A 57364-nucleotide genomic window follows, 5' to 3' on the forward strand; every position below is an offset into this window, starting at 1 on the left:
AAATCAGGCTCCGGCTGCGGGTAACGGTTTCGCAGATAGCCACATCAAATTCAGTGACAATCTTTTCCATGAACAGATCGTGAATCTGCTCGGCGCTGAACGCCTCCGTCTCGGCTTCATGCCCTTTATCGAGCAGGCCACTCTGGTAGAACTCTTGCGTGCGGACAGGATCGTGGTTATCGATGTAGGTCTGGCCATCAATAATGGCCGTGACGGGCAGCACAAACAGGTCGTGTTTGCGGGCGAATTCATAGGGTAGATCACAGGCGCTATCAACGATCAGACCAACTCGCATGCTGAATGTCTCCGGGTTCGGGCGCGTCCTCTGGCGGGTACGCCCTTTCTTATGATTATTTTGCAGCGCCCCAGTGTTACACAGGCTGATGAAAATTTCAGCAACCCGGGAACCGGATCAGGCTTCCAGTTCCCTCAGATTGGCTTCCAGCAAACCACGATTGTCCATGTGTTTGCGGAACCGTTCGTCCAGGGCATCAATATCGTAGCCCCGGGCTTTCAGAGCTTCGTTGTATTCCTTGTGCTCGCGGCTATGCAGGGCCTCCTGGCCGATAAAGCCCTTGATCTCCTCCTTCAGCTTGGGATCGGTAATCTGATCCCGGTAGAGCCGGACTGCGTTGATAAACTGTTGCTCGCCATCCGGAAACTGCAGGGACAAGGCATTGAAAAAGGCCGTTCGGAAGGCATCGTTGCCGTGCCAGAGCGTTCTCAGTTCGGCACGTACATCGAACCGCAAGCGCCGGGGTTTGACCGTGACACCATGGGGGGTGGAGCTGATCGTCATGGCAGCCTCCTGTGGTCTGTTTGTTGTTATCGGGAGTTTGACTGCGGATAGTTTTTAATCAATTTAAAATCAGTTTACCCCCAGGTAACAACAAACCGGAAGGCATACCTCAAGAAAAAAAGACGCTTTGTCACAATATGACAACTTGTCAGAAATCCGAACAGAAACAAAAAAGGGAGGCGCTCAGGCCTCCCAAGGACACACAGTGGGTAGATGCCGCCGCCGAACACGGCGGTATCAGGTTCAGTGCTCTTTAACCGGCTCCACGCCCGGTGCTTCCGGGTCGGGGGTAAAGCCGAGAATATGAGTGCGCTCGATCAGGAAGTACAACACCGCACCGGTGGCCAGGCCCCAGCCTGCACCATAGACTGCCAGTACCACACCCATGGTGCCGGCAATACCCCGCTCGGTGTTGTTCTCCAGCTGCTCCAGGCCCACCATCAGACAGATGTAGCCGGTCAGCAGCAGGGTCAGCGACAGCGCAATTGGCAATACCGGCTGGAAGAAGCTCACCAGTGGCAGTACAAACAGTGCGATAAAGCCTGTAATCCAGAAGGTGCCGCCACCGCTGTAGATGGAATCCATGGCGTTACGACCGTACTTGTAGCGCTCGGCCATGGTGGCAGTTACCGCCGTCCAGATCGGACCGGCAAGGCCGGGGTATGGCGCGAAGAACGCGTGTCCGCCGTTCCGGATGGCCGTGACCAGGTGCACGCGGTCCACGCTGTTGTCGATGTCTTCGTCTTTGCGCAGGTGGTCGACACGGTTCATCAGGGACTGACCAACCACGATGTCACCGAAGGCAATGACGTAGGCAATGACTGCGGTCGGAATCGCATACAGGAATACATTCAGATCCGGGAAACCAACGCTAAACGGCAGGTAGTTCCACAACTGGTCAAACGCTGGCTTGGTGATCCCCCACTCAACATTCGGCACATCGTATTCGCCGGTGGCAAAGCCCACCAGAATGGCCACCACCATGCCCGGCACCATGCCGTAGTTGGCAATCTTGCGGGCCAGCACGTTCTTGTCGACAAAGCCTTTGAATGAAACGGAGAACATCAGATACAGACACACCAGGCCACCCACGATCAGGGAGATCGGCGTGTTGGCCAGGCGGCCGCCGGCCTCGATTTCACCCATCAATGCCGCAATACCGGCACCGATAATGATGCCGCCCTTCATGGAGCGCGGGATCCAGTTAACCAGTTTACTGCCCAGCCGGGTCACACCCAGAATCAGGAAGATCAGGAACACCAGGAACTGCAATGCAAACAGCGCCTGGATGGCCTCAGGGCCGGGTTCATAATCCGAAAGGAACAGCAGCACCACCGGAATACCCGGGGTAATCCAGCCGGGTACCAGAGGCACCCCCAGCAAGGCTGGCAGCATAAAACCGATACCGCAGATCACCACGTAGGCCAGGGCCACGTCGTAGGGAACACCGAGATATTTTTCCAGCAGCGGGATCATGGCCAGGCTGACCACAAACATGATCAACGCCTGCACCATCTCCGCAAATTCCCAGCGGTAATGCACAAACGGAAGACGAACTTTGAAGGGACCAGCAGGCCAGTACGGCTGCTCTTCACCATTTTTTCTGTGGAACATTTGCATAAAGAAACCTCCAGACACCGTGTTTCAGGCGCCAGCCAGTGTTGTTTTTGTGGAGAGGTATGGCTGCGCCGGCAGGCGCAGCCGTTAAAGGATTCAGTTCAGGTCTTTGGCCTGGTCCCTCAGTACGAACTTCTGGATCTTGCCGGTTGAGGTTTTCGGCAGCTCCGTGAAGACCACGGTCTTGGGCACCTTGAAGCGGGCCAGGTGCTCGCGGCAGAAGTTTATGATGTCGTCTTCAGACACATCCCCGGCTTCCGGCTTCAGGGTGATGAAGGCACAGGGGGTTTCGCCCCACTTCTCATCAGGCCGGGCAACCACCGCCGCTTCCAGTACGGCCGGATGACGATAGAGGGTATCTTCCACCTCGATGGTGGAGATGTTCTCGCCACCGGAGATGATGATGTCCTTCAGGCGATCCTTGATTTCCATGTAGCCGTCTTCGTGCCACACCGCCAGGTCGCCAGTGTGGAACCAGCCACCACGGAACGCCTCTTCCGTGGCGGTCGGGTTTTTCAGGTACCCCTTCATCACGGTGTTACCACGCAGGAAGATCTCACCGATGGTTTTGCCGTCCTTGGGGACTGGCTGCATGGTGTTGGGATCAGCCACCATGGTGCCGCCCAGCGTGTGGTAACGCACACCCTGGCGGGCTTTGATCTTGGCGCGATCATGCAGAGGCAGCTCGTCCCACTCGGATTTCCAGGCACACACAGTGACCGGTCCATAGACTTCGGTCAGGCCATACACGTGAGTAACCTTGATGCCCATTTCTTCGATGGAGCCAATCACCTGGGCAGGGGGCGCAGCGCCGGCAGTCATGGACTTCACTTCGTGGTCGATGCCCGCCTTGGCTTCCGGTGAGGCATTCAGCAAGGCATTGAGGACGATCGGGGCACCACACATGTGGGTAACCTGATGGTCACGAATCAGCTGCAGAATCTTCTCCGGGTCTACCCGGCGCAGGCACACGTGGGTACCGGCCATGGCAGTAATGGTCCAGGGGAAACACCAGCCATTGCAGTGAAACATCGGCAGCGTCCACAGGTACACCGGGTGCATGTCCATGGACCACACCGTCTGGTTGCCCAGCGCGTTGATGTAGGCACCGCGGTGGTGGTACACCACGCCTTTGGGATTACCGGTAGTGCCGGAGGTGTAGTTCAGGGAAATGGCATCCCACTCATTTTCCGGGAAACTCCACTGGAACTGCGGGTCCCCTTCCTGCAGGAAGGCCTCGTAATCCAGGTCGCTGACCTGAACGCCCTCACCATATTCCGGGTCATCCACGTCAATCACCAGCGGCTTGTGCTCCAGATGGCGCACCGCATCCTTGATCACCTGACCGAACTCCCGGTCAGCAATCACCACCTTGGCTTCGCCATGCTCCAGCATGAAGGCGATGGCTTCGGCATCCAGGCGAACGTTCAGGGTATTGAGCACGGCACCGATCATAGGGATGCCGAAATGGCACTCCACCATGGCCGGAATGTTCGGCAGCATCACGGCAACGGTGTCGCCCCGGCCGATTCCACGGCCTTTCAGGGCAGATGCCAGGCGCAGACAGCGGTCGTAGGTTTCAGCCCAGGTGCGGCGGATAGCACCATGAATGATGGCCGGGTAATCCGGATACACACTGGCCGTGCGCTCGATAAAATCTATGGGGGATTGAACAGCGTAGTTCGCGTCCCGGGGCTCTAGGCCCTGGTCAAAGATCGACGTCATTGGCGTGGTCCTCTAACTCGGATGTTGTTCTTATGGCGTATTCAGAAGAATCGCTAAAGCAGCTATAATCAGCATTGCCGAAAATGGTAGACCACAGCAAAATTACTAGAAACTCTACCATGGTATTATGGGAATACTTCTATAAAACATGACAGATCCCAACAATTCTCGACAAATCAATCTCCTACTGGACAGCGATCCGCAACCCACGCTGATTCTGGCAGCCGACGCCACGGTATCCGACTGCAACCGTGCCACCCGTGAGTTGCTCACTATCAGTAAAGCACAGACACCAGATGCTTTGTTACCGGTAAACACTCAGGCGCTGGTGCAGGCGGCCATCGGCCAGGGCCGGGCCATTGAGGATGTGGAGTCACGGTTCAGTGATCGAATCGTTCTGTGGAGTTTTATTCCCCTGCCAGAGGGCACGCAGGTTCTGGTGCGCGGGCGCGATGCCACCAACGACATTCGGGATCAGGAGCAGGCGGTCCGCTCCAACCGGCTTTACCGCCTGATCACTGAGAACACCACCGACCTGATCTCCCGCCATGCCCCGGATGGCCGTTTTATCGACGCCACGCCCGCTTCCTGGCGGCTGCTGGGATACTGGCCCGAAGAGCTGCGCGGCAAAGCCCTGGAAGACGTTTTCCAGGGGGAGAATCTGGCCGAAGAGCTGGCACAAACCCGCCACCGCCTGCGGGAAGACGGCTACGCCACCCTCACTCTGGAACTCCATCACCGGGACGGCAGCCGCCGCTGGTTCGAAATTGCCAGCCGGGCCATCCGCGAGACATACACCGGTGCCGTAGTCGAAGTGATCAGTGTCTCCCGTGATATTACGGCCCGGGTAGAATCGGAAGAGCAGAACCGCCGACTGGCAGACGAGCTGGCCCATACCGCCCGCCTGGCCACCCTGGGCGAGCTCGCCTCGAGCATTGCTCATGAAATGAACCAGCCGCTGGCCTCCATCGTCAATTTCGCCAGCGCCAGCCAGCGTTTTCTCAAGGAAGCGGACAAACATCCGGACCGTCTGCTGAAAGTGGACGACGGTCTGCAGAAGATCGTGCATCATGCCAACCGGGCCTCAGAGGTCATCAAACGGCTGCGAGCTTTCCTGCGCAAGGGCCAGAAGCGCATGGCTCCAGTCTCGCTCAATGCCGTTATCAGCGACGTGGTGAAACTGTGCCAGTGGGAAGCTGAAAAAAACGGGGTCCGGTTACAGGAGTATCTGGCCGCCGATTCTCCCGTGATTACCGCAGACCCGGTTCTGCTGGAGCAGGTATTGATCAATCTGGTCCGTAACGGCATAGAAGCCAATGTCGAAGCCCGTGGCGAAACCGGCCGGCTGTCCCATATCGTGGTGACCACCTGCATCAACGATCAGCGCGAAACCCTGATCCAGGTCACCGACGAGGGCACGGGCCTGGATGACGAAGGCATACGCCAGATGTTTCAGCCGTTTTTCACCAGCAAACCCAAAGGCCTGGGGCTCGGGCTGTCCATGAGCCGCTCCATTATCGAAGGTTTTGGCGGCTTTCTCGACGCCATACCCGCCGAAACCGGCGGGCTGTCATTGATCTGCCGGTTTCCGCCCAACCAGCACCGGCTCGCCCCAAATCGCACCGCAGATTTCGCACATTCGCCAGGAGAAAAACCCTGATGCCAGACACGCACAACACGGTCTACGTGGTCGACGACGACGCCGGCATGCTTGAATCCACCCAGTGGCTACTGGAATCAGTGGGGCTGAAGGTGAAAGCCTACAGCGATGGCCGCCAGTTTCTGGATGCGGTGGAAGACCAGCGCCCTGGCTGCGTGGTTCTCGATATCCGTATGCCGGGGCTGGGGGGATTGAACGTACAGGAAGAGTTGCAGAAACGAGGCCTGGACGTGCCGATCATCTTTGTTTCCGGCCACGCCGACGTACCCATTGTGGTACGGGCCTTCAAGTCCGGGGCTTTTGATTTCATCGAAAAGCCGTTCAACGAACAGCTGTTGCTGGACAGCGTACAACAGGCTTTGCAGGACACAGGCGAGGCGACACCAAACGCGGCCCCCTCGGCCAGCACCGAAGCACTGCTTGCCAGCCTCACCCGCCGGGAAAAGGATGTGTTCCTGCCCCTGGCCCAGGGTTACACCAGCAAGGAAATTGCCGAGCAACTCGATGTCAGCGTCAAGACCATCGACCTGTACCGGGCCCGGGTGATGAAGCGCCTTGGTGCCGAGCGCCTGCCAGACGTGACCGGCCTGGCCATTGCCGCGGGTCTGTTGAACCCGCTCGAACTCAGGCAGCCCGCTCAGCCAGAATGACGCTGGACTTCGTGGGCCAGGTAGCCCAAACGTATCACAGCGGTCTCCAGCCGGTCCGTCCAGGGATTGCCGCCGTTCAGCCTCAGGCAGTTCTCGAACTTGTTGGTGGTTGAGAACATCAGCCCCGGCGCCACGTTGATGTTTTCGGCCCGGGCCCGCCGATAGACTTCGGTACCCGATACGCCATCCGGCAGCTGCACCCAGAGCACAAACCCACCCTGGGGTCGGCTGACCGCCGTACCCTCCGGGAACGACCGGGCCACGGACGATCGCAGCCGCTCGGTCGCCTCCCGGAAGTGTTGCCGGGCACCGCGCAAATATCGGTCGTAACCGCCCTGCTCCAGAAAATGCGCCACCGCCAGCTGTGGAATGGACGAGGTTGCCAGATTCACAAAATATTTGTGCTGGCGGGCACTGGCCATGTGCCGGCCGGGAATCATCCAGCCCAGTCTCAGGCCCGGTGAAATGGTTTTGGAAAAGGAGCTGCAGTAGATCACGTTGTCTGCGCGATCAAAGGCCTTGGCAGGCCGCGGTCGTTCACCGGTGTGGTAAAGGTCGCCATAGATATCGTCTTCAATCAACGGCACATTGGCAGCCGCCATCATGGCCACCAGCTGCTGCTTGCGCTCGTCCGTCATCCGGGCACCCATGGGATTACTGTGATTCGGCACCACCACGCAGGCTTTCAGCGGCCACTGTTCCAGGGCCAGCTGCAGGCCCTCCAGACTGATGCCATCAGACGGATGGGTTGGAATCTCAATCACCCGGAGCCCCACCACCTCCAGCGCCTGCAAGATACCTGGAAAGGAAGGCGACTCCACCGCCACAATGTCACCGGGCTGGGTCACAGCCCGCAGGGCCAGAATGATGGCTTCCTGGGCACCGTTGGTGGCGAGCACATCGTCTGGCGAGATCGGCACGCCGAGGGTGGCCATGCGCTGGGCAATCTGCCGGCGAAAGGATTCTTTGCCGGGGAAGGCATAATCCAGGGTTTCCAGGCCTCGCCGGGCAGCCCACAGGGTGCTCTGCTGGATCTGCCGCAACGGCAGATAATCCGGGTGTGGTATGGCGGTTGCCAACGGCACCATGCGCTTCTGCTCGTCCGCGCACAGATCCAGAGTCATTTCCCGGGCAGACACCGGCAGCGGCTGGCTGCGTTGTTCTGACATCCTGGGCTCCGGCACGTCCCTGGCAGGCAGCCTTACGAAATAGCCACTGCGCTCCCTGGCCTGCAGATAGCCACGGGCTTCCAGCGTCTGGTGGGCCTGAAGCACCGTGGAAATGCTGACTCCGAACTGGCGGCTGAGCACCCGAACCCCGGGCAACCGCTCTCCCTCCCGGTAAACGCCATCCCGGATCAGCCCCTGCAGCTGATCTGCTACCTGGTTATAAAGCACGCCCATGGTCATCTCCCTGTTTGCAGTGGGCCAGTCAAAATCTATTGCAGCAGATCCGGCGCCAATTCAGGCAGTACAGATTGGCTACTTTTCGGCCAGCACAGTTCAGATTATAGGCCATCTGTACCGATTCAATGCCTGGTTAACTGAATCTGTTATGGCAACACGGATAGGCGAACAATAAAGCCATCCACTGAAGAAGGAGTTTCACCATGGCACAGGTACAGAAAACCCACGAGCGTTTTGATCAGCAACCGGAAAGATCCAGAGCCAGTCAGAAGGATCTGTTCAACCTTGCCGGTGCAGACGCTACTACAGGCAGCGGTCTTCACCTCAAAACCATACAAGGCCTGGCCCGGGAGGGCATCCGGGTAGTCCCGGCCGGCCACAACCACTGGATTCTCACCGGCAACCGCCCGCTGCCGGAAGTCCACTGCTACAGTGAGCAGGAATTGCAGCGCTTTGCCCGTTCGCGGGCCAGACATTATCTGACCACCCCCAACAGGGAGAGCCTATGAACACCACACCGATTTATCAGGTTGATGCCTTTACCAACGCCCTGTTCGGCGGTAATCCGGCGGCCGTTATGCCGCTCGACCAATGGCTGCCAGACGACCGGATGCAGGCAATAGCGCTGGAGAACAACTTGTCGGAGACCGCGTTTCTGGTGCCGCTGTCAGAGTCAGACCCGGCGGATTTTCATATCCGCTGGTTCACCCCCACGGTGGAAGTCCCCCTGTGTGGCCATGCCACACTGGCTTCGGCATGGGTGGTGTTCAACCGGCTGAACTGGCCGGCCGACACCGTACGTTTTCACTCCAAAAGTGGCCCATTGGCCGTTACCCGCCGGGCAGAAGGCTGGCTGGAGCTGGATTTCCCGAACCTGCCCTTCGAGCACAGGCCAACACCGGCGCTGATTCTGGAGGCCATGCCCGGGGCGCCGGCCGAGTCTTTCTACGTGCCCAACGACACCAATTACATGGTGGTGCTGGGCTCCGAAGACGAAGTGCGAAGCGCCAGCCCCGATAACCGCAAGCTGGCCGAGCTGGGCAACCAGGGCCTGATTGTGACCGCCCCGGGAACGGACTGCGATTTTGTCAGCCGGTATTTCGCTCCCGGTGCCGGTATCGACGAGGACCCCGTGACCGGCTCCATCCACAGTGTGTTGGTGCCCTACTGGGCTGAGAAGCTCTGTAAAACGGGACTCAGGGCCCGCCAGGTTTCTGCCCGCGGCGGCGAACTGCGCTGCGAGCTCCGGGGCGAGCGGGTGGCTATCGCTGGCCAGGCAGCCTTTTACATGGAAGGCTCCGTTCAGCTGCCGTGAGGCTGGTATACTGCCCGGCGTTTTTCACCAACGGCGAGCAGTCTCATGGCAGGTTCATCCTCAGCGTATGACGTAATTATCATCGGCGCCGGCGCAGCAGGGCTGATGTGTGCGGCAACCGCCGGCTACCGGGGCCGGCGTGTGCTGGTGCTGGACCATGCCAACAAACCGGGCAAGAAGATTCTGATGTCCGGTGGCGGGCGCTGTAATTTCACCAATCTGAACAGCACACCCGCCAATTTCCTCTCGGACAATCCCCATTACTGTATCTCAGCGTTAAAGCGTTACACGCCCCAGGATTTCCTCGAACTGGTGGATCGCCACGGCGTCGAGTACGAGGAGAAAGCGGCCGGTCAGTTGTTTTGCCGGAACAGCGCCAAAGACGTCCTCAATGTCCTGCTGACCGAATGTGAATGGGCGGGCGCGGAGATCCGGCTGAAGACCCAGATTCAGAAGGTACGGGAGGTGAACGATGGCTATCAGGTTGTGACCGGCAGCGGCGTGCTGAGCTGCGAATCTCTGGTGGTTGCCTGCGGCGGCCTGTCCATTCCCACCATGGGCGCGACCGGATTCGGTTATGAGCTCGCCAGAAAATTCGGGTTGAACGTCCTGCCGACCCGGGCCGGGCTGGTGCCCTTTACCCTGCAACCGGAGCTGAAACAGCAACTGGCGCCACTCTCGGGGGTCAGTTGTCCGGTCGATGTCCACTGCCATAACCAGCACTTCCGTGAGCCCATGCTGATGACGCACCGGGGGCTGAGTGGCCCGGCCATGTTACAGGTGTCCAGCTACTGGCGGCCGGGTGATGAGGTGCACATCAACCTGTTACCCGGCCAGCCAATTCAGGAGGACCTGCTGGCACTTCGAAAGCAAAAGCCGCAATCCACTCTGGCGCAGTATCTCAACCAGCATCTGCCCAAACGTTTTGCCCAGGCATTTAATGAACTTCAGGGCTGGCAGGGCCCTCTGCAAGGCTGCAGCAATCAGGACATCGAGCAGATTGCCGACACCCTGGGCAACTGGACGGTGAAACCGGCCGGCACCGAAGGCTACCGAACCGCGGAAGTAACCCTGGGCGGGGTCGATACGCGCCAGCTCTCCTCCAAAACCATGGCGGTTCTGGACCGGCCGAATCTGTTTTTTATTGGCGAAGTGGTGGACGTGACCGGACACCTGGGTGGTCACAATTTCCAGTGGGCCTGGGCGTCCGGTGTGGCTGCCGGCAACGAGGCCTGAGCCCCGCTACAGGTACTTCTCGATAGGCAACCACGACAGCATCCGCGACATGGCCCGGCGCCAGAAACCCACCTCCGGCTCGTGCTGCACCTCCTGCCCCTCTGACCGCCATACCAGTTCATCCTGGCCGTTCAGTTCAACCCGCCAGCTGTTCCGGGGCTCCATGGCGTAACGGATATCGTCCGCCACGGCACCGGCGAGCTCCTGACTTTTGATCACCAGCACCGTCTCGCCATTTAGATAAATGGAACGCAGATTCACGTTAAAAGAACCGATAAACAGGGTTTCCCGATCAAACACCACCGCTTTGGAATGAAGGCTTACCTCACCGCCGTCACAGGCCGCACTGGCGGCCACCCAACGTTGGCAGGCAGGGGCATCCGGTCGCAATTCGTGCAGCTCAATACCCTGCTGCAGCATCGCCCGGCGCCAGCGGGCATAACCCGAATGATTGGTCACCAGATCATTCGTCGCGAGGGAGTTGGTCAGTGCAGCGACCTCCAGGCGACCGTTGCCAATTCCGTCAACCGCTTTCAGCTGGTTGTCGGTGAGGATCAGATACGCCGATTCAATCAGAATCTCGGAGCGAGCATCCTCTACCAGATCATACAGTGCTTGTGCGGTTCTCTGGGGAGCCTCTGCCGGTGCATCCGGATCTTCTGGAGGCGGATCGAACATCAGTTCGGCGGGTGCAGACACGGTATTGGCAAACAAGGTCTCCAGATAGCCCCTTGCTGTTTCCCGGTCTCCAGGTGGCTCGATCTGGTAATGCCTGGATGCGGCGGACTCGATCAGGGCGCTGAGTTTCGATTGCGGCTGCTGAGGCTTCGAATAAAGCTCTGCCAGCGGCAGGGTCCAGGGACTGTCCCAGTAGGCCTCGAAATTGGCGGTCATATCCCCCGCCAATGGCCCCAGCACCAGAACATCGCGATCCCGGAAGTTCAGTGTCGGATGCTGATCGAAATACTCATCCCCGATGTTCCTGCCCCCGGCAATACCCACAAGACCATCCACCACAAAGGTTTTGTTGTGCATGCGCCGGTTGATGCGATCAAAGTCAGTGATAAATGAGAGCCAGCGGCCAAAGCCATCCCGGGACCGGGATGGGTTGAAAATACGCACGCGGATATTGGCATGGGCATCCAGCAGGGCGAACAGGGATTCCTTGCCAGCGACGTTTATATCGTCCAGCAGCAGGCGAATCACCACTCCGCGATCCGCAGCCGCAACCAACCGGCTGGCCAGGTAGCGGCCGCTGTCATCGTCGTTCCAGATGTAATACTGGGCGTCGATGCGCTGGCTGGCGGTCTCGATCAGTGCGGCCCTGGCCAGGAAGGCATCCTCGCCAGTGTTCAGCAGTTTTACCGCCGGCAGCCCGGCGCCGACCCGCTCCTGGCTCTGCGACTGCAGAAAAGCGTCTGGCTCCGAGGCGACCGGTATTGCCGGCCCGTGTTCCATCGGCTTGATCCCTCCTGCACAGCCAGCAAGGACAACCAGGGATATCAGGGGCAATAACCTTCTGATCATCGGCTTCCCCTCTCGGCTGCCTGTGAGCAATGGTTGCTCCTTATCTGAGAATAACCAGCGGCTTGTGCGCGGTTTTCAGCATGGTGGTTGTTGTACTGCCCACCAGAAACTGGCGGATTCGCGAGTGGCCGTAAGCGCCCATCACCAGAATGTCGACGCTGTGCTCTTCCTGATAGGCGTGCAGCGTGGGCTCCACATCGCCAGCGCGGATAGCCAGCGTGATCTCAACACCGAGGCCTTCCAGCATTTTTTCCGCTTTTTTCAGTTGTTCCCAACGATCGGCCGTGTCGGCTCCAACCATCACCAGGTGCAAAGGCATGCCCCGTAACACCGGGCTGGCCGCAATCATCTCAATGCCCTTGAAGGCGGTCGCGGAACCATCAAAGGCCACCATGGCACTTTTCGGCTCGCTGTATTCATCTGGCACCAGTAGAATCGGACGATGCACACTACGGATCACGGTCTCAAGCTGGCTACCGATGTGCACATCGCGATCGGAACTGCTTTCACCGTGCAACCCCATCACAAATAGCCGGGTTTCTTTTTCCAGCGCGGTCAGAGCCTCGGCCAGGTTGTCATGGCGCTGGCGCTTGACCGTCTCGCCAATACCCGCAGTTTTTACCCTGGCCTCCGCTTCGTCCAGCATGTGGTGGCCATGCTCCAGGGCAAGCTTGGAACGCTTACGGTCCAGCTCCGCCAGCTCATCCAGCAATTGCTCGCGGCTGCCAAGGCCGATGCTGCCAGCCAGATCCGGTTCGGCCGGATACCGTTCTTCATCCAGAACATGCAGCAGCATCAGCGGCGTGTCCATGTGGCGGCTGGCCCAGGCGGCAAAATCGCACACTGCAGGGGCGGCCCGGGAACCGTCAATACACGCCACAATTCTCAACTTGTCTGCCGTCATAGCTGCCTCGCCTTGCGCCTGATTCTGGCTGTTATTATTGCTGCGAATGTCAGAGTTTTCTTTGGTCTGAGTCATATCAGTGCCCCATCAGCTGGTCAACGGCGTCGGGCTTGTCGTGCACCCCGAAGCGGTCAACGATGGTGGCACTGGCCTCATTGAGGCCAATCACTTCCACATCCGCACCCTCACGGCGGAACTTGATCACTGCCTTGTCCAGCGCGCCAACGGCGGTAATGTCCCAGAAGTGCGCGCGGCTGAGGTCTATCACAACATTGTCCACCGCTTCCTTGAAGTCAAAGGATTCCAGGAATTTTTCCGAGGAACTGAAAAACACCTGGCCCACCACGGTATAGCGACGGGTATCCGTTGCCTCGTCCAGCTCGGAGGTCACCAGCATGTAATGGCCAACCTTGTTGGCGAAGAACAGGGCCGCCAGCAGCACACCGGCCAGCACGCCGAAAGCCAGGTTGTGGGTGGCGACTACCACAATGACCGTAACCAGCATCACGATATTGGTGGACAATGGGTGCTCCCTGAGATTACGGATGGAATCCCAGCTAAAGGTACCGATGGAGACCATAATCATCACGGCCACCAGGGCGGCCATCGGAATCTGCACCAGCCACTTGTCGAGCACCAACACCAGAATCAGCAGAAAGACACCGGCCGTGAGCGTGGATAAACGTGTGCGACCACCGGATTTCACGTTGATGATGGACTGACCGATCATCGCGCAGCCGGCCATGCCGCCCAGCAAGCCGGAACCGATATTGGCAATGCCCTGGCCCTTGCACTCGCGGTTACGGTCGCTGGTAGTGTCCGTAAGATCATCGACAATCGTCGCCGTCATCAAGGATTCCAGCAGCCCTACCACGGCAAGACCGAGTGAATAAGGCAGGATGATCATCAGGGTTTCCAGCGTCAGCGGTACGTCTGGCCACAGAAAAATCGGCAAGGTATCCGGCAATTCACCCATATCACCTACGGTACGAATATCCAGCCCCATAACCATGGAGACAATGGTCAAACCGACGATGCAAACCAGCGGAGACGGAATCAACTTGCCCACAGTGGGTATCAGCGGGAAGAGATAGATAATAGCCAGACCAGCGGCGGTCATGGCGTAGACATGCCAGGTCACATTGGTGAGTTCCGGCAACTGGGCCATAAAAATCAGGATGGCCAGAGCGTTCACGAAACCGGTCACCACTGAACGGGATACAAACCGCATCAAGCCGCCCAGTTTCAGGTAGCCGGCGGCAATCTGGATCACACCGGTCAGCAGGGTTGCCGCCAGCAGGTATTGCAGCCCATGCTCTTTCACCAGCGTCACCATCAGCAGCGCCATGGCGCCGGTGGCCGCCGAGATCATTCCCGGGCGGCCACCGACAAAGGCAATAATCACGGCAATACAGAAGGAGGCATACAAGCCCACTTTCGGGTCAACCCCGGCAATGATAGAGAAGGCAATCGCCTCCGGAATCAGTGCCAGCGCAACCACGGTTCCGGCGAGTAAGTCGCCACGGATGTTCGAAAACCAGTTCTGCTTGAGTGCGTTTGTCATGGTCAGGGGTGTCGCTTTCAATTCCTGGGGATATCAGATCGGGGCCGCGAAGGGTACCAGAAACCGTCCTGAAAGTATGGCCAGACTGGCTATCCAGACAGACCGGGGGTGCCGCCGGGGCCGCTAATTGCCTAGAATGCGTTTAAATAATCTTTGTGGTGACAAGTACATGGATGATGTAGCAAGCCAGTTCCTAAACGCCAACCAGACCACCATCAATCTGGCCGTGGCCTTGCTGCTCGGGGCCATCATTGGCCTGGAGCGGGGCTGGGATGCCCGGGAGCAGAAATCCGGGGAACGCATTGCCGGTATCCGCACCTTCTCACTGGTCGGGCTGTTGGGCGGTATTGCCGCCGTATTGTCGGAGCAGATTACCCCCTGGGCCTTTCCGGTATTGCTACTCAGTGTAGTGGCCATGGGGCTGGTGGCCTACAGCGAGCGCCTGGAACACATCCGCAATTTCAGCATTACCGGCATGGTCGGCATGTTGCTGACCTTCTGTTTCGGCGCTGTTGCCGTGGCGGTGGATCCGGTGATCGCCACCGCTGCTGCGGTGGTCACCGCCATCATTCTGGACAACAAGGAAGAAATCCACGGCTGGGTGCACAAGCTTCAGGCCAGCGAACTGGACGCTGCCCTTAAACTGCTTTTGATCTCGGTGGTGATGCTGCCTCTGCTGCCAAACGAGGCCATGGGCCCGGGTGGCGTGCTCAACCCCCGGGAAATCTGGTGGATGGTGGTGATGATCGCCTCCATCTCATTTGTCGGTTACTTTGCCATCCGGGTGGCCGGAGCCCGCAAAGGCATTCTGTTCACCAGCCTGTTTGCCGGGCTGAGTTCATCTACCGCCCTGAGCCTGCACTTCGCCCGGCAATCGGCGAAAAATCCCGACTTCAGCCCGCAGTTTGCTGCCGGCATCCTGATTGCCTGCGGCACCATGTTCCCCCGGATTCTGGTTTATTGCCTGGTCATCAACAAGGCACTGCTACCCAGCCTGATCTGGCCGGTCGCCATGATGACCGCCCTCCTCTACGTGCCCGCGCTGATCATTTGGCGCCGCAACGCCCGGCAACTGCAGGTGAGCCAGCCCACCATGAACCAGAACCCGCTGGATCTCTCTTCCGCACTGGTGTTCGGTTTCTTGCTGACCGCCATTCTGTTACTGGGGGAATTCCTCAAGAATGCCTTTGGCGATGTCGGCATTTACGCCCTGGCCGCCACCTCTGGCGTGGCGGATGTCGATGCCATCACCCTGTCTCTTACCCGGATGTCCAACGATGGCCTGGGCATGGATGCAGCCGTGCTGGGGATTGTCATCGCGGCAGCGGTGAATAATCTGGTGAAATCGGGCATCGCCTGGAGTATCGGCAACCGACAAACCGGTCTGCTGGTGGCTGGCCCGATGGTGTTATCTCTGGCCGCAGGCCTGTTGGTGGCCTGGCTGCAATAAGGTATCAGCCAGCCTTACGAAAGGTCAGATTGTAGCGGGCCGAGCCGGTCACCGGGTGTTCACCGGCTTTCAGAGTCAGGACGCCGTGGTAACGCAAACGGGCCGGGCCGCCCCAGACCACCACATCACCATGTTCCAGCAGAATACGCGCGGGGCGGTCACTGCGCTTGAGCCCGCCAAACTGAAACACAATGGGCAAGCCCAGGGACACCGACACAATGGGCCAGAAAAAGTCTTTTTCATCCTTATCCTGATGCAAACCCATTTTGGCCCCTGGCTGGTAGCGATTGATCAGGCAGGCATCCGGATCGAAACCGGGAAACCCCGCCTCCTGTGCTGCAGTGCGGGCCAAGGAGAGAAAGCTTTCGGGCATGGCCGGCCACAGAAGCCCGGATAACGGATCCTGGGGCTGGTAGCGATACCCTGTCTCGTCGGTCACCCATCCCAGGGGGCCGCAACAGGTCATGGCGGCCGACATCTGATGGCCACCCGGCGTTTTCATATGGCGGAACGGCGCGTGACGCGTCACCTGATCTATATCTCGCATCAAGGCCTGCTGGTGCTTCACGGCATGACGCCGTAGCACAACCACGCCCTCGTCAAAGGCTTCCACTGTCGGTTGATCATTCAACCCGGAAAACAGATCTGGCGTCATAAGCCACCCGTTTATCTTCTGAAATCAGAATAACGCCCGCAGAGCGTCTACACTTAGAGAACCCTTCATCCGTCGCTGGATCCCGACGCTGTGAGACAGACAAAACCGCCACACAACAAACAGACCGCCCGGGTATCACTGGCATTCCTGATTGCGTCTGCCATCACCCTGGGAATGCTGATACTGGCCATAACACTGGTGGCCCAGAGTTATCGGGGCATGGAACAGGCCAAGGTCACCGCTGCCGCCGCCACTGCCCGACAGCTGGCTCTAAGCGTGGACGATCGTATCAATGCCATTACCCAACCGCCGGCTACGGCGCTGGCCTTGTTGCGGCACGACCCACTCACCCGGAGTTCTACCCTTGAGCAACGACGGCAACGCCTGCCGGTGATTGCCGATGTGCTCACCAGCAGCGATATTGTCAGTGCGGTATACGCAGGCTATGACAATGGCGATTTTTTCCTGTTCCGTAAGATTCGCAGTTCGGGCTCACTCCAGTTTCCGGACGCCCCCGCAACCAGTCGCTATCTGCTGCAAAGCCTGGAATACCAGGGCAACCTGCGCAAGGGCATCTGGCAATTCTATAACAGCGACCTGGAACTGCTCGAACGCCGCTCGCTGCCGGATTACGACTATGATCCCCGCCAGCGCCCCTGGTATCAGGCAGCCAGGGCCGGAGATTCGCTCCAGCTATCAGCGCCTTATGTGTTTTTCACCACCCAGGAAACCGGGCTGACCCTGTCTCAGAGGGCCGCCAGTATCCCGGGTACCGTGCTGGGTGTTGATGTCACCGTGACCGACCTGGGCTCGCAACTGGCGGAGCTGAAACAGACCGCAGGAAGCCGGCTGGCCATTGTCAGCGCTTCCGGGGAACTCCTTGCAGACGCCGACGGTAACACCGAACCCGATGCCGTGATCCGCCAGGTGCTTGAGCCGGGCACCAACCGGGAAATCCGCCGCTTTCATCAGCAGGGCCGTGACTGGTATGGCATGGCCGAGCAACTTGGAACCCTGCCCGATGAAGCACTCTCCGTAGTTGTCGCCATTCCCTCGGATGAACTGCTGGCCGATGTCTGGGCTGCCCTTGCCCGCCAGACCGCGATCGCCGGCGCCATAGCGCTTCTGCTGTTGATACTTGGCTGGTTTATGGGGCGCCAGGTGGGCAAACCCCTTGAACGCCTGACCGACCGGGTCAGCAGCCTCTCCCGCTTCCGCTTTGACACGCCAATCCGCTCGGAGTCCCATATCCGGGAAGCCTCGGAACTCAGCATTGCCCTGGATGACATGGCCCGCACCATCCGAAGCTTCCAGAACATCGCCACGGTGCTCAACCGGGGCCAGGATCTGAACCAGTTGTTACGCGACATTCTTGATCAGATCATCGCCATCGTCAGCCAGGAACGGGGCGCGATTTACCTGTACAGCAGCCATGAACATAAGCTCGACCTGGCTGTTAACCGCGGACTTGAACTGCCCGCCAGCCTGCCAGCCATCAACCAGGCGGCAGACGATAACGAGATCATTCGACAGCTCAGAAACCACATATCCGGCCACCCGGTGTTTGCCATCCTGCGTAATCGACGCAAGAAACTCATTGGTGCATTGATCATCGAGATGGAAGTGGGCGACCACACCCATCTCAGTGATGACCTGATTGTTTTCGTGGATGAAATTGCCGGCTCCGCCGCCGTTGCCATCGAAACCCGTGAACTGATCGAAAGCCAGCAGGCCCTGCTCGATGGGTTTATCCGCCTGGTGGCCAGCGCCATTGATGCCAAGTCGCCCTACACCGGCGGCCATTGCGAGCGGGTGCCCAAGCTCGCCCAGATGATCACGGAGGTGGCAGAGCAGGCATCGGAAGGGCCTTTTGCCCATTTCCGCATGAACGAAGACGAACGTTACGAATTTCACCTGGCGGCCTGGTTGCACGACTGCGGCAAGATCACCAGTCCGGAATATGTGGTCGACAAAGCCGTAAAGCTGGAAACCATCTACAACCGCATCCACGAAATCCGGACCCGCTTTGAAATCCTGCACCGGGATGCCGAGATCCGTTACCTTCAAGCCTGCCTGAATGGAGAAGACCCGACCGAGGCTGCCCGTTCCAGAGATGAGGCCCAGGCACAATTGCAGGCTGACTTTGGCTTCCTGGCAAACGCCAATGTGGGCAGTGAGTCCATGTCGGACGAGGATGTAGTGCGCATTCGCCAGATCGGAGCCCAGACCTGGCAACGCCATTTCAGTGACCGACTGGGCCTCTCCGGGGATGAGCAGCAAGCCCTGGCGGGTTCTCCGGAAGCGGCACTGCCCGCCACCGAGCCACTGCTGGCAGACAAACCCTGGCATATTCGCACCTGGGGCGACCGGGTGCCTCCGGTCCAGCGGGACGACCCGCGCAATCTCTGGGGCTTTGACATGAAGCTGCCTGAGTATGCCTACAACCGGGGAGAACTCCACAATCTGACCATCCAGTACGGCACCCTGACGGAAGAAGAGCGCTTCCGTATCAACGAACACATCGTGCAGACCATCTGCATGCTGGATGCCCTGCCCCTGCCAGACCGTCTGGCCCGTGTGCCCCGGCTGGCCGGCACCCACCACGAGCGTATGGACGGCAAGGGCTACCCCTTCGGCCTGAGCGGTGAGGACATGAGCATTCCCGAGAAAATCATGGCCGTGGCTGACATCTTCGAGGCGCTGACCGCCGTGGATCGCCCTTACAAGCAGGGCAAGACACTGTCTGAAGCGCTGAACATCATGGATAAAATGACCAGACAGGGCCATATAGACCGGGACGTATTCCTGCTCTTCGTACGCTCCGGAACCTATCGGCGCTACGGCGCCCAGCACCTGAAGGCCGAGCAGATTGATGCCGTGGATGAAAGCCTGTTCATGAAGCCCTGACCAAAAACACGTATATTCTCAGGACTGTTTACTCAACGAAGGATAGAGAATGCTGTTCGCAATCATTTTTGGCGGTCTGATCGGTTATGCCTTTGGTCGATTCCCCGGCTTTCTGGTTGGCGCAGCCATTGGTGCGTTCCTGTTCCAGCGCATGAAAAGCCGACTGCTGGGCAAGCTTCAGGGGCTGCAGGCCGGTTTCATTGAATCCGTGTTCGCGGTGATGGGCGCCCTGTGCAAGGCCGATGGTGTGGTCTCACGGGATGAGATTCAGATGGCAGAGGCCATGTTCGTTCGCTTTCGCCTGAACGAATCCCAGAAAGCCATGGCCAAGGAAGCGTTCAACCGTGGTAAAGCATCGGACTTCGACCTGGACGCCGAACTCCAGCGCTTCATGCAGGCTTCCGGCCGCCAGCCGGTACTGTTGCAGATGTTTCTGCAGGTACAGGTGTCTGCGGTTGCCGCAGACGGGCAGGTGCATCCGGCCGAGCACGAAATGCTGGTTCGTATCGCCCGTGGGCTGGGGCTGCCGGAAAGTCAGGTCGACCAGCTTGAAGCTATGCTGCGTGGCGCCCATGCCGGCCAGGCGGGCGGTACCCGCAATTATTCCAGCAGCCAGCAGATCGATGATGCCTACAAGGTTCTTGGCGTCTCGCCAGAGGCCTCAGACGCCGAGATCAAGCGCGCTTACCGCAAACTGATGAGTGAAAACCACCCGGACAAACTCGCCGGACGCGGCTTGCCGGAAAGTATGCGGGAAATGGCGGAAGAACGAACCCGTGAAATCAGCCACGCTTACGACGTGATCAAGGAAGCGCGGAACAAAGCATCCTGAACCCGACAGTCAGAACCAGCGGGGCACCCGTTTGCAATAGGCCTCGTATTGCTCACCAAAACGCTTGGCCAGGGCTTTCTCTTCCTCCCTGGCCTGGCGCATGATTACCAGCACGCCGGTCACCAGGCACACCAGCGAAAACACGCTGGGCAACGCCAGAAAGAACCCCAACTGCCCCGTCATCACCGCCAGAAACAGCGGGTTCCGGCTGCGACCAAAAGGTCCATCGGTCAGAAGATGCCCACTGCCGTGGTGGTCATCAATGCCGGAACGCCAGTCTTCATGCATGTAAGCCTGCAGGTAATTTACCGAGGTATAGGAAACCAGGAGCAAAACGGCGCCCGCCAGTAACACCGGCCAGTGGTACAGCAGGGGGAAAACGCCCAGCCACGCGTCCAGATCAACCCAGATCCTGGCCAGGCACATCAGCAGGATCGCAGCCCGGAACAGGTTGAAGGTATGACGATGCCACCAGGTGGCCGTCCCGGTCTTGCCATAATTGATGTGTGAGAAGCCCAGTCGCGAATACAGGCCGAGTGTACGGGCGGCAAACTGCAGGCCAATCATCAGAAAAAAGACGCCGAGAAAAACCCGGACAGCAGGCTCGATCAGATCCATTATTCATTCTGGTTCAGTAGGTTGGCAACCAGCTTACTGCGCTTGGCGCTGCATTGAAAGAGACAGGGGGCAATCCTTTCAAACCCACCTTTTGCACCTGTTTTGTGACGTCATACCTGAAATGACATGTCGTCACGTTTAAGCCTGAGTTATGTTAGTAAACCTCTGTTTTTGCACTCAGGAGCCGCCATGAATCAGCCAGCCAGTACCCGCTTCCATTGTTTCCGCAACGACGCGATGGCCGACAACGACGCCACCGCCCTCGCCGAACGGATTCGTACCGGCGAGGTCTCGGCACAGGAAGTCACGGCGGCGGCGATTGAGCGGGCACGGCTGGCAGCGCCGGTGATCAATGGTGTGGTGGCCGAACGTTATCAACCGGCGCTGACGCAGAGCCAGCGCCCGGGCGCCCAGACCGGCCCTTTTGCCGGCGTGCCTACCTATATCAAGGACAACACGGACGTTGAGGGCTTACCCACCGGGCACGGGTCACAGGCGGTCACGCCCCGGGTGGCGAAAAGAACCAGCCCTTTTGCCGAACAGATGCTGTCCCAGGGCTATATTTGCCTGGGCAAGTCCACACTGCCGGAATTCGGCTTTAACGCCTCAACTGAGCCCGCCCAGGGAAACCCCACCCGCAACCCCTGGAACCTGGACTATTCCTGCGGCGCTTCTTCGGGCGGCGCTGCCGCCCTGGTGGCAGCCGGTGTGGTGCCCATTGCCCACGCCAATGACGGTGGTGGCTCAATCCGCATACCGGCGGCCTGTTGCGGATTGGTGGGTCTGAAACCTACACGAGGGCGCGTAGTGGACAATGATGCCGCCCGGGATTTGCCCGTCAATATCATCAGTGATGGCGTCGTGACCCGTTCGGTACGTGATACCGCCGGCTTCCTGGCGCACGCAGAGTCCTGGTTCAAAAACCGGAAACTCCCTGCCATCGGGCATGTACATGGTCCCTCTGGCCGGCAACTGCGCATTGGCCTGGTGCTGGATTCCATCAACGGACACCCCACCGACCCGGAAACCCGGCAAACCGTTGAGCAGACTGCCCGCTACCTGGAAAAGCTCGGGCACATTGTCGAGCCCATGGATGTGCCGGTCGCCAGCTCGTTTCCGGAAGACTTCGCGCTTTACTGGGGGATGCTCGCGTTCGGTGTGAAAGCCCGGGGCAAAAAGCTTTATCACCCGGATTTCGATAAAACCCGGGTGGATGGTCTGACCAATGGCCTGGACCGGATGTTCCGGCACCAGTTCTGGCGGCTGCCCGCTGCCATCTGGCGGCTGAAACGCTCCTGGCACGATTATCAGAGGCACATGAACGATTACGATGCAGTACTGACGCCAGTACTGGGACACACCACTCCGCCTCTTGGCCACCTGAACCCCGACGTACCATTCGACACCCTGTTCGAACGACTGACCCGGTACGTGAGCTTTACGCCACTGGCCAACGCCACAGGTGCTCCGGCCATCGCCCTGCCTATGGGTGAAAGCAGCCAGCATCTGCCCATTTCGGTACAGTTTATGGGCCGTCACGGCGATGAGCGTACGCTACTCGAAATCGCCTACGCTCTGGAAGCCAACCACCCCTGGCCCATCCTGAACCAGGCAACCTGGGCAACTCAGGCCTGACAGACGGCCAGGCCCTGCCCGGCCTGGGTGTTTGCAACCACCCGGTTGCGGCCTTCTGCCTTGGCCCGATAAAGCGCACCATCGGCACAGGCGAATAATGCCTTGGTGGCGTCCGCCTGGCTCGGCGCACAGCTGCACACACCGATGCTGACGGTCAGGTGAAGCACCTGATCGGACACCCGGAACGCCATTTTCTGGATATCCTCCCGGATTAGCTCAGCCACTCGACAGGCACCGGCTTCCGGCGTATCCGGCAATAACACAACGAACTCCTCACCGCCATATCGGGCCGCCAGATCCTGCGGCCGGGTCACGTGTTGTTTGATACAGTCCGCCACCATTTTCAGGCAGTCATCGCCCACCAGGTGGCCGTAGGTATCGTTGAAGCCCTTGAAGTGATCAATATCCACTATCAGCAATGACAGCGTTTCCTCGAATCGATAGGCATGCACCACGTCGGACTGAAATTTCTTGTCGAAGTGCCCCCGGTTTTTCAATCCTGTGAGGGGGTCAGTCGCGCTCAGTTCCAGTAGTTGCTCGTTCAGGATTTCCAAGTCACGGGTCCGTTCCTGCACCCTTTCCTCCAGCAGTGCGTTGGCTTCCTGTTGAATACGAAGCGATTTTTCCTGGGCCAGCCGGGCCTTACGCTCCTCCCGCAACAGCTTCTGCTGGGCAGCAAAGGATTTTTTCTTCTCGCGGTTCAGTCGATCAGCCAGCGCAATGGACAGCAGAATCACGCCAAGAGCCGAGCCCACCTGGGTGGCATTCTCGGTCAGCAGATTGCGTGGCAACATGGTGAACTTGCTCAGTGCCAGGACAATCCCGCCGAACAGCATGAACACCCAGGCTACGGTGTAATAACGGGCCGCTGGATCCTTCTTGATCCAGCGCACCACGCTGAGCATCAGCATGGTGGAACAACCTACAAAAGCCACCAGAATGGAGGGAAGAATCAACCACTGATAGGGAATCAGGAGACCGGCCAGGGCCAACATGCCCGCCGTCATGATCATGGCCCAGGTCCAGCGGTTGAGCCAGGGGTGGTTCTGCCGGGTAACACTGATGAAGCGGATACTGAAGGCGCCACCGAACAGCACCACCAGGTTCAGGAAAACAATAATGGACTGGTCATTCCACCAGGTTGCTTCCGGCCACAAATACTGGAATGTCACACCATGCAGCGATGCCAGGAACAGCGGCATGGCCGCGATGTAGCCAACGTAGTAGAGAAAACTGCGCTCTCCTACGGCCATGAACACGAACAGGTTATAGAGAATCATCACCAGGACAATGCCATAGTAAATGCCTTCAAACAGGCTCCGGGCCTGCTCCGCCGAGTAGAAGGCATCCTGATTCCAGAGCGTCATGGGTACCTGCATGGAGCTGGTGGTGTCCACGCGTAAATAGACCGTGGTAGCGGATTCCGGAGGTAATGGCAGGGGCACAATGAAATTGCGGTGGTGAATCGGGCGATCGTAGAAGGGGCGTTTGTCGCCCAGCAGCAAGGGCTCCTGCATGCTGCCATCGACTTCACGGTAGACTTCAACGTGGTCCAGAACCGGGTAGCCAATTTCCAGAAAATTACTGGCTTCGGATTTCAGAGTATTGGTCAGCTCAACGCGGAACCAGTAGATGTCGTCGCCATAGCCAAGACTGACGCTGTCGCTCCCGTTTTGGGTCCAGGCCTTCTCCGGTAAACCACGAACATCTCCAACCGACGGGTCACCCTTTTCCTTCCAGTAATCGACGAAGCGGGAAAGCTCCAGCCGCTTGGAGAACTGATCCCACTCCACCGATTCGGCACTCGACAGGGAGGGGCCAGCTATAAAACACAGCAAACAGAGTAAGACAAGGAGCCTTGGCATAGTGGTCTCTGGCGTCATACGCCTTTGTTCTTGGTTATAAGCCTACAAAGGAGTATGCACCAAGGTGAAGGAAGCGTCTGCCGAGGGTACTATTTGTCGCAAATTGACATAAAAAGCTACACAAGTTGGCCTGTTCGGAAACGCTCCGCTATTGCGGCAGTGGGAGGTCGTTCCCTTCAAAAATTGCCAAAACCTGCAAGAAACTGCTCTCAGGGTGGGCCTTCAGACACAGAGGTTCATCGGTTACCGGATGTCTCAGTCGCAACTCCGTAGCCGCCAGCATCAGGCGCCCCTGCCCGAAACGCTCGGCGAAATACCGGTTGTGCCTGCCCCGACCGTGGTTGGCGTCGCCAATGATCGGGTGGTTGATGTGTTTCATATGCCGGCGAAGCTGATGTTTCCGGCCGGTTTCGGGCTTCAGTTCGACCAGGCTGTATCGACTCGTGGGGTAACGCTCAATTGCCACCGGCAATTCGGTCGTCGCCAGCCGGCGATACCGGGTGAGCGCCTCACGAACCGGCTGCTCCTGACCTTTAAGACGTCGGTCTTCCGGCTCTTCCCGGAGCGGGTGGTCGATCACCCCCTGCTCCGGTGCCCAGCCCCTGACCATCGCCAGATAGGTTTTGCTCACCGCCCCGGCCATCATCGCCAGACCAAGCGCACGCGCGGTCTCCGGATCCCGGGCAAACAACAAAACGCCCGAGGTGGGACGATCCAGCCGATGCACGGGGTATACATGCTCACCGCCATTCATGGCCCGGGCATACTGCAGGGCAAACTCGGTTTCGTGCTTGTCGATGGGACTGCGATGCACCAGCAATCCGGCTGGCTTGTGCACGGCCAGCAGCCAGTCGTCCCGATAAATTTCAGTGAGAGGGTTCAGCATGTAAAATGGCAGCCGATAAACAGATCAAGAAAGCCGGCCGGCTTCCAATGAAGCGTTATCTTACCCCCACCCCCCGGATTAAAACAGGAACCCCACCCATGAACTGGTACTTCAAAAGTATCCTTAACCGGATCCTTACCATTATTGTGGTGTCCAACCTCGTGATTGCCGTTGTTGCAGGCATCTACTTCAACCGCTCTCTGGCCACCCAGAATGAGTATGATCATCTGGTGAGCGAGGAAATGGTCCAGGCACTTCAGGCCCAGGACATTCTCAGCGACTTCAAAACCCAGGTTCAGGAATGGAAAAACGTGCTGATCCGGGGCGCCGATACCGGCCAGCGTGAAAAATACTGGCAGCGTTTCCAGGCGGTGGAAGCGGATATCCAGCAACAACTGGGCGCATTAATCCCTGAACTGAATGACAACCAGGCACAATCCCTGATGACACAGTTCCGAACCGCTCACCAGCGTATGGGCGAAGCCTATCGCAGAGGGTTCCGCGATTTTGTCTCCTCGGGTTACGACCACACCGCGGGCGATCAGGCCGTTTCCGGCATAGACCGGGAGCCATCCAAACTGATTGAAGAAGCATCCGCCAGAATTCGGGACACCGCCGTGACTCATTCCGCGGAGCTTCGTGACGAAGCCACCAGCACCACCTGGCTGATGGGAGGCCTCCTGCTGGCCGCCATTATTCTCGGCACCCTCGCGTGCCTGAGCGTGCTGGTCCGTTCTGTGGTTCGACCCACCCAGGAATTGATCGGCAAGCTGGATCGCATCGGCAAAGGGGATCTGACTGATCCGGTCACGCTGAAGCGCCCGGATGAGTTGGGCCGCCTGGCAGACACCGCCCGCGCCTTGCACCGGTTCCTGCAGGAAACCGGCGAAATGATGAAACACAACGCCGAACACCTGGCAGACACCGGCGCCATGATCCGGACCAACGCCGACGCCGTGTCTTCCCAGTCGGACCGGGCTCATCAGCGCATCGACCAGATCGCAACCGCCATGAACGAGATGTCCGCCACCGCCCAGGATGTTGCTCAGCATGCGGCCTCAGTAGCCAGCCAGGTCGATGAGACCACGAACCAGACCCGCCATGCCGACGAACAGATCAACGATGCCGTCAGCAGCATGAATCGCCTGACGGATCAAATCCGGAGCTCGGCCACAACGGTGGCGGAACTGGCCAGGAGCGGTCAGCGCGTGGGTGATGTGATGCGAGTCATTCGCGAGATTGCCGATCAGACCAACCTGCTGGCGCTGAACGCAGCCATCGAAGCTGCTCGGGCAGGCGAAGCCGGCCGAGGCTTTGCGGTGGTGGCCGATGAAGTGCGCAACCTGGCTGCGAAAACCCAGGAGGCCACGGTCGAGATTGATGAGATCATTGCCAGCATTCAGGGCGGCTCCCGGGATGCCACGGAATACATGCAGGCATCAGAAGTGGTGGCCCGGGAAAGCAGTGAATCGGTGGATGCCGTTCGCAAAACCCTGGAGGACATTACCCGGCGGATGGTCAGCGTGAATGATGCCACCACCCAGGTGGCCACGGCCGCCGAGGAGCAGACCAGTGTGAGCGAAGACATCAATCGCAACGTTACCGAAGTCGCTGAGATTTCCGAAGCCATGCACAGCGCTGCCGAGGATAACCTGCACACGGTTCCGGAACTTGAAGCCATGGCCAGCAAGGCCAAAGACCTGGCCCAACGAATCCGCTACTGACCGCTCCGGGAAACGCGCCGGATCAGCGCCCTGACCCGCTGGCCGGTGCGTTCTCCCAGAACCAGCAGAGCGGGCGTCAACAATAGCGTCAGCAGGGTCGCAAAGGCTAAGCCACCGGCAATAGCACTGGATAACTGGGTCCACCATTGAGTGGATGGAGCCCCCAGGCCCAATGATGGCTCCAGCAGGTTCACATTCACCCCCAACACCATGGGCATCAGGCCAAGAATCGTGGTGACTGCCGTCAGCAACACCGGCCGAAAACGCAGGCAACCGGTCTCCAGAGCTGCCTCGTAGGCCGCTTTGCCCTCCCGCTTCATCTGATTGAAGGTATCGATCAGGATGATGTTGTTGTTCACCACAATACCCGCCAGCGCAATAATGCCCATGCCCACCATCACCACGCCAAAAGACTGACCGGAAAACAGCAAGCCCAGCAGCACTCCGGCGGTGGACAATACAATCGCCGACAGAATCAGCAGCGTCTGGTACAGGGAATTGAACTGGGTCACCAGAATCAGCAACATCAGGCCAACCGCCACCAGGAAAGCGGTGGTCAGGAAGTTTGCGGCCTGCTGCTGATCCTCGTTTTCACCGGCAAAGCGCACGCTCACCCCTTCCGGTGGCTCGGGCATCTCAGCCTGCAGGGTTCGCAGCAGCTCGTCCATCCGCCGGCCCGGCGCAACATCCGATTTAATGGTAATCGTGCGCTGGCCATCCACCCGGACAATGGAGCCGGTCTTGTCGCCCGGTTCCAGATCCACGAATTCGGAAAGCGGTACCTGACCGCGGGGCGTGTTCAGTGTCTGGCGCTCCAGGTGATCCAGTTCCCGCCAGTTGTTGGGCACCCGTACCGCAATGTCCACTTCATCGCGAACGTCTTCCGGTCGATAGGTGGCCAGCACCAGGCCATTGGTTACCAGCCGAACCGCACTGCCGATGCTCAACACATCGGTACCGAATCGAGCGGCCGCCTCACGATCCACATTCAGGCGCCACTCGATCCCGGGCAGGCTCCGGTCGTCTTCAATATCGACAAAACCACCGAGTTCGCGCATGCGGTTCTCAATGCTGTCGACATAGCCATCCAGCTGTGTGCTGTCCATACTGCTGACCTGCAGCTCGATGGGCTTGCCTTCAGCCGGGCCGCCCTCCTGCTTGCGGAACTCCAGTTCAATACCAGCGATATCGGCCGTACGTTCCCGAAAGTCTTCCAGAATATCCGTGGCCGTGCGGCGGGTGTACCAGTCCGTGAACTGGAACTGCAGAACGCCGATCACATCCGGCGCCATCTGGGAGCTGGTGGTCACCATGGAGCGCGCATACAGGGCCTTTACCTCCGGCATATTCTGCAAGCGTGACTCCACTTCCCGCACAATGGCATCCCGTTCCCACACCGACAGATCGCCACGAGCCCGCACCTGAACCTGGGCTGAGTCCGGCTCAACACTCGGGAAGAACTCGACACCGTGGTTAAAGCGCCCATAGGCGGCGTAAATCACCACAATCACCACCAGGGTGCCAAGTAAAGTCAGGCCCGGGCGCTGCAAAAGAGCCGCCAGCACCTGTCGATAGCCCCGCATGAAACGCCCTTCACTGGCATCCTGGTGGTGCCGGCGACCGCCGCTGACACCACCCATGACCGGCAGGAACACCAACGCCATAGCCAGTGAGGCAATCAGGCAGATCAACACAGTCATCGGCAGGTATTTCATGAACTCACCCACCACGCCGGGCCAGAACAGCAGCGGTACGAACACCGCGAGTGTCGTGGCGGTCGAGGCAATGACCGGCCAGGCCATGCGCGAGGCTGCTTCCACCCAGGCGGCTTTGACCGGCTGGCCGTCCGAAAGATTCCGGTCTGCCAGCTCTGACACCACGATGGCGCCATCCACCAGCATGCCGGCTACAAGGATCAGGCTGAACAGCACCACAATGTTGAGCGTCAGGCCCATACTCCAGATCACCAGAATGCCGGTCAGAAACGCCCCGGGGATGGTGAGCCCCACCAGCACCGCAGAGCGGGGCCCCATGGCCGCGATCACCACGATGATTACCAGCACAATGGCAGTCAGCACGTTGTTGAGCAGATCCGAGAGGATATCGCGCACTTCCTCGGACTGGTCCATGATGAAGCGGATATCGATGGTCTCCGGCAACCGGGGCCGGGACTCATCAATCAGGGTGCGAATCTGCTCAATGGTTTCAATAATGTTGGCGCCCGAGCGCTTGGAAACTTCCAGTACCAGGGCTGGCTCCCCGTTGATGCGGGCGAAGCCGGTCGGGTCTTTGAAGGTGCGCTGCAGCATGGCCACATCACCAAAGGTAACCACAGTGTCGCCGTCCACCTTCACTGGCATCGACATCACATCTTCGATGGTTTCGATTACTCCCGGCACTTTCAGCGCCATCCGACCATTACCCGTGTCCAGTGAGCCGGCAGCCACCAGCTGGTTGTTCCGGGTAACCAGGGAGGCCAACTGATCAAAATCGATGCCGTAGCTTTCCAGCACCTGGGGATCCACCACGATCTCCAGCAGATCCTCCCGGTCGCCACCAATTTCCACCTCCAGCACTTCGGGAATGGCTTCGATGGCATCCTGAAGTCGGCGCGCAATGGTAATCAGCTCGCGTTCCGACAGCGGACCGGACAGGCCTACCGACAACACCGGAAACAGCGACACGTTGATTTCATTGACCCGGGGTTCGTCGGCTTCCTGGGGTAGCTTGCTGCGGGCGGTATCCACCTTCTCCCGGACATCCTGCAAGGCCTTGTCCGGATCAAAGCCGGCGTCGAATTCCAGCATCACCGAGGCATGGCCTTCCGAGGCGGTACCGCGCATTTCCTTGATGCCTTCAAGCGAGCGCAGCTCCTGCTCCATGGGCCGGACCAACAGGCGCTCAGCGTCTTCCGGGCTGATGCCTTCGAGCGTCATCGAGACATAGATCATCGGAATGGTGACGTCCGGGTTCGATTCCTTGGGAATCACCTGGTAGGCCGCCATACCGCCCAACAGCAGGAACAGGAACAACAACAGCGTGGTGCGGCTTCGGTCCATGGCCGCGGCGATCAATGCTCGCATGGCTGTCAGCCCCGCTGGTCTGAGGTGTCAACAGGGCGCACCTGCTCACCCGGCGAGACAAATCCGGCGCCCCGGGTAATCAGGCGGATCTCCGGCGGCAATCCGGCAACCCAGGCGCCGTCGGTCGAGACGCTCAGCAACCGTACGGTTTCGAACACCACCCGGTTATCAGCATCGACAAACTTCACGCCGGGGCGACCGTCGTCATCCAGCCCCAGGTAGGCAGGCGATATGAATGTGGCCTGTTGCTCCGGCAGTTGAATGCTCAGGCTGGCGGAGCCGCCCGCAGCCCGCTTCAATTCAGGATTCTCCACCACCACTTCCACCGCAAAACTTCGGGTGTCCGAATTGGCAGCGCTGGCCACAAAACTGACAACGCCGGCCAGCCGGGAGCCGTCCAGCAGCTGAATATCTACGGCCTGCCCCGGTTGAACCAGCGCCGCCGATTGTTGGGGGATCTGTCCGGTGGCTTTCAGGCGGTCTATCTGTACCAGCTCAAACAGGGGCGTTCCCACCTGCACCAGACTGCCTTCGTCCACTTCGCGACGATTCACAGTGGCATCAAACGGTGCGATGGGCTTGAGGTGATTCAGTGCCAGTTCGGCCGCGGCAAGCTCAGCTCTTGCCGCAGCAAGCTCACTCTGCAGGCGCAGTATTTCGGTTTCGGCGGCCAGATTGCTGGAGCGCAGTTTCCGGGCGGCGGCCAGGTCTGCTTCCAGTTTGCGAATACTGGCCTGCCAGCGCTGAACCACCGTGTCCCGACCGTCCGTCGACAAGGTCGCCAACACCGTACCCGCTTTCACCTGTTGCCCCAGCTGAACGTTCAGTTGCTCAACGGTGCCGGCCACCCGGGCACTGACCTGAACCGACTGCCAGGGCTCCAGCTGACCCTGAAGTTTCAGGGCTGGCTGATAAGTCCGGGCGCTGACCGGTGTTACCTCTACCCGGGTTATGGCTACCTGTTCGGAGGCCGGCTCCTCCGGCGCCTCATCACTGGCAACTTTTACCTCACCCGTTGCCATCCAGATAACCAATAACACGATGACCAGAAGGGATAATCCCAGGGAGCTCCATTTTGCTCTTGTCATGCACCACTCGCCGTGAACAGATTCGGTTTGAGAAAGCGGAAAAACCGGCACCGGTTGAATTTCCGGAAATAAGCCCTTGCATCCGCCTGAAAACGTGGGTTAGATTCTACACACATTGTTCAACTCTATTCAGAGCAGATTGTCGATTCCATGAATCTCAACGCAGTTATGGTCCTTGTGAAGCTAGTCCTGGTGGTCGTGGTACCGTCCGGGGGCTTTTGCGTGGACAAGCGGGTGAGATAGCGACAACCTGACAACGACACCAGAAACCCCCGGCACCGCAAGGTCCCGGGGGTTTCTTTTTTGCGGCAAAGAAAAAGGGAAAAACGACCATGAACGGCTCACAGCACATTCTTGAAGCGTTCCACCGCCATAACATCAGCACGGTTTTCGGGTATCCGGGTGGCTGCATCATGCCCCTGTACGACGCGCTGGTGGATGACGTGGGTGTGGAGCATGTGCTGTGCCGCCACGAACAGGCCTGTGCCCTGGCGGCAGACGGTTATGCCCGCACGAGTGGCCAACTGGGAGTTTGTATTGCCACCTCCGGCCCCGGCGCCACCAACCTGATCACTGGCGTTGCCAACGCCTACATGGATTCCATTCCCCTGCTGGTGATCACCGGGCAGGTCCCCTCCGGATTGATTGGTACCGACGCCTTTCAGGAAACCGACATCCTCGGCATGACCCTCGGCATCGTCAAACACAGCTACCTGGTAGATGACCCCGAAGACCTGCCGGGCATTCTGGAGGAAGCCATCGACCTGGCCCAGGCTGGCCGCCCCGGGCCGGTGTGGATTGATATTCCCAAAGATATTCTGTTGTCCGAGATTGAGGCTCCAGCCCCGGCCTGCACCGAGGCACCGCCAGCAGATTGCCCGGAGATCGGCCCGGCCCTGGCCATGCTGAGATCGGCCAAGCGGCCCCTGCTCTACAGCGGTGGCGGTGTGTCTCTGGCCAGAGCCGAGGACCTTTTCCGGGCCTTTGCCGAAGTCTCGGGACTGCCGGGGGTCGTTACCCTCAAGGGCATTGGCAACGCCGGCCGAAACAACCCGAATGATCTGGGCATGCTCGGCATGCACGGTTCCCGGGCGGCCAACAAGGCGGTTGATGAGTGCGACCTTCTGTTCGTGATCGGTGCCCGGCTGGATGACCGTGCCACCGGCAAGCTGGACGGCTTCGCGCCGAATGCCCGGATGATCCACATTGATGCCGATGCCGCCGAGATCAACAAACTGCGGCCGGCAGACCTGTCTCTGCGTGGTGACCTGAACGCCATCCTGGCGGCATTAACCGATGCCATTGCGGCTGAGCCACTGGCCATCGACGCCTGGCAGAAACAATGCCGCACCTGGCATACCACCGGAGGCTTTCGCGCCGCAGATAACGAGGAACCGTTGGCCCCCATTACCGGTCCCGCATTCATTCGTCAGCTTTCCGGCATTACCGGCGACAACACCGTCATCGCCTGCGATGTTGGCCAGCACCAGATGTGGGTTGCCCAGTACTACCAGTTCGCCCATCCACGCCACCACCTGACCAGTGGAGGCCTGGGCACCATGGGCTTCGGGCTTCCTGCGGCCATCGGCGCCCAGTTCGCGGACCGTACCCGCACCGTCATTAACGTGACCGGCGACGGCTCGTTCATGATGAACGCCCAGGAACTGGCCACGATCCGACGCTACAACCTCCCGCTGAAGCTGATCATTCTGGACAATCAGTGCCTGGGCATGGTTCGTCAGCAGCAGGAACTGTTCTACAACAACCGCGAGAGCCAGATCGACCTGGATGACAATCCGGACTTTGTCGCCATGGCCCGGGCGTTCGACATCCCGGCCCTGCACATTGAGCGGACCGATCAGATCCGCCGCGGCATCGAGACCATTCTGGCGTACAACGGCCCGATGCTGCTGCATGTTGCCATCAGTCGTGAAGAGAACGTCTGGCCCATCGTCAAAGCCGGCGCCAGCAACAAGGAAATGATTGACGAACCCCGCAAAACGAACAGCCGCAAGGAGCAGGTAGCATGAAGCCGAACCATGAGATTTCCAGTCAACGATATACCCTGAATTGCCGCATGAACCAGGAAGCGGCGGCTCTGGAGCGGCTTTGCCGGGTGGTACGGGTGCGAGGTTTCCGGATTTCAAAGATGGCCATGGAATCAACTGGCGATACCCTCGACATCGCTCTCACGCTGGAGGGTTCCCGGCCAGTTGCTATGCTTCAATCTCAGCTGGAGAAACTGCATACCGTTGCCGGAGTTGAACTGGTCTCCGATACCATGGCACGGTCGCGCACGGCTTGAAACGACGGAGAGGGATAACGCATGACAACCGATAAACGACGCCGACACTCGGCACCGGTGGTAGACGGTATCAACAAATCCGCCAGCCGGGCCATGCTCCGGGCGGTGGGTTTTACCGACGAGGATTTCCGCAAACCCCAGATTGGCATTGCCTCCACCTGGAGCAATCTCACCCCCTGCAACATGCACATTGACGGCCTGGCCCGGGAGGCCGCCAAGGGTGCCGACGGAGCCGGGGGTAAGAGCCTGATCTTCAACACCATCACCATCTCCGATGGCATCGCCAACGGCACCGAGGGCATGAAATACTCCCTGGTGTCGCGCGAGGTGATTGCCGATTCCATTGAGACCGTGGCCGGTTGTGAGGGCTTCGACGGACAGGTCGCCATCGGTGGCTGCGACAAGAACATGCCCGGCTGCATGATGGGCCTGGCCCGGCTGAACCGGCCCTCGGTCTTCGTTTACGGCGGCACCATCATGCCCGGCGAGAACCACACCGACATCATCTCCGTGTTCGAGGCAGTGGGTGCCCATGCCCGCGGCAACATGGAGCTGATCGAAGTCAAACAGATCGAGGAAACCGCGATTCCCGGGCCAGGCTCCTGTGGCGGCATGTACACCGCCAACACCATGGCCTCCGCCATTGAGGCCATGGGCATGAGCCTGCCAGGCAGCTCCGCCCAGAACGCCGTTTCCGACAGCAAACTGGCGGATTGCAAAGCCGCAGGCGCCGCGGTGCTGAAACTGCTCGAAGCCGATATCAAGCCCTCCGACATCATGACCCGGGAAGCCTTCGAGAACGCCATCACCGTGGTGATCGCGCTGGGCGGTTCCACCAACGCCGTGCTTCACCTTCTGGGTATGGCCAGTACCGTGGGAGTGGAGCTGTCACTGGACGATTTCGTACGCATCGGCAAACGGGTACCGGTCCTGGCGGACCTTCGCCCCTCCGGCCACTACATGATGTCCGAGCTGGTGGCCATTGGTGGCATTCAGCCGCTAATGAAGATGCTGCTCGACCGGGGGCTGCTGCACGGAGACTGCCTGACAGTAACCGGCAAGACCCTCGCAGAGAATCTCGAGACCGTGGTGCCCTACCCCGAAGACCAGCAGATCATCCACGCCTTCGATAACCCGATCAAAGCCGACAGCCATTTGCGCATTCTCTACGGCAACCTGGCTCCGGAAGGCTCGGTGGCGAAAATCACTGGCAAGGAAGGCACCCATTTCTCCGGTCGAGCCCGAGTCTTTCATTCGGAAGAGGAAGCCCAGGAGCGAATCCTGGATGGCACCGTGGTGGCCGGCGACGTGCTGGTGATCCGATACGAAGGCCCGAAGGGCGGGCCTGGCATGCGGGAAATGCTCAGCCCCACCTCGGCGATTATGGGCAAAGGCCTGGGCAGTGATGTAGCTCTGATTACAGACGGCCGCTTCTCCGGTGGCAGCCATGGTTTTGTGGTTGGCCACATCACACCTGAGGCCGCCGTGGGCGGGCCGATTGCGCTGGTAGAAGACGGCGACACCATTACCATTGATGCCGTGAGCAACTCGATTGTGCTGGAAATCTCTGACGAGGAAATGGAAAAACGGCGCAAAGCCTGGACGCCGCCGGAACCGCGATTCAGTCGGGGCGTGCTGGCCAAATATGCCCGGGTGGTGAGTTCCGCATCTACGGGGGCCGTTACCGACCTGCCCTAGTTGGGTTTGGGCTCGCAGCCTTGAAGTTGCGGGGCAGGTACGGCGGGTATGGGGTATTTTTCTTCGGGAAAAAGAACTCGCTTCGCTCAGACACCTTTTTCCTGTCAGAAAAATACCCCATACCCCCCTACCGACGTGCAGTACAGATATATCCGCCAATGCCCGTCGGCCACCCCGCAAGCCCGCCCCGAACTGACAGGCTACAGGGAATATAAGCCGATCAGATCAACTCAATAGCCACAGCCGTGGCTTCACCACCACCGATGCAGAGCGAGGCTACACCACGCTTAAGCCCACGCTGTTTCAACGCATTGATCAGGGTGACGATGATCCGTGAGCCGGAGGAACCAATCGGGTGACCGAGGGCGCAGGCGCCGCCGTGCACGTTGACCTTCTCCGCAGGAAGCTTCAGCTCATTGATCGCCGCCAGGGTGACCACGGCGAAAGCTTCGTTGATCTCGAACAGATCGACATCGTCCAGCGTCCACCCCGCTTTCTTGAGCACCTTCTCGATGGAGCCGATCGGTGCGATGGTGAATTCGGACGGCAGGCGTGCGTTGGTAGCGTGGGCCACGATGCGGGCCTGCGGGGTCAGGCCCCGGGCATCGGCTTCTGCGGCAGAGGCCAGTACCAGCGCGGAAGCACCATCACTGATGGAGCTGGAGTTGGCGGCGGTGACGGAACCGTCTTTGGCGAACGCGGGTTTGAGATGTGGAATTTTCTCCGGTTTGGCGTTGCCCGGCTGTTCATCGGTATCCACTTCGGTGTCACCGCCCCGGCCCGGGACCGTTACCGATACGATTTCGTCCCGGAACCAGCCGTTTTCGATGGCCGCCAGGGATTTTTGCAGGGAGCCGATGGCGAATTCGTCCATGGCCTGGCGGGTGATGTCGAATTTGTCAGCCGTGCGCTGGGCGAATACGCCCATCAGGCCACCCTCGTAGGCATCTTCCAGGCCGTCCAGGAACATGCTGTCGAGTACCTGGCCATGGCCCATGCGCATGCCGGCGCGGGCTTTCGGCAACAGGTACGGTGCCTGGCTCATGTTTTCCATGCCGCCGGCGATCATGATGTTGTTGGTGCCAGCTTTGATCTGGTCGTGGGCCATGATGACGGCCTGCATGCCGGAGCCGCACATTTTGTTGATGGTGGTACAACCGGAGCTGTCCGGTATGCCAGAGGCCCTCGAGGCCTGGCGGGCTGGTGCCTGGCCCAGACCGCCGGGCAATACGCAGCCCATGATCACTTCCTGGATGTCTGCCGGCTGAAGGCCAGAGCGCTCAATGGCGGCCTTTATGGCGACGGCGCCCAGGTCCGGTGAACGTACCGAGCTCAGGGAGCCCATCATTCCGCCCATGGGGGTTCGGGCGGAGCCTGCTATAACGATGTCATTGTTGTTCATTGAATCTGGTCTCCATGTTGGGAGTCAGGTTCGATCAGGGGGATACCTTTCCGAGACACGCTGTGAATACATCCCTGTACGCTCGACAAAAGCCATCCATGACTTTTGACGGTCCCGGAAAGGTATCCCCCTGCTCGAACCCCATACATTTCAGTCGCCTTCAAAAAGAATTAGCGCTGGATTCAGGAGGTACTATCTTCCGAGTACCGACCGGGCAATGATTTCCTTCATTACTTCCGACGTGCCGCCATAAATCCGCTGCACCCGGGCATCAATAAAGTTCCTGGAAATCGGGTACTCCGTGGTGTAGCCATAGCCGCCAAACAGCTGCAAACAGCCATCAGCAACACGACACTGCATCTCGGTAGCGCTGTACTTGGCCATGGACGCCGTGGGGGCATCCAATTTGCCCTCTTCGTATTCCCGAATGCACTGGTCCACAAACGCTTTGTTGATGCGGTAATCCGTTTCCATGCGGGCAATTTCGAAGCGTGTGTTCTGCAACTGGCTGAGCTTCTGGCCAAACAGCTCACGCTCCTGGGCATACTGGATCGTCATGTCCAGCGAGCCCCGGGCCGCTGCCACCCCCAGCGCTCCGATCACCAGTCGCTCACGGGGCAGTTCGCGCATCAGGTAAACGAAACCCTGCCCTTCCTCGCCCAGCAACGCCGAGGCAGGTACGCGCATGTCGGAGAAAAACAGCTCGGAGGTATCGCCAGAGTGCTGGCCAATCTTGTCCAGGTTCCGGCCTTTGCTGAATCCTGGCAACGACGTATCGACCAGAAACAGGCTGATCCCTTTGGCTCCGGCTTTGGGATCGGTTTTGGCGGCGACGATCACCATATCGGCGTGTTGGCCGTTGGTGATGAAGGTCTTGGAGCCATTGAGGATGTAGTCGTCGCCGTCTTTTACAGCGCTGGTGCGCATGGCCTGCAAGTCGCTGCCGGCGCCCGGTTCGGTCATGGCAATGGCGCCCACCGCCTCACCTGATACCATCTTCGGCAGCCACTGCTGTTTCTGCTGTTCATTGCCGATATGGCTGAGATAGGGCGCGACAATGTCGGAATGCACCATCACGTTGGTGGAAAGCGCACCAAATCCCAGCCGGGCAAGCTCCTCACCCACCACGACCGAGTACTGGAAGGGTGCGCCGCAGCCGCCGCAGTTTTCCGGCACATCGACGCACAGCATGCCTGCATCGCCCAGAGTGTTCCAAAGCTCCCGTGGCACAATGCCGCTTTTCTCCCAGGCCTCGTAATGCGGGGCCACTTCGGTTTCCAGAGCCTTGATCACAGACTCCCGGAAAAGAGCCAGTTCTTCCTGATCGACAGGGTTAGTCATATCACTCACCTGTGGTTACCGGTTCGCTTTTGGCGAACACCATTACAGAAACCTGCTTTTGGCAGGTTATTCCAATGTCACTTTGGCGCCATCCGCAGGGCACAATCAAGCCGGATGACTTCGCCATTCAGAATCGGGTTGCGCACCATCTGGTCCACCATCATCCCGAACTCTTCCGGTTTACCGAGACGTTTCGGGAACGGCAACGTGGCTGCAAGGCTGTCCTGCACTTCCTGGGGCATACCCGCCAGCATTGGTGTCATAAACAGGCCAGGAGCAATGGTATTCACCCGAATCCCTTCACGGGCCAGTTCGCGGGCCGCCTGCAGGGTCAGGGACACCACACCGCCTTTGGATGCGCTGTAAGCCGCCTGGCCAATCTGGCCTTCGTAGGCAGCAACCGAAGCGGTATTGATGATGACACCGCGCTCGCCGTCACCGTTCGGTTCCCGTTGCGCCATATCGGCAGCCGCCAGCCGCAGGATATTGAAGGTGCCGATCAGATTAACCTGGACCACCTTGCTAAAGCTTTCCAGCGGCATCACACCTTCCCGGCCCAGAATCTTGGCCGCCGGCGCAATACCCGCGCAGTTCACGGCGACACCGCAGGGGCCGTGAGCCTCTCGCGCAGCACTGACAGCAGCCTCAGCACTGTCGGCCGAAGTCACATCGCAATGCAGGAAGATACCGCCGAGCTCAGCCGCAACCTTTTCGCCCTGCTCCTTGTTCACATCAAGAATCGCAACCTTGCAGCCAGCCGCCGCCAGAGCACGGGCAGAGCCCTCACCCAGACCGGAGGCACCGCCTGTTACAATTGCCGGCACATTCTGGAATTCCATCGGGTACTCCTTATTAACAATGATCGAAGTCTGATCCGCGGGTATTCATTCGGACCACAAAAAAACTTTACGTTTACGTAAACTTTAACTAACCTTGGTGAAAAAAGGAAATCCGTCATGAGCGAAAAACGAACTTTCAGCATCAGCGAGCTTTCCCAGGAGTTCGATGTAACCACCCGGAGCATCCGGTTCTATGAAGACCAGGGGTTGCTCAAGCCCACCCGGCGCGGGCAAACCCGGATCTTCAGCACCAAGGACCGCGTTCGCTTGAAGCTGATTCTCCGGGGCAAGCGCATGGGCTTTTCCCTGGCCGAAACGAAAGAACTGTTCGACCTCTGGGACGAAACGCTGACCGGCAATGAAAAGCAGCTGCTGAAGATGCTGGAAATCCTCAGCGCAAGACGGGAACAGCTGGAACAGCAGAAAGAAGACATTGCCATGGCAGAGATGGAAATGGACACCGCCGAAGCACGGTGCCGCGAGGCCCTGACCGAACTGCAGAAGAAAAAGGAAGAGCAGGGCCTGACGACGAACACCAAAGAAACCGCTGTCAGCAAATAGAACCTGGCAGCCAACGGATACCCGACGTTAAAAACAAAAAGGTAGCAAACGATGAAATCACAGTACTCAGAGCTCAATTTCGGCCTCGGCGAGACCCTGGACATGCTCCGGGAACAGGTGAATAACTTCGCCGCCACCGAAATCGCCCCGCGGGCCGAGGAAATCGACAAAAACAACGAATTCCCCATGGACCTGTGGCGCAAACTGGGCGACATGGGCCTGCTGGGCATTACCGTCAGCGAAGAGTACGGCGGCTCCGACATGGGCTATGTGGCCCACGTCATCGCCATGGAAGAAATCAGCCGCGCCTCGGCCTCCGTTGGCCTCTCTTACGGTGCCCACTCCAACCTGTGCGTGAACCAGATTCACCGCAACGGCACCGAAGAACAAAAGCAGAAATACCTGCCCAAGCTGGTTACCGGTGAACACATCGGCGCCCTGGCCATGTCCGAGCCCAACGCCGGCTCCGACGTAATCTCCATGAAACTCCACGCCCGCGACGAAGGCGACCACTACGTCCTCAACGGCAACAAAATGTGGATCACCAACGGCCCGGACGCACACACTTACGTTATCTACGCCAAGACCGACCCGAAAGGCGGTTCCAAAGGCGTCACCGCCTTTATCGTGGAGCGCGACTACCCGGGCTTCAGTCGCCACCAGAAACTCGACAAACTCGGCATGCGCGGCTCCAACACCTGTGAACTGGTGTTCCAGGACTGCAAAGTTCCCAAAGAAAACGTCCTCGGCGGCGTGGGCAACGGTGCCAAAGTCCTCATGAGCGGCCTCGACTACGAACGCCTCGTCCTCTCCGGCGGCCCGCTGGGCATCATGCAGGCTGCTATGGACGTGGTCGTCCCCTACATCCGCGAGCGCAAACAATTCGGCCAGGCCATCGGTGAATTCGAACTGGTACAGGGCAAAGTCGCCGACATGTACACCTGGATGAACACCGCGAAATCCTACGTCTACATGGTGGCCCAGTCCGCCGACCGCGGCGAAACCACCCGCAAAGACGCCGCCGGCGCCATCCTCTACTCCGCCGAAATGGCCACCAAACTGGCCCTGGACGCCATCCAGCTGCTGGGCGGCAACGGCTACATCAACGAATACCCGACCGGCCGCCTGCTGCGGGACGCGAAACTCTACGAAATCGGCGCTGGAACGTCTGAAATCCGACGGATGCTGATCGGTCGCGAGCTGTTCCTGAACAAGTAACGAAGCGCGGACTCCAGCTCCCAATGTACGACAAGGGGCTGGAGGGGGAGCCTTCCGAAAATGTCGGAGGCCATGGATGGCCGGAGAGAAGCGCACATGGATGTGCTTGTAGCGGTTTTCGGAAGGCTCCCCCTCCAGCCCCGCAGCAACAACACATGAATTGACGAGGTTGGACAAGGGCTTGGCGGAATGCTCGTAGCATTTCCCGGAAAGCACACCCCGCCAGACCCGGACGCCCCCAAACCGAGGGATACGAACCAATGACCGTGCTCCAAAGCAAAATCAACCCAAGGTCCGACGAATTCCAGGCCAACCACCAGGCCATGCAACAAGCCGTCGCCGACCTCCGGGAAAAAGTCGAAAAGATCCACCAGGGCGGCGGCCCCGACTACCAGAAGCGCCACACCGACCGAGGCAAACTCCTGCCCCGCGAGCGCATCAACACCCTCATCGACGAAGGCTCCCCCTTCCTCGAAATCGGCCAGTTCGCCGCCTACAACGTCTATAAGGAAGAAGTGCCCGCCGCTGGCGTCATCGCCGGCATCGGCCGCGTCTCCGGCACCGAGTGCATGATTATCGCCAACGACGCCACTGTCAAAGGCGGCACCTACTTCCCGCTGACCGTGAAAAAACACCTGCGGGCCCAGGAAATCGCCATGGCCAACCGCCTGCCCTGCATCTACCTGGTGGATTCCGGTGGCGCCAACCTGCCCCAACAGGACGAAGTCTTCCCCGACCGCGACCACTTCGGCCGCATCTTCTACAACCAGGCCCGCATGAGCGCAGACGACATTCCCCAGATCGCCGTCGTCATGGGCCTGTGTACCGCCGGGGGCGCCTACGTACCCGCCATGGCCGACGAATCCATCATCGTCCGTAACCAGGGCACCATATTCCTGGCCGGCCCTCCGCTGGTAAAAGCCGCCACAGGTGAAGTGGTCAGCGCGGAAGACCTGGGGGGCGCCGATGTGCACTGTAAAATCTCCGGTGTCGCCGACCATTACGCCGAGAACGACGCCCACGGCCTGGCAATCGCCCGCCGATGCGTGGCCAACCTGAACCGTCGCAAACCGGTACCGGTTGAGGTCCAGAAGCCCCGCGCCCCGCTGTACGATCAGGAAGAAATCTACGGCATCGTCGGCACCGACCTGCGCAAGCAGTTTGATGCGCGCGACGTCATCGCCCGCATCGTCGACGGCTCAGAATTCGACGAATTCAAGCGTTACTACGGCTCCACCCTGGTGACCGGGTTTGCCCACATCCACGGCTACCCAGTGGGCATCATCGCCAACAACGGCATCCTGTTCAGCGAATCCGCCCAGAAAGGCGCGCACTTTATTGAACTGTGCTGCCAGCGCAACATACCGCTGCTGTTCCTGCAGAACATCACCGGCTTTATGGTGGGCCAGAAGTACGAAGCTGAGGGCATCGCCAAACACGGCGCCAAGATGGTGATGGCCGTGGCCTGTGCCAACGTGCCCAAGATCACCGTTCTGATTGGCGGTAGCTACGGCGCTGGCAACTACGGCATGTGTGGCCGCGCCTACAGCCCGGACTTCCTGTGGATGTGGCCGAATGCCCGGATCTCCGTGATGGGCGGCGAACAGGCAGCCGGCGTGCTGGCGCAGGTGCGCCGGGAAGGCCTGGAGCGTAAAGGCCAGAGCTGGAGCGCGGAGGAAGAAGCCGAGTTCAAGAAGCCCATTACCGAAACCTACGAACACCAGGGCCACCCCTACTACGCCAGCGCCCGCCTGTGGGATGACGGCGTGATCGACCCGGCCCAGACCCGGGAAGTGGTTGCCCTGAGCCTGTCTGCCACCCTCAACCGGCCCGCCAAGCCCACGCGCTTCGGCGTGTTCCGCATGTAAAGGAGCGCAGCCATGTCACAGCAAGACACAGCGGTTCTGCTGCACCAACGGGGCGATGGCGTCTCGGAAGTGGTGTTGAACCGCCCGGACAAACGCAATGCCTTCGACGACGTGATCATCCAGCAGCTGATTCAGGCTCTGGAACACGTGGACCGGGATGAGCAAACCCAGATCGTTATCCTGCGCTCAGAGGGCAAACACTTTTCCGCCGGAGCCGACCTGGGCTGGATGCGCCGCATGGCGGACAACACCCGCCAGGAAAACCTGGACGACTCCCGGGAACTGGCCCGTCTGATGAACACCCTGAACCACCTGTCCAAGCCCGTGATCGGCCTGGTGCAGGGGGCGGCCTTCGGCGGCGCGGTCGGCCTCGCGGCCTGCTGCGACATTGTGCTGGCCACTGAAAAAGCCAGCTTCTGCCTGAGCGAAGTCAAACTCGGCCTGATTCCGGCCGTGATCAGCCCCTATGTGGTGCGAGCCATCGGCGAACGTCAGGCCCGGCGCTACTTCCTGTCGGCGGAAGTCTTCGGTGCTCAGGAGGCGCAGCACTACGGCCTGGTTCACCTGGTGTGCGAAGACGAACAGGCCATGCACCAGCGTTGCGATGAACTGCTGCTGCAACTCGCGCTGAACGGTCCCGAAGCCATGAAAGCAGCCAAGGAGCTGGTCTTTGCGGTCAGCCACAAGACCATCACCTCCGAAGTGATTGACGATACCGCGCAGCGCATCGCCGATATTCGTGTGGGCAAAGAAGGCCAGGAAGGGCTTAGCGCTTTCCTGAACAAACGAAAGGCCAGTTGGATTCCGGAGACACAATAATGTTTAACAAGATCCTGATAGCCAACCGGGGCGAAATCGCCTGCCGGATCATCCAAACGGCCCATCGAATGGGTATCCGCTGTGTGGCGGTCTACTCCGAAGCCGACGCCAACGCCAGGCACGTGGCCATGGCCGACGAGGCGTTCTACATCGGCCCCGCTCCAAGCTCCGAAAGCTACCTGCGGGCCAATAAAATTATCGAGATTGCCAAAGAAAGTGGTGCCCAGGCCGTCCACCCCGGGTACGGCTTTCTGTCTGAAAACACCGACTTTGCCGAAGCCTGCGAGGCCAACGGCATTGTCTTTATCGGCCCGCCCTCGTCGGCCATTGCCGCCATGGGCTCCAAGTCCGCCGCAAAGGCCATCATGGAAGACGCCGGTGTCCCCCTGGTGCCCGGCTACCACGGTAAAGACCAGTCGCCGGACTTGCTGCGGGCTGAAGCCGAAAAATGCGGTTTCCCGCTGCTGCTGAAAGCGGTTGCCGGCGGCGGCGGCAAAGGCATGCGGGTGGTCGAAAACATGGCCGAATTCGACGATGCCCTGGCCGCGGCCCAGCGCGAAGCAAAAAATGCGTTCGGCAACCCGGACATGCTGATCGAGCGCTACCTGACCCAGCCACGCCATGTCGAAATCCAGGTGTTCTGCGATCAATCCGGCAACGGCATCTATCTGGCCGAGCGGGACTGCTCCGTGCAGCGCCGGCACCAGAAAGTGCTGGAAGAAGCGCCCGCCCCCGGCCTCAGTGAAGACACCCGCAAAGCCATGGGCGAAGCCGCGGTGCGGGCGGCCCAGGCCATCAACTACGTGGGCGCCGGCACCGTCGAGTTTCTGTACGACGTGGACGGTTCCTTCTTCTTCATGGAAATGAATACCCGCCTGCAGGTAGAACACCCGGTCACCGAAATGGTCACCGGCCAGGATCTGGTGGAATGGCAACTGAAAGTGGCCTGGGGTGAGCCCCTGCCGCTGACCCAGGACCAGGTAAAGACCCGTGGCCACGCCATCGAGGCGCGTATCTACGCCGAAGATCCGGATCAGGACTTCCTGCCAGCCACCGGAACCCTGCGTTACCTCAGCACTCCGGATGAGTCTGCCCACGTGCGGGTAGATACCGGCGTGACCGAAGGCGATGAAATCAGCATCCACTACGACCCGATGATTGCCAAACTCATCGTGTGGGACGAGACCCGCGAACAGGCGGTCAACCGCATGGTTCAGGCCCTGGAGCACTACCGTATCGCCGGGCTGAAAACCAATATCCGGTTCCTGCACGCGGCGGTGGATGCGCGGCCATTCCGCGAAGCCGAACTGACCACCAACTTCATTGCCACTCACAACGACCTGCTGTTCCCGAAATCCAGACTGGATCTGGACAAGGCACTGGTGCTTGCCGCTGGATTCATCCTGGAGCAGCGCAAATCAGCGGAACCGGTCACCGGCGATCCCTGGTCGCCGTTCGGCCGCAAGAACAGCTGGCGCATGAACTCCGAATACGCCCAGCCTCTCACCCTCCAGGTGGGCGACGATAAACACGAGCTCAAGATCCTGGAACGGGATGACCGCTACCAGGTGTTCGTGGGCGGCAGCGTGTACCACCTGAACGCCAAACTGAATGACGATTACCTGCAGGCGGTCATCAACGGCCACCGGCTAAGCGTGCACGGCAACCTACACAACGAAGAACTGGTGCTCTTCTACGAGGGCGATACCTTCAAGTGCACCGTATACCGGGAAACCTACGGGTTTGAGGAAATGGCCAGCGAAGGCAGCCTGGCGGCGCCCATGAACGGCTCCGTGGTGGCGATTCAGGCCCAGATAGGCGACACGGTAACGGCCGGCCAGACGCTGGTGATCATGGAAGCCATGAAAATGGAACACGCCATCAAGGCACCCGCCGATGGTGTGGTTTCCGAGATTTTCTACGCCGAGGGTGACCAGGTGGCCGAGGGTGCGGAACTCATCGCCATCGACACCGGGGAGGCAGAATAATGGCCTTTCCGAAGCAGGCTCGGTTGGTGGAAATGAGCCCCAGGGACGGGCTTCAGAATGAGCCCGGCGATGTGATCGCCACCGGGGTCAAAACCGGCCTGATCGACCGGCTGGCCGATTGCGGTCTCAGCCACATCGAGGCCGCCAGCTTCGTATCACCCAAATGGGTGCCGCAAATGGGCGACGCGGCCGCAGTGATGGCCGGCATCACCCGTAAACCCGGCGTTCGCTACTCGGCCCTCACCCCGAACCTGAAAGGGTTCGAGGGCGCCCTGGCGGCCGGGGCCGACGAAGTGGCGGTGTTCGGTGCGGCATCGGAGTCCTTCACCCAAAAGAACATCAACTGCACGATTGCTGAAAGCCTGGAGCGCTTTGCACCGGTAGTTGAAGAAGCCCGCAAACACGGCATTCCCGTGCGCGGTTACGTGTCTACCGTGATGGGCTGCCCGTACGAGGGCGATATCCAACCGGCACAAGTGGCCACCGTAGCCAAGGCCCTGTACGACATGGGCTGCCACGAAATTTCCCTGGGCGACACCATCGGCGTGGGTACGCCCCTGAAAGCCAAGCGCATGCTCGAAGCCGTGGCTGCCCATGTGCCCATGGACAAACTGGCGGCGCATTTCCACGACACCTATGGCCAGGCCCTGGCCAACCTGTACGCAGTACTGGAAGAGGGCGTAAGCGTGATTGACGCCTCTGTGGCCGGTCTGGGCGGCTGCCCTTATGCCAAAGGGGCCTCTGGCAACGTAGCCACCGAAGACGTGCTATACCTGCTTAACGGCCTGGGCATCGATACCGGCGTGGATCTGAACAAGCTGGTGAAAACCGGCGACTGGATCTGCGCGCAACTGAAACGTCATAACGGCTCTAAAGTGGGCCAGGCACTCGGGGGCCTGTGCCAGTAACTTTCCAGCCCTCAACTACAAAAACAATGGAGGCAGAGACATGAGCAAGACTCTCCCAAGTTACACCAGTGGTATCGCAGAAAAGCCACTGCTGGGCATGACCATCGGCGATATGCTGGACCGCACCGCCCAACAGTTTCCCGACAACGAGGCTCTGGTGTGCCTGCACCAGGACATTCGCTGGACTTACAAAGAGTTCGTCGACAAGGTAAACGAGGCGGCCCGGGCGTTCATGGCCATCGGCGTCAAGCGTGGCGATCGCGTGGGCATCTGGTCACCCAACCGCTACGAATGGACCGTTACCCAGTTTGCGACCGCGAAAGTGGGCGCCATTCTGGTAAACATCAACCCGGCCTACGGTGTACACGAGCTGAAGTACGCCATGAATCTGGCCGGCATCAGCGTTCTGGTTACCGCCGACAGCTTCAAAACCTCCAACTACCGGGAAATGATCTACGAGCTGGCCCCGGAACTGAAGCGCAGCGCACCCGGTAAACTCAAAGCTGACAACGTCCCCGATCTCCGGGCCGTCATTAACGTACACCCGGATAACCACGAGGGTATGTGGACCTGGCAGGATTTCCTGGGCTTTGCCGGCGACGTATCAGAGGCGGACCTTGCCAAGCGTCAGGATGAGCTGCAGTTCGACGACCCCATCAATATCCAGTTCACCTCCGGTACCACCGGCAACCCGAAAGGCGCCACGCTCACCCACCACAACATTCTGAACAACGGCTATTTTGTTGGTGAAAGCCAGCGCCTGACCGAGAACGACCGGCTGGTGATTCCGGTGCCGCTCTACCACTGCTTCGGCATGGTGATGGGCAACCTGGGCTGCATTACCCACGGCACCGCCATGATCTACCCGAGCGAAGGCTTTGACCCGAAAACCGTACTCCAGGCGGTCCACCAGGAAAAAGCCACGGCCTTGTACGGTGTGCCCACCATGTTCATCGCCGAACTGGCCGACCCGGAGTTCGACAGCTACGACCTTTCCACCCTGCGCACCGGCATCATGGCAGGTTCCATCTGCCCCGCCGAAGTCATGAAGAAGGTCAACGGCAAAATGCACATGAAGGAAGTGCAGATTGCCTACGGCATGACGGAAACCAGCCCGGTTTCCACCCAGACCAGTTCCCTCGACCCGTTCGAGAAGCAGGTCACCACCGTGGGCCGCACCCAGCCGCACCTGGAAACCAAGATTGTCGACCCGGGCACCGGCAACGTCATGCCCCGCGGTGAGATTGGCGAACTGTGTACCCGCGGCTACAGCGTAATGCTGAAGTACTGGAACAACGAGGAAAAGACCCGCGAAGCCATCGACGATGCCGGCTGGATGCACACCGGCGACCTGGCGACCATGGACGAGGATGGTTACATCCAGATTGTGGGCCGCATCAAGGACATGGTGATCCGGGGTGGTGAAAACATCTACCCGAAAGAGATCGAAGAGTTCCTCTACACCCACCCAGCCATTGAAGAGGTGCAGGTAACCGGCATTCCGGACGAGAAGTACGGTGAAGAGCTGATTGCCTGGGTGAAACTGCGGCCCGATGCAGACCCGGTAACCGCAGAGGACCTGCAGGCCTTCTGCAAGGGCAAGATCGCCCACTTCAAGATTCCCAAAAACTACAAATTTGTGGATGCCTTCCCGATGACCGTCACCGGGAAAATCCAGAAGTTCAAGATGCGGGAAATCTCGATTGAGGAAATGGGACTGAAGCAATAATCGAATACCGCCCAAACCCAAGAAACCCGGCTCAGGCCGGGTTTCTGCTTTCTGTTGCACCTAATGCTTGCCCATGCGCTTGTACCGGAAAGGCTCGCCCTGTTCATTCTGAAGCTGGTAATCGTAAGCTGCCTGGAGCCCGGTTTCGTCTTCCGTCTCCTCCTCCGGTTCCTGCTCCAGATAGCGCGGGTATAGGGGTGAAAACATGGCCACCACAATGCCAATCGCACAGAAGAATCCAAAGGCATTGGCATACCCCACCTGCCCCACCAGCATACCGACCACAGGCGAGCCCGCTGCCTGTCCCAGAGACACAGCCATAAAAGGCAGCACCGGGCCCATGGACAGCCGCCCCGGTAACAAACGAATACCTGTCATCAGGTACAGCCCCGTCAGACTCATATAAGCCAGGCCGAACACCAGGGCTGAAAACGCCGCCAGTGGCAGGTTGCTCGGGCTTGCCGCCAACAATGCCAGGCTCGCAGCCAGCATCATCAGCATCAACGCCTGGGTAATCGGCGGATTGTTACGATCCGCCAGATCAGCCACCACCGCGCCACCGAGGCCGGCAATACCCACGCCGAACCACAGCCAGGCCGTGGAATCGGAACTCATCTCTCCCAGATTTACTACCAGGTCAGGTGCAAAGATCCAGTAGGCCGCCGAGACAAAACCCATCATGAAGCCAAAGATCGAGAGCCGTAACAGGCGCCACCACTGCAAGGCCGTGATCGCCGGCGGTGGCGCTGCGTTAGATGGCATCACCCGTGAAACCGAAGGCAGGAAAAACCAGGTGGCAAACACCCCGATCAGGGCAAGAACGGCAAAAGACGCGTAGGTATAGCGCCAGGCCCCGGCCAAAAAAAGAACCGTGGGCACCGCGACCATCACACCCACGCTGGTGCCAGCATTCATCACCGAGCTGACCCGGCCATGCATCGAGCGCCGAACCAGTGCCTGCATGGCTGCTGTCAGGGCAGGCATCATCAGGCCCGTGCAGATACCACAGGCAAATACGCCCAGCCCCAGTGACAGGGCACCGGCCGACTGACTGATCAAAGCAAGTCCGACTACCCCAAATACGCCGGAGGCCATCGCCGTATTCCGGGCGCCGAGACGGTCGGCACACCAGGGCGCCACCACCGACGCCAGTGCAAAACTGATCAGAGGGAGTGCACCGATGATACCGATCACATGGGGCGACAAAGACAGATCCGCACGAATGGGCGGAACAAACAGACCGAAGGCGAAGCGCGCAAGGCCGAAGCTGATCGCAATCAACCCCGCGCCCAGGAGCGCGAACGCTGTGCTGGAGGGAAACCTCATGCCACCTCCGCTGACTGAAAAGCATGGTGAACCATGTATTCAAATGTCAGCGTAGTCGCCAACCTCAGCCAGCGGCAACTTTGAGTTGCTCTGCCAGTTCGTCGTCCAACACATTGGCACGTTTAGCCGCTGGCCGGCTTTCCAGTCTGTCGGTGTACTCCCGGAACACATCGAGCTTGGGAATATTTTCCTGCATCATTTCCCACCAAAGGTAACTACTCACCAGCACATCTGCAGCCGTGAACTGCTCACCGCAGATATAGGGTGTTTTTGCCAGCGCTTGTTCAAGGGTTTCGATGCTGGCGTCGATGGGGCCGCAACCTACAGACTGCTCATTATCGCTATCGATCCGCCATCCATAAGCCTTGGCACTGGTCGCCATTTCAAACGGACCCGCCATAAAAAACAGCCAGCGGTAGTAACTGCCACGTTCCGGGGACCGAAGACCTGGAGCCAGATTCTTTTCCGGGAACCGATCGGCCAGCCAGGCACAGATCGCGGCGACTTCAGTCACCACCACGTCGCCATGCTTGATAGCGGGCACCTTGCCCATCGGGTTAATGGCCAGGTATTCCGGCCCTTTCATATCCCCGCCAAACTCCAGTGTTTTCACCGTATAATCGGCGCCCACTTCCTCCAGCATCCATCGAACCACGCGCCCACGGGACATGGGATGGGTATAGAACGTCAGATCTGACATATTGATCTCCTTTTCCTGCCAGTTGTTTTCATGAATGTGTGTACTGCAGGGCCAGCTTATGCGGCAACTAGGCAAGAATCCGTCCTAAATAAATGAAATAATTCGTGGCATCATCTGACGGCTGATTCAGCTCCCCGGAGGCGCCCATGTCTGGCCCAACCACCCGTGTATTGACTGTTCTGGAACTACTTCAGGCTCACGGCCAGATGGGCGGGGGTGAGTTAGCGCAACGGCTGGGCGTAAACCGGCGTACGGTTCGGCGCTATATCCGGATACTGGAGGATCTGGGTATCCCGGTGATGACAGAACAGGGACGCTACGGTGGGTACAGATTGGTGGCGGGCTTCAAACTGCCGCCGATGATGTTCACCAACGAGGAAACGCTGGCCATCTCGCTGGGCCTGCTTTCTGCGAAGCAACTTGGATTGACCGATGCAGCGCCCGCCATTGCCAGTGTTCAAGCCAAACTGGAGCGGGTAATGCCCGACAAGTTAAAAGGCCGGGCTCGCGCCATCAGCGAAACAGCCAGGATAATCCTGCCGCGCAAAGAGCCCAATCTGGATGAACATACGCTGGACACACTGGCCACCGCTACAGAAACGGCTCGTTCGGTCCAGTTCATTTACCACGCTCCACAACACCCGGAGATGGCTCGGAAAATCGACCCCTACGGCCTGGTCTTCAGACAGGGGCGCTGGTATGTCACGGGGTTTTGCCATCTACGATCGGCCATGCGCTCATTCCGACTGGACCGAATCAGCGAGGTTCAGCTGCTCGCAGACCGCTTCACAAGGCCTGCAGATTTTGATGCCGCAGAATTCCTGCACCAGAGCTTCATGGCCTGGAACAATACCCACGCGGTATCCCTGACCTTTCATACCGATCCTGCAACGCTAGCCTCATTATTTGATCCCGGCGAATACTGCCGTGATGGCATTCAGCAAACTGCCGATGGGCTTTTGATGGAAACCCACGTCGACAGCTTCGAGTGGTTCGCCAGCTGGCTCGCCCAGCTGACCTTTGCTTTCACCATTCATTCCCCTGCTGAGCTCAAACACGCGGTAAAGGCGCACGCCACTCGCCTTCTGGATAGTTGCCGATAGCCGTTGTCGATTTCGACCATTCCCAACCGACTAGACTCATAGACACAAACCAAACGTCCAGGAGGGTTATTGCAATGACACATCCGAAAAATACCATTTGCCTCTGGTTCAACGGCCAGGCTGAGGAGGCCGCCCAGTTTTATACCAGCATCTTCCCCGATTCCTCAGTTGGCAGGATATTGCGCGCACCCGGGGACTATCCCGCCGGATCCAGGGGCGACGTCTTAACGGTCGAATTTACGGTGCTTGGCGTTCCCTGTCTTGGGCTCAACGGCGGCCCCGCCTTCCAGCATAACGAGGCCTTCTCTTTCCAGATTGCGACTTGGGATCAGGAAGAAACAGATCGCTATTGGCATGCCATAGTCGATAACGGGGGCGAGGAAAGTGCGTGCGGATGGTGCAAAGACAAGTGGGGACTTTCGTGGCAGATAACCCCCGTGGCCCTTACCGAGGCGATCAATAACCCGGACCCCAGTGTTGCCAAGCGTGCCTTCGACGCCATGATGACCATGGGAAAAATCGATATTGCTGCTATCGAGGCAGCGGTTGGCCCCTGAGAGCCACACCTGGATCAAGTGATGGGAGCAAGAAACGCCACTGGCTGGTCGATTGACGCTTTGCAGCCAGAGCTAACGGGTAAAGTCTTCGACTTCCTCATAGTGCGTCACTGAAACGCGCTCCCCCAGTGCCCGCATGCCCACCATCTGCGCGGGGTTTTCCCCGCTCCAGAATGCTTTCCAGCTTTCCACGGAATCCCATTTCGCGACGGTGAGCACCTCGGTTTTGTCCTCAGGACTGCGGAGCATAAAGCTACCCAGAGCTCCGGGCACGGTTTCATGGATATGGTTGGTGGTGCGAACCCAAACCTTCTTGAAGTCCGCGAAGCTCTCTTCCTTAACTTTCCAACGGTAAACAACCCGAATCATACTGCCTCCTGCAAGAAGTACCGCCAGCCTTATAAATGGCGGTGAGTCGTGATCAAAAGCGACGCTGGCTGCTGGGTAACGGGATGGCGTGGCTCTGCGATATCGACAATGTAGTAACCGCAGTCCCGGAACAACGCTACCCAGGAGCCTAGCGTGCGAAAGTACCAGGGCATGGATTGCCATGTTCCCGGGAAATCCCGAAAATCCTCATTGCGCCAACCGTCGAGATAGGGGCCGCTCACCAACCAGGGATGCACCGTCTGCATGACCATTCTTCCCCGAGGAGCAAGCAACGGCCGGAGAGCCCGCAATAACCCGGCCACGTCTTCATGTAGGATCGCGAAGTTCACAGAGACCACATCAAAGTCGTGGCCTATCTTCCGGGCATCGTCCACAAGCTCAGAATAGGTACAGACGTGGAATCGTCCTCCCCCAAGGGACCGGGCCGCTTCAATCAACCCGGGTGAGCCATCCACCCCGACGCAGTCAACACCATGACTGGCGAGCGCCCGTACCAGCCAACCTTCTCCGCACCCCAAGTCAAGCACCCGTCTTGGATGTTGGGCGAGCACGGCGTTGATCATGGCATGGTCAGTCACCAGGCGGCGACTCTCGATATCGCCGTCGCGGACCGCCGAGGTCCAGAGTTCGGCATTCGTTATCCAGCTTTGCGCCAACTCGGATGGTTTATTGGAGCTGCTGCTCATTCAGAATTCCCGCGTGCCACCAAGCATGCCCTGCCCGGCAGTTAAATGGGTTTATTGCCCTTTTCCTCGATCGAGTCAATGGCCTGTTTCAAAAGCTCATTGAACGCCTCAGGCCTTTCCAACATTGGGAAATGGCCAGCGTCTTCAATGTACATAAGCTGGTAATCATCAATGTGTTTTCTATTCTCTTCCAGCGCTGTCGGCCACAACCTGGCGTTTATCGAGATGACGGGAACCCTGACATCATCAAACGCAGTGGCCGCTTCGCCAGTGACATATCGCCCGAGATAGTTTCGGAAAGCGTTCAAGGCAATGGCCTTTGGCGCAGAAGACATATCTTCTTTCACCCAGGCAACCAAGGGCTCATCGGCACCTTCCGGAAACATAGGTGCGACAAAATCCTTCATCGCCGTCGTAAAGTCAGCCTCAAAGGGCTGAGCCATTTCATCAACGACACTTTGGGGAATTCGCTCCGCAACGTTCTGCAAGGTATCAACCCCTATCACACCAACAACTCTGGCCGGCATTAATCTGGCTGCTTCGGCAATCACCGCGCCGCCCATCGAATGCCCTACCAGAATCGCACGTTCAATGCGCTCTTGATCGACAATGGCCTTCACATCGTGAGCGAAAGCCACCATCGAATAATCAGAGCGGCCAACCGATGAGTGCCCATGGCCCGCCAGATCAACCGTAATTACCTGATAATCGCCAGCAAACGCCGGTATTTGTTGCTGCCAGTAGCGTCCGTCACAACTCCAGCCGTGGATAAAAACCAGAGCCGTTTTTCCACTCCCGACCACGTCATAAGCGATTCGTTCTGAGTCAGAAGACAAGGCGACCTTGTGCCTGACAGGTATCTGGTGAGAGGCACAGCCTGTCAGCAGGAGGAAAGACAACAAAACCAACACTATCGATCTATGCATAAACAATCCCTTTGGTTCATACAAGGCTGTTGTTAAGCGCCCGACGCGGGCATCCGGTTCACTGGATTGGAAAGCTCAGAAAAGCCAATGGCCTCAGGCCATCGGCTTGAAACTCGGCAACGAAGCCACCCGGTTCAGCCATGCCAGAATTGCCGGATAGTCTGCCAGTTCAAAGCCGCCCTCGTGAGCTACGTGGGTGTAGGCATAAAGCGAGATGTCTGCCGTGGTCGCATGCTCGCCTGTGAGATAAGGCGTTTTCTGAAGCTGCTGCTCCATCACTCGCAACGCTTTGTGGCCGCCGGCTTGCTTCGACGCATATTCCTCTGCTCTGTCATCAGGCAGCCCAAGGTACTTATTGATGAAGCGGGCTACCGCGATATAGGGCTCATGGCTGTATTGTTCGAAAAACTGCCACTGCAGAATGCGCGCTTGAGCCAGCCCACCCTCGGGGTAGAGCGCCGATCCGCCTGCCAGGAAGTTGATAATGGCGTTGGACTCGGAAAGCGTCTCGCCCCCATCGAGCTCCAGCAGAGGTATTTTGCCATTGGGGTTCTTTCGCAAGAACTCGTCGGACCTGGTGTCGCCAGCCAGAATATCGACCTCAATCCACTCGTGGTCGATGTTCAGGAGGTTGCACACCAGCTGAACTTTGTAGCAGTTGCCGGATTTGGCATCACCGTAAATTTCCATCTGCTCTCCTTACCGTGCCCCACAGGAGCACCCGATGTAAGCTCCAGTCCGGAACGAACTACAATAGAAAGCTCTTCAGTAACCGGTTTCGTAGTCTTTCAAATGATCCCGTGTTCATTGCCATCACCGATTCCGAACACTTTGCCGAAAACTTGCTTCATAACGCCCACCATCACGCACTCGTCGCGTGGATGGCCTTGTTGGCATCCGCTATCTCATGTTGGCTAAACACCTGAATACCATGTCGGCGCAGCAACGCGGCCGTAACCCCGATGCCAGGAGTCCGATTACCTGAGAAGCTACCATCATAGATGAAAGAGCTGCCACAAGAAGGACTGGACTCAGCCAGTACAGCTATCTCAATGTTGAACTTTTTGCACAGTTCCAAAGCAATGGAGGCACCTGCGATAAAATCATCGGTGACAACATCTCCGCCTTTTTCAAAAACCTCGGCTTCACCGTCTAACACACTATTTCCACTACCTCCGAAGATCTCCGCAGGCTTCCTGGGGATACTCATCCCGGCTTCCACTTCCGGGCAAACGGAAACGATCCGGCCTTCAGATACCCACCTCTCCACAAGTTGATCGTGCACCGAAAGGTTTTCGCCATCGTATCTGACCTTCTTGCCTAAAAGGCATGCACTCATTAATACTTTTCTCAAATTACTAGGCCCTCAGGGTTGTGATGCTAACGCAGAAACAGGCAGCGGCCGATTAGGAAGCGCACCGCGCTGGCGTTAGGCGTCATTATGCAGACCCAGCTTATGCACTCACTCAGGCAGGTGTGCCAGAAGCTTGTCAAGTGTAATCGGGAAATCGCGGATACGTATACCGGTGGCGTGATAGACTGCATTGGCTACTGCGGCTCCAGCGCCAGAGATGCTCAGTTCACCGATGCCCTTTGAACCCAGCGGATTCGAACGGGGGTTGTAATCCCCCAAGAACTAATATGCAGCGGAAGGAGGCAAACCATGGTAAACGCGAACGAATGGAAATCCGAGCGTGAACGCTATGATGCGGCATGGGCCAAGTACCAGAATGTGGCAGAACGGATTGATGCCAAATATGAAAGCCTGGACAGCGGTACCCAGGATCAGACGCCCGCGCAGGAGGATTTATCCGAATTGCAGGAAGCCTGGGAGGAACTTGAAAACGCTCGGCAGCGGCTAGGCGAATATATGAACGAATTTCACGAGCGGCATATGGCGCAAGGGAAGAGCATGTAAGGTCGCGTCAGTAGGCCAAAGCCACCCTGGTTTTGCCAGGGGTGGCTTGTTCTGTCGTGAGAGTTATAAGTCAAGGTGCTCGATAATAGAGTCTGTCTCCTGTCGCACCAGGTCTTTGTCAATAGACTTCACCACCGCCGCCATACATCACAATCAAGCCTATTGAAGGCAACGCATTATCAATAAACTCTTCTGCCTTATCTTCATCTTCGATCTCATGATAAAGATGCTGGGTAAATTCCCTGAGTTTCTTTTTCATCTGACGATGCTAAATCCTTGTGACACGTAACGCCCGCCATCACCGGTGACAGAACCGCAGCGAAGCGGAGGTTTTGGCATGGACTTCCCCCAATAAATTGGACACGCCCCATCAGTTAATTCCCTCGAACTCTATCGGAGTCCGGTAACCAAGACCACTGTGCAGCCGCTGGCTGTTATAAAAGCCCTCAATATAGTCTTTTATATGTTTCCGTAATTGCCGCATCGTCACAAAGCTGGTCGCATGCAGCAATTCTCCCTTCAAGGTTTTGAAGAAGGATTCGACCTCAGCGTTGTCCGTGCATTGCCCCGGTCGATTCATGCTGTGGCGCACGCTGTTCTGGTTCAGAAATGCCTGTGTTTTCTGAGCCCGGTATTCCGTACCACGATCGGTGTGGAACAACAGTCCCGCTTTCGGCTGCCTTGCTGCAAAGGCCTCTCTCAGAGCACCTTTGGCCAGTGTCGCATTCAGGCTCGCATCCAATCGCCAGCTGACGATCCGGCGCGAGAACAGGTCCAGAACAACCGCCAGGAATACGTATTTTCGACCCAGCTTGATATAGGTAACGTCACTGCTCCATTGCTGATTCACCTCAACAGGCTTTTCAACGCTCAAGCGGTGGTTGGGAAGGGCTTTGAGCTCGTCACGGCGCTTGCTCATTCGGCGATACACTCGCATCACTCGCGCTTTCATGCCCCATTCCTGCATCAGGCGCGCCACACGATTCTCGCCAACCTGTTCGCCTTCCTGGCGCAGGGCCTGATAGACCCTAGGACTGCCATAGCGCCCCTTGCTACCGTCGTAAACACGACGGATCTTTAACAGAAGTGCGGCGTTCTCAGCAGCTCTCTGACCAGGCTTCCGGTTTGCCCAGGCGTAGTATCCGGACCGGGATACGTTGAGGTGCTGACACAGCGCTTTTACCCCGTGTTCCCATCGGTGTTTCCAAACGAACCGGAACGCTTCCGTCGTTCCTCGGCCTGAAAACGTTGAAACTTTTTTAGGATGTCGTTTTCCTCCTGAAGCTCCGATATCTGGCGTTTCAGGCGGGCGATCTCATCCTGCTCCTGTATCTTCTTCTTGGCGTCTGCTGGCGCTTTCTTGACCCGCTTCATGGCGAACTTTCCTTCCCGATATTCCTTGCGCCAGCGTGACAGCATCATCGGGTGAATATCCAGCGCTTGGGCAACGCTTTTCACGCTGCGGTGGGCCTGGTGACTCCACTCCACCGCTTTGACTTTGAACTCAGTGCTGTACTCCTGGGTTTTCTTCCCCGTGATCATTTTCGGCATCGTATTTCTCCCGTTTCGGAGTTATCGATGCGTGTCCACTTGATCGGGGGAAGTCCAGCATCCGGTTCATGGCCTGGTTATGTGCTGCCTCAGGCCGCAACAAGCTTCTTCACGTTGAGCTCTTTGCGATGCTGTTCAGCATGCCAGAGTTCATATTGGGACTGCTGATTCAGCCAGCTTTCTGCCGAGGTATCGAAAGCGATAGAGAGCCGGATCGCCATTTCCGGACTGATGCCGGCCTTGCCATTCAACACGGCACTCAGCGTTTTGCGGCTAACGCCCAATGCCTCTGCTGCTGCTGTGACAGAAAGGCCAAGGGGCTCGAGACAAAGCTCTCGCAGCACTTCACCCGGGTGCGGAGGGTTGTGCATTAACATTGGCGGTA

The 57364-nt window shown here is 58.7% G+C and carries 51 protein-coding genes (1 of these 51 running past the window's edge); 24 read left to right on the plus strand and 27 right to left on the minus strand.

The features are described 5' to 3' along the window. The 4 genes from Q669_RS01475 to Q669_RS01490 all read right to left on the minus strand — a co-directional run. On the minus strand, positions 1-295 hold the 5' portion of the coding sequence (locus Q669_RS01475; RefSeq protein WP_022990959.1) for a DegV family protein. Its footprint begins 656 nt before the window's first position; only the first 295 of its 951 coding nucleotides appear in the window; the start codon lies at positions 293-295; its stop codon lies off the left edge, out of view. A 117-nt stretch (positions 296-412) separates the two neighbouring features. Further along, a complete protein-coding gene (locus Q669_RS01480) occupies positions 413-799 on the minus strand; it encodes a metal-dependent hydrolase (RefSeq protein WP_022990960.1) in 387 nt (128 codons plus the stop codon). 243 nt (positions 800-1042) lie between these two features. Further along, entirely contained in the window at positions 1043-2419 is a 1377-nt protein-coding gene (locus Q669_RS01485; RefSeq protein ID WP_022990961.1) for a solute carrier family 23 protein, read from the minus strand. A 93-nt stretch (positions 2420-2512) separates the two neighbouring features. Beyond that, a complete protein-coding gene (locus Q669_RS01490; protein WP_022990962.1) occupies positions 2513-4141 on the minus strand; it encodes an acyl-CoA synthetase in 1629 nt (542 codons plus the stop codon). 148 nt (positions 4142-4289) lie between these two features. Here Q669_RS01490 and Q669_RS01495 point away from each other — a divergent pair, with 148 nt between their 5' ends. After that, positions 4290-5801, plus strand: a complete 1512-nt coding sequence (locus tag Q669_RS01495; protein ID WP_022990963.1) for a PAS domain S-box protein — start codon at positions 4290-4292, stop codon at positions 5799-5801. Beyond that, the gene (locus Q669_RS01500; RefSeq protein ID WP_022990964.1) at positions 5801-6451 is read left to right on the plus strand and encodes a response regulator transcription factor; all 651 of its coding nucleotides are present in this window, start codon (positions 5801-5803) and stop codon (positions 6449-6451) included. Before Q669_RS01495 ends, Q669_RS01500 begins: the two co-directional genes overlap by 1 nt. On the opposite strand, the gene Q669_RS01505 is transcribed toward Q669_RS01500, so the two are convergent. After that, positions 6439-7854 (minus strand): PLP-dependent aminotransferase family protein, encoded by a 1416-nt coding sequence (locus Q669_RS01505; protein WP_022990965.1) that lies wholly within the window; start codon positions 7852-7854, stop codon positions 6439-6441. The genes Q669_RS01500 and Q669_RS01505 overlap by 13 nt on opposite strands. A gap of 206 nt (positions 7855-8060) precedes the next feature. Here Q669_RS01505 and Q669_RS01515 point away from each other — a divergent pair, with 206 nt between their 5' ends. The 3 genes from Q669_RS01515 to Q669_RS01525 are packed head-to-tail and all read left to right on the plus strand — an operon-like array spanning position 8061 to position 10408. Beyond that, complete coding sequence (locus Q669_RS01515) at positions 8061-8366, plus strand: hypothetical protein (RefSeq protein WP_011785569.1); 306 nt, start codon at positions 8061-8063, stop codon at positions 8364-8366. Beyond that, the gene (locus Q669_RS01520; RefSeq protein WP_011785570.1) at positions 8363-9172 is read left to right on the plus strand and encodes a PhzF family phenazine biosynthesis protein; all 810 of its coding nucleotides are present in this window, start codon (positions 8363-8365) and stop codon (positions 9170-9172) included. The genes Q669_RS01515 and Q669_RS01520 overlap by 4 nt, the downstream gene beginning before the upstream one ends. 45 nt (positions 9173-9217) lie before the next feature. Next, a complete protein-coding gene (locus Q669_RS01525; protein ID WP_011785571.1) occupies positions 9218-10408 on the plus strand; it encodes an NAD(P)/FAD-dependent oxidoreductase in 1191 nt (396 codons plus the stop codon). Positions 10409-10414: 6 nt separating this feature from the next. Here Q669_RS01525 and Q669_RS01530 read toward each other — a convergent pair whose 3' ends face one another. The 3 genes from Q669_RS01530 to Q669_RS01540 form a co-directional block, all read right to left on the minus strand. Beyond that, positions 10415-11866, minus strand: coding sequence for a phospholipase D family protein (locus Q669_RS01530; RefSeq protein ID WP_022990967.1), 1452 nt, complete (start codon positions 11864-11866; stop codon positions 10415-10417). A gap of 109 nt (positions 11867-11975) precedes the next feature. Continuing rightward, positions 11976-12914 (minus strand): universal stress protein, encoded by a 939-nt coding sequence (locus Q669_RS01535; protein WP_011785573.1) that lies wholly within the window; start codon positions 12912-12914, stop codon positions 11976-11978. A 1-nt stretch (position 12915) separates the two neighbouring features. Continuing rightward, complete coding sequence (locus Q669_RS01540) at positions 12916-14403, minus strand: SulP family inorganic anion transporter (RefSeq protein WP_011785574.1); 1488 nt, start codon at positions 14401-14403, stop codon at positions 12916-12918. A gap of 169 nt (positions 14404-14572) precedes the next feature. Between Q669_RS01540 and Q669_RS01545 the strand changes: the two genes are divergently transcribed. Beyond that, the gene (locus tag Q669_RS01545) at positions 14573-15853 is read left to right on the plus strand and encodes an MgtC/SapB family protein (protein ID WP_022990968.1); all 1281 of its coding nucleotides are present in this window, start codon (positions 14573-14575) and stop codon (positions 15851-15853) included. Positions 15854-15857: 4 nt separating this feature from the next. Here Q669_RS01545 and alkB read toward each other — a convergent pair whose 3' ends face one another. Further along, a complete protein-coding gene (gene alkB, locus Q669_RS01550) occupies positions 15858-16508 on the minus strand; it encodes a DNA oxidative demethylase AlkB (RefSeq protein WP_022990969.1) in 651 nt (216 codons plus the stop codon). Positions 16509-16598: 90 nt separating this feature from the next. Here alkB and Q669_RS01555 point away from each other — a divergent pair, with 90 nt between their 5' ends. Together Q669_RS01555 and djlA are read left to right on the plus strand one after the other, a co-directional pair. Then, positions 16599-19415: an HD domain-containing phosphohydrolase gene (locus tag Q669_RS01555; RefSeq protein ID WP_022990970.1), complete on the plus strand. Its 2817-nt coding sequence runs from the start codon at positions 16599-16601 to the stop codon at positions 19413-19415. A gap of 49 nt (positions 19416-19464) precedes the next feature. Beyond that, a complete protein-coding gene (djlA, locus tag Q669_RS01560; protein WP_011785578.1) occupies positions 19465-20247 on the plus strand; it encodes a co-chaperone DjlA in 783 nt (260 codons plus the stop codon). A gap of 9 nt (positions 20248-20256) precedes the next feature. Here the strand turns inward: djlA and Q669_RS01565 are convergent, their stop codons facing one another. Continuing rightward, the gene (locus tag Q669_RS01565; RefSeq protein WP_011785579.1) at positions 20257-20865 is read right to left on the minus strand and encodes a methyltransferase family protein; all 609 of its coding nucleotides are present in this window, start codon (positions 20863-20865) and stop codon (positions 20257-20259) included. A 189-nt stretch (positions 20866-21054) separates the two neighbouring features. Between Q669_RS01565 and Q669_RS01570 the strand changes: the two genes are divergently transcribed. Then, positions 21055-22500 carry an amidase gene (locus Q669_RS01570; protein WP_011785580.1) on the plus strand — a complete coding sequence of 482 codons (1446 nt, stop codon included), beginning with the start codon at positions 21055-21057 and terminating at the stop codon, positions 22498-22500. On the opposite strand, the gene Q669_RS01575 is transcribed toward Q669_RS01570, so the two are convergent. Further along, positions 22491-24365, minus strand: coding sequence for a 7TM diverse intracellular signaling domain-containing protein (locus Q669_RS01575; RefSeq protein WP_036148333.1), 1875 nt, complete (start codon positions 24363-24365; stop codon positions 22491-22493). The two genes, Q669_RS01570 and Q669_RS01575, sit on opposite strands and share 10 nt — an antisense overlap. Positions 24366-24513: 148 nt before the next feature. Continuing rightward, positions 24514-25251, minus strand: a complete 738-nt coding sequence (locus Q669_RS01580) for a pseudouridine synthase (RefSeq protein ID WP_011785582.1) — start codon at positions 25249-25251, stop codon at positions 24514-24516. Between the two features lie 98 nt (positions 25252-25349). Here Q669_RS01580 and Q669_RS01585 point away from each other — a divergent pair, with 98 nt between their 5' ends. Further along, positions 25350-26975 carry a methyl-accepting chemotaxis protein gene (locus Q669_RS01585; RefSeq protein WP_022990972.1) on the plus strand — a complete coding sequence of 542 codons (1626 nt, stop codon included), beginning with the start codon at positions 25350-25352 and terminating at the stop codon, positions 26973-26975. Here Q669_RS01585 and Q669_RS01590 read toward each other — a convergent pair. Together Q669_RS01590 and Q669_RS01595 are read right to left on the minus strand one after the other, a co-directional pair. Further along, a complete protein-coding gene (locus tag Q669_RS01590) occupies positions 26969-30058 on the minus strand; it encodes an efflux RND transporter permease subunit (RefSeq protein ID WP_022990973.1) in 3090 nt (1029 codons plus the stop codon). The two genes, Q669_RS01585 and Q669_RS01590, sit on opposite strands and share 7 nt — an antisense overlap. Before the next feature lie 5 nt (positions 30059-30063). Then, entirely contained in the window at positions 30064-31146 is a 1083-nt protein-coding gene (locus tag Q669_RS01595) for an efflux RND transporter periplasmic adaptor subunit (protein WP_036148336.1), read from the minus strand. 332 nt (positions 31147-31478) lie between these two features. Between Q669_RS01595 and ilvG the strand changes: the two genes are divergently transcribed. Genes ilvG through ilvD form a run of 3 tightly spaced genes read left to right on the plus strand, consistent with a single transcriptional unit; the run spans position 31479 to position 35149 of the window. Further along, positions 31479-33176, plus strand: a complete 1698-nt coding sequence (ilvG, locus tag Q669_RS01600; protein ID WP_022990975.1) for an acetolactate synthase 2 catalytic subunit — start codon at positions 31479-31481, stop codon at positions 33174-33176. After that, complete coding sequence (locus Q669_RS01605) at positions 33173-33451, plus strand: ACT domain-containing protein (protein WP_022990976.1); 279 nt, start codon at positions 33173-33175, stop codon at positions 33449-33451. Before ilvG ends, Q669_RS01605 begins: the two co-directional genes overlap by 4 nt. A gap of 21 nt (positions 33452-33472) precedes the next feature. Further along, positions 33473-35149, plus strand: a complete 1677-nt coding sequence (gene ilvD, locus Q669_RS01610) for a dihydroxy-acid dehydratase (RefSeq protein ID WP_022990977.1) — start codon at positions 33473-33475, stop codon at positions 35147-35149. 220 nt (positions 35150-35369) lie between these two features. On the opposite strand, the gene Q669_RS01615 is transcribed toward ilvD, so the two are convergent. The 3 genes from Q669_RS01615 to Q669_RS01625 form a co-directional block, all read right to left on the minus strand. Next, positions 35370-36551 (minus strand): thiolase family protein, encoded by a 1182-nt coding sequence (locus tag Q669_RS01615; RefSeq protein ID WP_022990978.1) that lies wholly within the window; start codon positions 36549-36551, stop codon positions 35370-35372. 192 nt (positions 36552-36743) lie between these two features. Further along, complete coding sequence (locus Q669_RS01620) at positions 36744-37892, minus strand: acyl-CoA dehydrogenase family protein (RefSeq protein WP_022990979.1); 1149 nt, start codon at positions 37890-37892, stop codon at positions 36744-36746. Between the two features lie 77 nt (positions 37893-37969). Beyond that, positions 37970-38731: a 3-hydroxyacyl-CoA dehydrogenase gene (locus tag Q669_RS01625; protein WP_022990980.1), complete on the minus strand. Its 762-nt coding sequence runs from the start codon at positions 38729-38731 to the stop codon at positions 37970-37972. A 117-nt stretch (positions 38732-38848) separates the two neighbouring features. Here Q669_RS01625 and Q669_RS01630 point away from each other — a divergent pair, with 117 nt between their 5' ends. From Q669_RS01630 to Q669_RS01660, 7 genes are all read left to right on the plus strand, one after another. Further along, the gene (locus Q669_RS01630; protein ID WP_011785591.1) at positions 38849-39292 is read left to right on the plus strand and encodes a MerR family transcriptional regulator; all 444 of its coding nucleotides are present in this window, start codon (positions 38849-38851) and stop codon (positions 39290-39292) included. Positions 39293-39343: 51 nt separating this feature from the next. Then, on the plus strand, positions 39344-40510 hold the full coding sequence (locus tag Q669_RS01635) for an isovaleryl-CoA dehydrogenase (protein ID WP_014420930.1): 1167 nt from the start codon (positions 39344-39346) through the stop codon (positions 40508-40510). 260 nt (positions 40511-40770) lie between these two features. Beyond that, positions 40771-42378, plus strand: coding sequence for a carboxyl transferase domain-containing protein (locus tag Q669_RS01640; RefSeq protein WP_022990981.1), 1608 nt, complete (start codon positions 40771-40773; stop codon positions 42376-42378). A 12-nt stretch (positions 42379-42390) separates the two neighbouring features. After that, positions 42391-43197 (plus strand): enoyl-CoA hydratase-related protein, encoded by an 807-nt coding sequence (locus tag Q669_RS01645; protein ID WP_022990982.1) that lies wholly within the window; start codon positions 42391-42393, stop codon positions 43195-43197. Then, positions 43197-45185, plus strand: a complete 1989-nt coding sequence (locus Q669_RS01650) for an acetyl/propionyl/methylcrotonyl-CoA carboxylase subunit alpha (protein WP_022990983.1) — start codon at positions 43197-43199, stop codon at positions 45183-45185. The genes Q669_RS01645 and Q669_RS01650 overlap by 1 nt, the downstream gene beginning before the upstream one ends. Beyond that, on the plus strand, positions 45185-46093 hold the full coding sequence (locus Q669_RS01655) for a hydroxymethylglutaryl-CoA lyase (protein WP_022990984.1): 909 nt from the start codon (positions 45185-45187) through the stop codon (positions 46091-46093). The genes Q669_RS01650 and Q669_RS01655 overlap by 1 nt, the downstream gene beginning before the upstream one ends. Before the next feature lie 40 nt (positions 46094-46133). Beyond that, positions 46134-47822, plus strand: coding sequence for an AMP-binding protein (locus tag Q669_RS01660; protein ID WP_014420925.1), 1689 nt, complete (start codon positions 46134-46136; stop codon positions 47820-47822). 60 nt (positions 47823-47882) lie between these two features. Here the strand turns inward: Q669_RS01660 and Q669_RS01665 are convergent, their stop codons facing one another. Both Q669_RS01665 and Q669_RS01670 read right to left on the minus strand, forming a co-directional pair. Beyond that, the gene (locus Q669_RS01665; protein WP_022990985.1) at positions 47883-49148 is read right to left on the minus strand and encodes a CynX/NimT family MFS transporter; all 1266 of its coding nucleotides are present in this window, start codon (positions 49146-49148) and stop codon (positions 47883-47885) included. A 64-nt stretch (positions 49149-49212) separates the two neighbouring features. Further along, the gene (locus Q669_RS01670; protein ID WP_022990986.1) at positions 49213-49848 is read right to left on the minus strand and encodes a glutathione S-transferase family protein; all 636 of its coding nucleotides are present in this window, start codon (positions 49846-49848) and stop codon (positions 49213-49215) included. A 146-nt stretch (positions 49849-49994) separates the two neighbouring features. On the opposite strand from Q669_RS01670, the gene Q669_RS01675 reads away from it, so the two are divergent. Continuing rightward, positions 49995-50951 carry a helix-turn-helix transcriptional regulator gene (locus Q669_RS01675; protein WP_022990987.1) on the plus strand — a complete coding sequence of 319 codons (957 nt, stop codon included), beginning with the start codon at positions 49995-49997 and terminating at the stop codon, positions 50949-50951. 74 nt (positions 50952-51025) lie between these two features. Continuing rightward, positions 51026-51508, plus strand: a complete 483-nt coding sequence (locus Q669_RS01680) for a VOC family protein (RefSeq protein WP_022990988.1) — start codon at positions 51026-51028, stop codon at positions 51506-51508. Between the two features lie 72 nt (positions 51509-51580). Here Q669_RS01680 and Q669_RS01685 read toward each other — a convergent pair whose 3' ends face one another. The 5 genes from Q669_RS01685 to Q669_RS01705 form a co-directional block, all read right to left on the minus strand. Continuing rightward, positions 51581-51877 carry an antibiotic biosynthesis monooxygenase family protein gene (locus Q669_RS01685; protein ID WP_022990989.1) on the minus strand — a complete coding sequence of 99 codons (297 nt, stop codon included), beginning with the start codon at positions 51875-51877 and terminating at the stop codon, positions 51581-51583. A gap of 29 nt (positions 51878-51906) precedes the next feature. Beyond that, positions 51907-52584 (minus strand): class I SAM-dependent methyltransferase, encoded by a 678-nt coding sequence (locus Q669_RS01690; RefSeq protein WP_022990990.1) that lies wholly within the window; start codon positions 52582-52584, stop codon positions 51907-51909. Between the two features lie 41 nt (positions 52585-52625). Then, positions 52626-53510, minus strand: a complete 885-nt coding sequence (locus tag Q669_RS01695) for an alpha/beta fold hydrolase (protein WP_022990991.1) — start codon at positions 53508-53510, stop codon at positions 52626-52628. A gap of 93 nt (positions 53511-53603) precedes the next feature. Continuing rightward, the gene (locus Q669_RS01700) at positions 53604-54200 is read right to left on the minus strand and encodes a glutathione S-transferase family protein (protein ID WP_022990992.1); all 597 of its coding nucleotides are present in this window, start codon (positions 54198-54200) and stop codon (positions 53604-53606) included. A gap of 172 nt (positions 54201-54372) precedes the next feature. After that, positions 54373-54849, minus strand: coding sequence for a DUF523 domain-containing protein (locus tag Q669_RS01705; RefSeq protein ID WP_022990993.1), 477 nt, complete (start codon positions 54847-54849; stop codon positions 54373-54375). Positions 54850-54951: 102 nt separating this feature from the next. Here Q669_RS01705 and Q669_RS19615 point away from each other — a divergent pair, with 102 nt between their 5' ends. Together Q669_RS19615 and Q669_RS01710 are read left to right on the plus strand one after the other, a co-directional pair. Then, positions 54952-55107 carry a hypothetical protein gene (locus Q669_RS19615; RefSeq protein WP_022990994.1) on the plus strand — a complete coding sequence of 52 codons (156 nt, stop codon included), beginning with the start codon at positions 54952-54954 and terminating at the stop codon, positions 55105-55107. Between the two features lie 66 nt (positions 55108-55173). Further along, complete coding sequence (locus Q669_RS01710) at positions 55174-55428, plus strand: hypothetical protein (RefSeq protein ID WP_022990995.1); 255 nt, start codon at positions 55174-55176, stop codon at positions 55426-55428. A gap of 118 nt (positions 55429-55546) precedes the next feature. Here Q669_RS01710 and Q669_RS19620 read toward each other — a convergent pair whose 3' ends face one another. The 3 genes from Q669_RS19620 to Q669_RS01725 form a co-directional block, all read right to left on the minus strand. Then, the gene (locus Q669_RS19620; RefSeq protein WP_022990996.1) at positions 55547-55687 is read right to left on the minus strand and encodes a hypothetical protein; all 141 of its coding nucleotides are present in this window, start codon (positions 55685-55687) and stop codon (positions 55547-55549) included. A gap of 111 nt (positions 55688-55798) precedes the next feature. Beyond that, positions 55799-56979, minus strand: a protein-coding gene (locus Q669_RS19190) for an IS3 family transposase (protein WP_413771509.1) whose coding sequence is annotated in 2 segments (ribosomal slippage) — positions 55799-56680 and positions 56683-56979 — 1179 coding nt in all. Because the reading frame shifts where the segments join, the coding sequence is not laid out codon by codon here. Positions 56980-57068: 89 nt separating this feature from the next. Continuing rightward, a complete protein-coding gene (locus Q669_RS01725) occupies positions 57069-57356 on the minus strand; it encodes a HigA family addiction module antitoxin (RefSeq protein ID WP_036148342.1) in 288 nt (95 codons plus the stop codon). Positions 57357-57364 lie beyond the last annotated feature (8 nt).

This window comes from Marinobacter sp. C1S70 (genome assembly GCF_000475355.1).
GTDB classification, from domain to species: Bacteria; Pseudomonadota; Gammaproteobacteria; order Pseudomonadales; family Oleiphilaceae; genus Marinobacter; species Marinobacter nauticus.

What these genes read in the sequence shown, in the direction of transcription:
- Q669_RS19615 (WP_022990994.1), top strand. Translation starts at nt 54,952, where the DNA reads ATGCAGACCCAGCTTATGCACTCACTCAGGCAGGTGTGCCAGAAGCTT.
- Q669_RS01485 (WP_022990961.1), bottom strand. Translation starts at nt 2,419, where the DNA reads ATGCAAATGTTCCACAGAAAAAATGGTGAAGAGCAGCCGTACTGGCCT.
- Q669_RS01585 (WP_022990972.1), top strand. Translation starts at nt 25,350, where the DNA reads ATGAACTGGTACTTCAAAAGTATCCTTAACCGGATCCTTACCATTATT.
- Q669_RS01670 (WP_022990986.1), bottom strand. Translation starts at nt 49,848, where the DNA reads ATGTCAGATCTGACGTTCTATACCCATCCCATGTCCCGTGGGCGCGTG.
- Q669_RS01650 (WP_022990983.1), top strand. Translation starts at nt 43,197, where the DNA reads ATGTTTAACAAGATCCTGATAGCCAACCGGGGCGAAATCGCCTGCCGG.
- Q669_RS01620 (WP_022990979.1), bottom strand. Translation starts at nt 37,892, where the DNA reads ATGACTAACCCTGTCGATCAGGAAGAACTGGCTCTTTTCCGGGAGTCT.
- alkB (WP_022990969.1), bottom strand. Translation starts at nt 16,508, where the DNA reads ATGACGCCAGATCTGTTTTCCGGGTTGAATGATCAACCGACAGTGGAA.
- Q669_RS01595 (WP_036148336.1), bottom strand. Translation starts at nt 31,146, where the DNA reads ATGACAAGAGCAAAATGGAGCTCCCTGGGATTATCCCTTCTGGTCATC.
- Q669_RS01570 (WP_011785580.1), top strand. Translation starts at nt 21,055, where the DNA reads ATGAATCAGCCAGCCAGTACCCGCTTCCATTGTTTCCGCAACGACGCG.
- Q669_RS01545 (WP_022990968.1), top strand. Translation starts at nt 14,573, where the DNA reads ATGGATGATGTAGCAAGCCAGTTCCTAAACGCCAACCAGACCACCATC.
- Q669_RS01530 (WP_022990967.1), bottom strand. Translation starts at nt 11,866, where the DNA reads ATGGAACACGGGCCGGCAATACCGGTCGCCTCGGAGCCAGACGCTTTT.
- Q669_RS01565 (WP_011785579.1), bottom strand. Translation starts at nt 20,865, where the DNA reads ATGGATCTGATCGAGCCTGCTGTCCGGGTTTTTCTCGGCGTCTTTTTT.
- Q669_RS01695 (WP_022990991.1), bottom strand. Translation starts at nt 53,510, where the DNA reads ATGCATAGATCGATAGTGTTGGTTTTGTTGTCTTTCCTCCTGCTGACA.
- Q669_RS01635 (WP_014420930.1), top strand. Translation starts at nt 39,344, where the DNA reads ATGAAATCACAGTACTCAGAGCTCAATTTCGGCCTCGGCGAGACCCTG.
- Q669_RS01640 (WP_022990981.1), top strand. Translation starts at nt 40,771, where the DNA reads ATGACCGTGCTCCAAAGCAAAATCAACCCAAGGTCCGACGAATTCCAG.
- Q669_RS01685 (WP_022990989.1), bottom strand. Translation starts at nt 51,877, where the DNA reads ATGATTCGGGTTGTTTACCGTTGGAAAGTTAAGGAAGAGAGCTTCGCG.
- Q669_RS01490 (WP_022990962.1), bottom strand. Translation starts at nt 4,141, where the DNA reads ATGACGTCGATCTTTGACCAGGGCCTAGAGCCCCGGGACGCGAACTAC.
- Q669_RS01705 (WP_022990993.1), bottom strand. Translation starts at nt 54,849, where the DNA reads ATGAGTGCATGCCTTTTAGGCAAGAAGGTCAGATACGATGGCGAAAAC.
- Q669_RS01480 (WP_022990960.1), bottom strand. Translation starts at nt 799, where the DNA reads ATGACGATCAGCTCCACCCCCCATGGTGTCACGGTCAAACCCCGGCGC.
- Q669_RS01575 (WP_036148333.1), bottom strand. Translation starts at nt 24,365, where the DNA reads ATGCCAAGGCTCCTTGTCTTACTCTGTTTGCTGTGTTTTATAGCTGGC.
- Q669_RS01690 (WP_022990990.1), bottom strand. Translation starts at nt 52,584, where the DNA reads ATGAGCAGCAGCTCCAATAAACCATCCGAGTTGGCGCAAAGCTGGATA.
- Q669_RS01505 (WP_022990965.1), bottom strand. Translation starts at nt 7,854, where the DNA reads ATGGGCGTGCTTTATAACCAGGTAGCAGATCAGCTGCAGGGGCTGATC.
- Q669_RS01700 (WP_022990992.1), bottom strand. Translation starts at nt 54,200, where the DNA reads ATGGAAATTTACGGTGATGCCAAATCCGGCAACTGCTACAAAGTTCAG.
- Q669_RS01580 (WP_011785582.1), bottom strand. Translation starts at nt 25,251, where the DNA reads ATGCTGAACCCTCTCACTGAAATTTATCGGGACGACTGGCTGCTGGCC.
- ilvD (WP_022990977.1), top strand. Translation starts at nt 33,473, where the DNA reads ATGACAACCGATAAACGACGCCGACACTCGGCACCGGTGGTAGACGGT.
- Q669_RS01665 (WP_022990985.1), bottom strand. Translation starts at nt 49,148, where the DNA reads ATGAGGTTTCCCTCCAGCACAGCGTTCGCGCTCCTGGGCGCGGGGTTG.
- Q669_RS01725 (WP_036148342.1), bottom strand. Translation starts at nt 57,356, where the DNA reads ATGTTAATGCACAACCCTCCGCACCCGGGTGAAGTGCTGCGAGAGCTT.
- Q669_RS01605 (WP_022990976.1), top strand. Translation starts at nt 33,173, where the DNA reads ATGAAGCCGAACCATGAGATTTCCAGTCAACGATATACCCTGAATTGC.
- Q669_RS19620 (WP_022990996.1), bottom strand. Translation starts at nt 55,687, where the DNA reads ATGAAAAAGAAACTCAGGGAATTTACCCAGCATCTTTATCATGAGATC.
- Q669_RS01625 (WP_022990980.1), bottom strand. Translation starts at nt 38,731, where the DNA reads ATGGAATTCCAGAATGTGCCGGCAATTGTAACAGGCGGTGCCTCCGGT.
- Q669_RS01710 (WP_022990995.1), top strand. Translation starts at nt 55,174, where the DNA reads ATGGTAAACGCGAACGAATGGAAATCCGAGCGTGAACGCTATGATGCG.
- Q669_RS01680 (WP_022990988.1), top strand. Translation starts at nt 51,026, where the DNA reads ATGACACATCCGAAAAATACCATTTGCCTCTGGTTCAACGGCCAGGCT.
- Q669_RS01535 (WP_011785573.1), bottom strand. Translation starts at nt 12,914, where the DNA reads ATGACTCAGACCAAAGAAAACTCTGACATTCGCAGCAATAATAACAGC.
- Q669_RS01630 (WP_011785591.1), top strand. Translation starts at nt 38,849, where the DNA reads ATGAGCGAAAAACGAACTTTCAGCATCAGCGAGCTTTCCCAGGAGTTC.
- Q669_RS01500 (WP_022990964.1), top strand. Translation starts at nt 5,801, where the DNA reads ATGCCAGACACGCACAACACGGTCTACGTGGTCGACGACGACGCCGGC.
- Q669_RS01515 (WP_011785569.1), top strand. Translation starts at nt 8,061, where the DNA reads ATGGCACAGGTACAGAAAACCCACGAGCGTTTTGATCAGCAACCGGAA.
- Q669_RS01495 (WP_022990963.1), top strand. Translation starts at nt 4,290, where the DNA reads ATGACAGATCCCAACAATTCTCGACAAATCAATCTCCTACTGGACAGC.
- Q669_RS01675 (WP_022990987.1), top strand. Translation starts at nt 49,995, where the DNA reads ATGTCTGGCCCAACCACCCGTGTATTGACTGTTCTGGAACTACTTCAG.
- Q669_RS01660 (WP_014420925.1), top strand. Translation starts at nt 46,134, where the DNA reads ATGAGCAAGACTCTCCCAAGTTACACCAGTGGTATCGCAGAAAAGCCA.
- Q669_RS01525 (WP_011785571.1), top strand. Translation starts at nt 9,218, where the DNA reads ATGGCAGGTTCATCCTCAGCGTATGACGTAATTATCATCGGCGCCGGC.
- Q669_RS01615 (WP_022990978.1), bottom strand. Translation starts at nt 36,551, where the DNA reads ATGAACAACAATGACATCGTTATAGCAGGCTCCGCCCGAACCCCCATG.
- ilvG (WP_022990975.1), top strand. Translation starts at nt 31,479, where the DNA reads ATGAACGGCTCACAGCACATTCTTGAAGCGTTCCACCGCCATAACATC.
- Q669_RS01655 (WP_022990984.1), top strand. Translation starts at nt 45,185, where the DNA reads ATGGCCTTTCCGAAGCAGGCTCGGTTGGTGGAAATGAGCCCCAGGGAC.
- Q669_RS01520 (WP_011785570.1), top strand. Translation starts at nt 8,363, where the DNA reads ATGAACACCACACCGATTTATCAGGTTGATGCCTTTACCAACGCCCTG.
- djlA (WP_011785578.1), top strand. Translation starts at nt 19,465, where the DNA reads ATGCTGTTCGCAATCATTTTTGGCGGTCTGATCGGTTATGCCTTTGGT.
- Q669_RS01645 (WP_022990982.1), top strand. Translation starts at nt 42,391, where the DNA reads ATGTCACAGCAAGACACAGCGGTTCTGCTGCACCAACGGGGCGATGGC.
- Q669_RS01540 (WP_011785574.1), bottom strand. Translation starts at nt 14,403, where the DNA reads ATGACAAACGCACTCAAGCAGAACTGGTTTTCGAACATCCGTGGCGAC.
- Q669_RS01590 (WP_022990973.1), bottom strand. Translation starts at nt 30,058, where the DNA reads ATGCGAGCATTGATCGCCGCGGCCATGGACCGAAGCCGCACCACGCTG.